Here is a 55,385-nt window from a genome sequence, read left to right as displayed (position 1 = left end):
CGAGCTGGGACATCTGGCTGCGGGCTTCCAGCTCGCTCTGCCGCGCCTGCGCCAGCGCCAGCCGGGTCTCGTTGAGCTGCTGCCAGGTGATCAGCCGCCGGTCGAACAGGGAACTGTCCTGCTCGGCCTGCTTCGCCAGCACGGCCACCCGCTCCTGCGCATCCTTGACGCGCAGGTCGAGCACGCGGGCGCGCGCCGCAAGCGTGTCCTTCGATGCGCGCGCGCCTTCGGCAATCTGCCCGCGCAGTGTCTCGAGCTGGCCGGCGCGTTCGCTCACCACGGCCCGGATGTTCTCCAGCTGCTGCCGCAGCGCCGGATGGATGACCCGCGCCACCTGTTCGCCCTGCGACACGCGACCGCCGACAGGCACCAGGATCTCCGACAGCGTCCCCTCGCCGATCGCCACCGCATCGACGACCCGGCCGCCGGAGGTGATCAGGATGCCCGATCCCTTGACCCGTTCCGGCACCCGGCCGAGGATCGACCAGGCCAGCGCAAGGCCGATCAGCGACAGCACGGCAAGCATCGCGATCCAGTCGCGCGGCCGCGTCAGCCGGATCAGCTGGTCAAGCTGCTCCGGCGATGACAGCCGGTCGAGAGCCGACTTGCGGAACAGCCGCGCGGCCTGGTTTTCCACCGCCGTCTGGGGCGCTGCTGCGGAGGTCTGCGAAGCGGAGGTTTCGGTCGCCATTCCCATACTTTCAGATCGTCAGTTCACGGCCTCGGTGACCGGCGCCACGGGGGCGGCTGCGGCCAGTGCGTCCCGTTCGGCGATCAGCCGCGCCACATCCTGCTCGGTCCAGCCGCCGCCCATCGCCCGGTAAAGGGCAATCGCCGACTGGAACCGGGCAAGCCGCACCTGCTGCAGGCTGTCGACGGCGGTGAAATAGTCGCGCTGCGTGTTGAGCACGGTGGTCATGTCGACCTGCCCGGCCTCGAGCTGCTCGAGCGTCAGGTCGTGCGCCTTGCGTGCGGCCGCCGTCGCGCGGGCTGCCACCCGCTCTTCCCGCGCTAGTCCGCCATAGGCAATCAGCGCCTTCTCCACGTCGGCCAGCGCGCTCATCACCGACTGCTGGTAGGTCGTCACCAGTTCCTGCCGCCGGGCCTGCGTGCCCTCCAGCTGCGCCACGAGACGGGGCATGTCGAAGATTGGCTGGGCAAGCTGTCCGGCGACCGAGAACACCCCGGCCGCACCGGAGAACAGCGCGCCGGTGGTCACGCTCTCGAAGCCCTTCTGCAGCGTCAGCGTCAGGCTGGGCAGCATCGCGGCGCGGGCGCTCGCCACATTGTTGGCCGATGCGGCCAGAAGTTCCTCGGCCTGCCGCACATCCGGGCGCCGGCGCAGCAGGTCGGCCGGCGCTCCGGCAACGAGCGCCGGGATCGAGAGACGGCCAAGGCTGCCCCGTGTGATGCGGATCTCGCCGGGCGTCGCGCCGACCAGCAGCGCGAGCGAGATCTCTTCCTGCGCCAGGGCCCGCTGCAGCCGCAGCACGGTGGCCTCCTGCTGCAGCACCACGGTTTCCTGCTGCGCCTGCATGATCTGCGTCGCCGAGCCGGCCTCGACACGGGCCCGCACGTTCTCCTCCACCTTGCGTGCCAGCACGAGGTTCTCGCGCGCCAGACCCAGCCGGTCCCTGAGCGACAGGATCTGGACATAGGACAGCGCGGTTTCCGAGGTGACGGTCAGGCGGGTTGCGGCGACTGCAAACGCGGCCGCATCGGCCCGGTTGGCGGCGGCGGCGAAATTGGAGCTGGCCTTGCCCCAGAAATCGAGCTCCCAGGACGCATTGAGGCCGACCTTGCGCTGCTGGCGCACCGGCATCTCGACGCCCGCAGGCAGACCGGCCGTGTTCGCCGACGCCTGGAAGGTCGTCTGGCTGCCGCCCAGCCCGCCGCTCGGGAGCTGGCCCGCAAAGGCCTCCTCCGCGCCGGCCTCCGCCTGCCGCAGGCGGGAGAGGGCAACGCCGATGTCCCGGCTGCCGAGTTCGGCCCGGCGGATCAGGTCGGCGAGGTCCTGCGACCGGAAGGCGGTCCAGAACTCCGTCGCCGTCTGGTGCGCGCGCGACGCCTCCGCCGCATGGGCAAAGCTGGCCGGCAGCGTCAGCGATGCCTCCGCAGGCGACGGGGTCAGATGCTCGCCCATGGCGGCGCAACCGGTCAGGGTCACGGCCAGCAGGCAGTGACCGAGACCGCGACGAACCGCACCGGACCGGGCAACAAGAACTCGAAACATGATCCCCACCGACGCCCGTACAGCCGACGTCCCCGCCGGGACGGACACAGACCGCCCCGCCGTGACGCCTACCATCTACCAGCCCCCGTCACGCCGTTACACCCCAAATTCTCCATCCGTCCCAAGACAATCCGCCACCACCCGCGCCCGACGCGCCCCACGACAGTGAAGACCAAAAGGAAAGACAGTCAACAAGAAGAAAAATTCCAGTCTTTGATCAGGAATCCCGAATAAATCAAAGCAAAGAAGACCTGCTTTTCGGACACGCAACCACGCGCTGATTGCGCAGACATCGAAGTGATTAACATCTGTTAACATTAAGATCAAAGTGACCTGCGCAAGATCAACGGCCGTTGATGGTCCACATCTTTATGGCGCGGTCCAGCGTGGTAAGAAGGGGAGACACGCCTCGACGGGACAACGCCCGCCCGGATGCCGTCTGCGCCAGCCCCCGGCGAGACGGGTGCCAGGGCCGGGAGCCCGACCGATCGACAGAATGCCACCGGCAACAGGACGCGCATGAACGCCTTGGTCCTCAGACCTGAAAGCCTCGCGGCAGACGCGGTCACGGCCGGCAACGGGTCGGCGGCCGCCGCCCGGCATGCGCTGGCCGGCGCGGCGCTGCGCGCGCATCCCGACTTTCCCGCCGTCCGCGATGCGGCGGTCGCCAACCTGGTCCAGCTCTTCCGCGGCGACTACCTGCTCGGCCGCCTCCTGCTGGAAGAGGGACGCTACATCACCATCCAGACCATCCTCAGCCTGGCGGCCTGCCAGCAGGCCGAGGAGCGGAGCAGCTGGCTGACGCTCGGCCGGCTGCAGACACGCCTGGCCGGGTCCGAACTGGCCAGCCGCAACCGCATCGAGGCGCTGGTCGCCATCCTGGAACGCTACGGCTACCTCGAACGTCGCAAGGCGGAAGAGGACATGCGCATCACGCTGCTGCTGCCCACCGCCCGGCTCTGGGGGGCGGACGCCGTGCTGATGGAAGCGCTGGCCGGCCCGGTGGCCCGGTTCGGCGATGCGGTTCCCCAGGGCAGCGCACATCGCGGGCTTCTGGCCCGGGCGCGTCAGGCTGGCCAGCCGCACATCGAGGACGCCGGCCTGGCCGCCGAGGCAGCGCCGGCCGCCTTCGACCCCCAGACCCCGGCCTGGTCGAGCCGCGACCTGGCGATCGCAGGCGCCGGACACCGGTCCTGGCACCGCGCCGTGGCACCGGAGCTTGATGCCTACTTCGCCCTGCGCGCCCGCCATGCCGAGTTGCAGGGCATTGCCTCCCGCGATGGCGGCTATCTGACCCTTCTCCTGTTGCTGTGGGAGGCAGGCCACAGCGCCTCGGCGCATGTCAGCCTGCCCTTCGAGCTCCTGTCCAGCCACACCGGCGTCTCGCGCACCCATGCCCGGCTGCTGATCGAGCAGGCGGAAGCCTGCGGCTTCATCCGGCTCCATGCGAGGGGCGGACGGGACATCGAGGTCTGCGACCGGCTGCATGAGGCGATGGACACGTGGTTTGCGGATCTGATGGCCTTTATCCTGGCGGTGGACTAGCCTCGTGGCCATGAGCGAGGCCACCCCTGCAACCATCGAACGGCTGTCACGGCGCACCGGCATTGCCCCGGATTACATCCGCGACCGGCTGGGGCCACCGGCACCCGGCCATGGCCCTGGTCCAGCCCCGGCCCTGCTTGCGGACGAGGCGATGATCGAGCGCGTGCTGGTGCAGGAGACCTCGTTCTTCCGGCATGCGGCACAGTGGACGCTGCTCGGCAGCCTGCTGCGCGACGGCAGCACCTTCCCCGCACGACCGCTGCAGGTCTGGAGCGCCGGCTGCGCCACGGGCGAGGAGGTCTGGTCCCTCGCCTATCTGCTGCAGTCGCTGGGGTCCGGCGCGTCGCGGATCCTCGGCAGCGACATCAGCCCGACCGCGATCCGCATTGCCGCCCGGGGCACCTACACCCGGCTGGAGGCCATGGGCAGCTTCCGCGACCTGCCCGAGTTTGCCCGCAACGCCTTCCCGCGCCGCAGCGGCGAGAGCTGGTCGGCGCCAGCGTCCTTGCGCAGCATGGTCCGCTTCGAGGTGCACAACCTGCTCGACCCTGTGCCGGCCGCACTGGAGGGCCATCCGGCGGACCTTGTGTTTTGCCGCAACTTGCTGATCTACTTTACCGAAGCGGCGACCTCGCAGGCTCTTGCCCGATTGGCCGGAGCCATGCGCAAGGGCGCGATCCTCGTTCTCGGAGCGGCCGAATCCATGCGCCCCACCGCCCTGTTTGAGCCTCTGGAGGCTGCCGGCGCCACCGTCTGGCGCCGGACGGCGGCTGCGGCCGGGACCGGCGCGTGAAGCGGCCGATCCTGATCGCGGCGCCCGGGGCCTTCGAGCGCTCGGGCCTGCGCCGCATCCTTGCGGAGGCGTTTCCGGCGGCCGAGCTGCGGGACTGCGCCACGCCGACCGACCTGCTGCAGGCCCTGGAGGCCCGCTTTGCCGGGCTGGTCGTCGTTGACGAGGCGCTGCTGCAGGTGCCCGGGGCGGCGGCCCTGCTCGGTAGAGCGATGGACCGGCTGGACCGGCGGCTCATTCGTCTGGCCCGCGACCCGGCAACCCCCGGCCCGCCGATCGGCACCTGGGCGCGCGACCTTCCCGAACGGCTGCGGTCCGCGCTCGCCGCACAGGCCGGACCAGGGGCGGCCCCTGCCCGACCACCCGTCTCACCGCCAGTCATCTCACCGCCAATCAATTCACAGCTAGTCACCTCACAGCCTGCCGTCTCCCGGACCGCTGCGCCGGATGCGCGCGCGGCCCCCGTGACGCCCGACGGCCTGCCCGGCCGGCAGGCTGCGCGCCCCCGGCCGGGCATCGCGGCGGTCGGACCGACCGCATCGCCACGCCCCCTGTCGCCCCGCTGCCTGCTGGTGGCAAGCAGCACCGGCGGCCCCGGTGCGCTCGGCGCGCTTCTGGCCGCGACCACCGGCGGCGGCCTGCCCTGGATCATCGCCCAGCACATGCCGAGCCATGGCACCGCAGCCTTTGCCGCGCATCTGGCGGATGTCACCGGCCGGACCGTGCACGAGGTGTCGGACCGCAGCAGCGTCGCGGCCGGAGACATTCTCGTGCTGCGCGGCGGCCAGGACTTCGAGCTTCTGGCCGAGGCCGACGGCGGCCTGCTGCTGCGTCCGGCCGCTCCGGCGGACAGTCCGTTTCACCCCAATGCGGACGGGCTGATGCTGTCGGCAGCCGCACGCGGCATCCCGGCTGCGGCGCTGGTCCTGAGCGGCATGGGCGAGGACGGAGCCGTGGGCGCCGCCGCGCTGGCCGCCGCCGGAGGTCCGGTGTTCGTCCAGGCCCCCGCGACCTGTGTCGTGGCCGGCATGCCGGGCGCAGCCCTCGCGCGGCTGCCGCTGGCACCGCAGCTCGACCCGGCCGCGCCGTCACTGGCGTTTCTCAGGCTGTGCTCGCACCGGCCATGACCAGGATGAAGGCGAAATGGGTGAGGTGGTGCAGGGTCTGATCCAGCCCGAGCAGCCACCAGAAGCCGGCCCGTTGCGGCGTCGCCCCGGTCACCCGGACAAGGGCCGCCTTGCTCCGGTCGATGGCAAAATGAACCACGAAGTCGACCGCTGCCAGCCACAGGCAGGAGGGGGCGATCGCCGAGGCCAGCAGCGCGGTCAGCGCTGCATGGATCCCCGCATGGGCCGCCAGCGGCAGGATCCAGTGGTCGCGGCCTTCCTTGCCCATGGCCATCCAGTGGGTCTGGAACAGGAAATCGGCAATGAAATGCTTGGCGAGAAAGGCAAGGACCACCAGGCCGAGCCAGCCGGTGTCAATCTGATCAGGGATCTGCAATCACTCCCCCCGGACGACTTGCAAGAAAAAACAGCAAACACGCTTTCCTAACCAACTGCCGATAGGTTTTCCACCCTGGGCCAGGCTTGTCCCGCGCTGTCGGCTGGAACATTTCGGGTGGAATGCAGCCGCTCACGCGCGCGTGGACTAAAGACCTGACATGCTTGCCATAATCCGCCCGCGCTCCGTCCTGGGGCAGGCCATCCCTCGGGGGTCAGCTTGAAGAACGTCACCCTGTCGACCCGCATCTACGGCCTCGCGGCCATCCTGCTCGTCCTGCTCGCGCTGCTCTCCGCCGTCGGCTATTCCTCGGTCAGGGATCTGGCGAAACTGTCCTCGGACATGGACCGCTTCTATCGCGCGGTCGGGCAGATGTTCCTGGCCGACCGGGACTTCACCGGTTTCCGCCTGCGCAGCAACGCCGTCTTCACCTACGCCCGGACGGGTGACTTCGAACGGACCGAAGCCCAGTCACGCCAGATCGACGAGGCCCTGACGCAGACCGCCAGCCTGCTGGCCGGCCGCGACGAGGAGCGCCTTGTGGCGGAAATCCGCGAGGGCCTGACGAGCTACCGTCAGCGCGCCCGCACCCTGATGCAGCAGCGTCTGGAGATCGCCGAGGCCGGTGCGACCCTGTCCGGCCAGATCAAGGCGCTGCGCGCCGATCCGGCGGCAAGCCCGGAGCTGCTGCGGGCTCTTGATGCGGTCGCCCTCGCCGCCGGCACCCTGTCGGCCGCCACGCAGCAGGCCGGCTCCGCGGCCCTCGCCGCAGCCCCGGCTGCCAGCTCTCCGGCCGAACGGCTCGCCCGCCAGGCTGCGGTCGAGCTTGAGGCCACGCAGGCTGCCTTCGTGCAGGCAGCCGGCCTGAGTGGCTCGGAGTCCGTCAACACGGAAGAACGTGCGATCCTCGACAAGATCGCCGCCTTCCGCCAGACCATGCAGGGCGAGATCACCAGCCTCAGCACCACCGTGGCCAGCCGGACGGCCGAGGTGCAGCAGCTTCTGGCCCTGCTGGCCGGCGGCGGAATTCTGGCCGGCCTCGTGATCGCCGTGCTGATCGCCCGCTCGATCATCCGCCCGCTGACCCAGATGACCCATGCCATGACACGCCTGTCCGAGGGCGATGGCAATGTCGTCATCCCGGGCCTCGGCAGCACCAACGAGATCGGCCGCATGGCCGGCGCCGTCAATGTCTTCAAGGAGAATGCCGACAAGATCGCCGCCATGCTCAAGGCCGAGGAGACCACGCGGGAGATCGGGGGCGTGATTTCGCGCGCGGCGGCCGGCGACCTGACCGTGCGCGTGTCGATGGACGGCAAGGCCGGCTTCCTGCGCGACATCGGCGAGCAGGTGAACCGCCTGCTGGACGTCTCTCACGCCTCGTTCCGCGACTTCGGCGACAAGGCGCGCAGCACCGCCCTCTCCGTGGGCGAGGCGAGCATGGCCGTGTCGCAGGTGGCCGACGGTGCCCGCGTGCAGAACGCGTCGCTGTCCCAGGTCGCCACCGCCGTCAAGGAGGCCATGCTGGCCATCCGCGAGGTCTCCGACAACACCCGGCTCGCCAGCGAGAAGGCCGACAACGCCACCGCCCTCGTCGAGCGCGGTCTCGCCTCGGTCGAGGCCATGGGGGCCCTTGTCGACCGGATCGCGCAGAACAGCCGCAAGGTGAACCAGATCACCCAGGTCATCGCCCAGATCGCCAACCGCACCCACATCCTGTCGCTCAACGCCGCGATCGAGGCGGCCCGCGCCGGCGAGCATGGCAAGGGCTTCGTCGTCGTCGCCCAGGAAGTCGGCAAGCTGGCCGAAAGCGCCGGACAGAATGCCAACCAGATCGCCGAGATCGTGGAGCAGGCGAGCGAGGACAGCCTCGCCGGCAAGCAGGCCGCCGACACCGTCCGCGCCGCCATCGAGGGCATTTCCGGCGAGGCCCGCCAGACCACCCAGATGATCCACGCGTCGGTCGCCGCCATCGAGCAGCAGCGCGCGTCCATCACCCAGATCGACGGCACGGTCAGCGACCTGAAATCGATCGCCAACTCCAATTCGGCCGCCGCCGAGGAGATCACGGCGACGATGGTCCAGCTGGCGCGTCTGGCCGACGAGACCCGCCAGCGCATCGACGCCTTCAAGATGGCCTGAGGACACGGCACGGGAGCGGATGCGACGCCGATGGGGCAGACGACGTCAGATGGCAGCGGCACCGCACGCGGCACGGGCAACGGCGGCACGGGCAGCAGCGGCACGGGCAGCGGCACGGGCAGCGGCGGGGGCACGTGGCACGTGACCCTGGTCAGCGATGACCCGGGACTGGCCGTGAGCCTGAGCGCGCTGCTGGCGCGGGCGCCGGAGGCCCGCCTGTCCGTGGTGGCCACCGCCGACGCGCTGGCCGGGCTGCGCCGCCTGCCGGCGGATGTGGTGCTCCTCGATGCCGACAGCCTGCCCGACGTGGCCCGGCTGGCCGGTGTCGCCGTACTGATCCAGCCGGCCCCGGTCGCGGTCACCGGCCTGTCGGTCATCCCCGGCAGCCAGGGGCACGACCTCTGCCGCAGCCGTGGCGCGAGCCTGATCCACGCCAAGACCGGCGGCACGGCCGATCCGCTTCTGGCTGGTCCGGCCGGCGACGCGCTGCTGTCCGGCCTTGGCGCCCTCGCGGCCGGCCAGGCCACGGGCCGTCCCGTCGCACCTGCAGGGGAGGACGCCGATGCCGGGCTCTGACTTCGCAGGCGACCTGCTCGCCGAATGTGCCGAGCATCTCGACGCGATCGAACCGGTTCTGGTCGGCGCCGAGACCGGCACGCTGTCGCGCGCCGAGATCGACGTCCTGTTCCGCGCGTTCCATTCGCTCAAGGGCCTCGCCCGCGTGGCGGGTCTTGCCGCCCTGGAAGGGCTGACGCACCAGGCCGAGACCTGTCTCTATCCGGTGCGCACCGGCACCGCCGAGCTTCAGGCAAGCGCCATCGAGGCGCTGCTGCGGCTGGTGGATGCGATCCGCCTCGCCCTTGCCGGCGGCGACCTTGCCGGCTTCGTCGCACCGGACGGCCTGTCGGACACGCTCGACCGGCTCGCCCGGGCAAGCGATGCGCACAGCCGCCCCGCCGCAGCTCCGGCTCCCGCACCGACACGCGACGCCCTTGGCCTCGAACCGGACATGAGCCGGGCCTTCGCCGAACTCCTGGCCGAGCTGCTCGACGACAGCGCGGCCGCAGTCGCCCGGGGCGACAGCGACGCCCTCAGGGAGGCGGCGACCGTCCTCGCCCACGGCTCGGCCCGCATCGGCCTCGGCGGTCTGGAGCGCTGTGCCCGGATGCTGGCGCAGGCGGAGCCGCAGGACGCCCCGGCGATCCTCTCCGGCATCCTCGCCCAGGCCAAGACGATCGAGGCGCTGAGCGGGGTGGAGACCGGCTGGGCCGAGGCCAGCATGGCCCTTGGACTGCCTGTCGAGCCGCCGGCCGCCGGGGAGCTGGCCACCGCTCCGCGTCTGCCGGACCTGCTGGCCGCCCGCCTCGCGCACTGGAAGGTGGCGCCGCATCATCTGCCGCGCCAGAGCACTCCCGCGCTTGAGCGCCTCGCCGACGACCCGGCGACCCGGCTGGTGGAAGCCGTGATCCCCCTGCCCGAGGCGGAGGGGCTCGCGGAACTGGTCGCCGCGCTGCCGGGCCTGATCGCCGGGCGCAGCATCACGACGCCGGCCGGCCCGGGCCTTGCGCTGCTGGTCGCCGTCAGCACCGCCGACATGCCGGAGGGACTGGAGGCCGCCGGCAGCCAGACCGCGCTGCCGGGACTGTCGGCAACCGGACTTGCGCCCCTGTCGCTGACCTGGCTCGATGGCCTGACACCGCCGGCCCATTTCGCCGAACAGGCCGCCGCCCCGCGGCTTGCCGCCGTGGAGGAAACCCAGGTCCGCGTGCCGGTCGAGGTGCTCGACCGGCTGTTCGGCCGCATCGGGTCGTTCTTTACCCTCGGCAGCCGCCTCAATGTTCTGGCGAGCGAGGGCCGCAGCGGCGAGGCGCTGCGCCGTCTCTACGACCACGCCTCGGCCCGCGCGCCCGAACTGCTGCCGGAGGTCGAGGCCCTGCTGGCGGACCGGCGCGACTTCCTGACCCTGGAAGCCGAGGTCAGCCATTTCATCAGCCTGATCCACGAAAGCACCCTTGGCCTCAGGGTCATCCCCTTCGAGAACATCATCGCCCGCTTTCCGCGCATGGTGCGCGAGGCCGCGCGCGAGCTTGGCAAGTCCGTCCGCTTCGAGCAGACCGCCGGCGCGATCAAGATCGACAAGGGCATGGCCGACATGCTGGTCGACCCGCTGATGCACATGATCCGCAACGCCATCGACCACGGCATCGAGACACCCGAGGCCCGGGTGCGCGCCGGCAAGGCCGCCACCGCCCGCCTCACCCTGACGGCCGAACAGCATGGCAACCGCCTCGTCCTGACGGTCAGCGACGACGGGCGCGGCATCGACATTGCCCGCGTCGGCGAGAAGGCCGTGGCCCAGCGCCTCGCCAGCGTCGATGACCTGGCCCGCATGAGCGAGGCCGAGATCGCCCGCTTCATCTTCACGCCGGGCTTCTCGACGCGCAGCGAAGCCAGCACCGTCTCCGGCCGCGGGGTCGGCATGGATGTCGTCCTGGTCAATGTCACGCGCCTCGGTGGCCGCATCGAGATCGACACCGAGGCCGGACGCGGCACCACCTTCCGGATGGACATGCCGCTGTCGGCGGCGATCCGCCCGATGCTGCTGGCCGACACGGGCCGCCAGACCATCGGGTTCCCCGAAACGATGGTCGCGGAAACGGCGGTGTTCCCGGCCGGGGCCGTGCAGTCGGTCAACGGCCAGCCCTCGCTGCTGCTGCGCGGGCGCTTCCTGCCGCTGTTCGACATCTGCGAGCTGATGCGCCTGCCTGCCCCGGACGATCCCGGCGAGGGCGAGCTGTCGGTCGTCATCTGCTCGTGGAAGGGCCGCCGCGTCGGGTTCCGGACCCGGCGGATCCTGCGCCGGGCCGAACTGCTCATCCGCGAGACGCATCTGCGGGTGGCCGAGCTGCCCGGGGTTGGCGGCATCTCCATCCTCGGCGCCGACCGGATCGTGCTCGTGCTCGATCCCGACAAGCTGTTCGACCTGGCGGCCCGGGCCGCCAACAAGGGCCTGCGCAGCGCCTCCGAGGCCCGCCGATGAGCCAGGGAACGCTTGCGGGCAACACCGACTATCTGCGCGTCCACGCCGGCGGCACGACCCTGCTCGTGCCGCGCACGCGGGTCGCCTCCGTGCAGGGGCTGACCGGCGAGGTCCGGTCCCTGGCCCCGTCCCAGGCCCCGTCCCAGGCCCTGTCCCGGCGGCTCGACCGGTCCGCGCTTGTCGTGGATCTGGCGCGCCTGCTGCACCTGCCCTCGCGGCTGCCGCCGCATCCGGTCGGCCTGCGCCTGGTCTGCGGGACTGCTGCCTGGCTCTGCCTCGTGGAGCGGGTGGACCGGATCGAGAGCCACCCCCGGTCCAGCCTTCGCCCGCTGCCCCGCGCGCTGGCGCCGCTGACCCGCTGGCTGGACGGCGTCATCGCCGAGGAGAGCACCGGCACCCTTGTCTGCGTGCTGCGCGACATGCCCGACCTGCCCGGGACCGCGACCCTGCGCCGGCTGCGTCGCGCCGCCGTCGATGCCACCCACCTGCGGGAGGATGCCCAATGACAGGCCGGCCCAGCTCCGGTGAGGCGCCGATGCGCCGCCGGATCCTCATCGTCGACGACAGTTTCATCATCCGCCGGCTGGTCACCGAGATCATCGAGAGCGACCCGATGCTGGAGGTGGCTGGCGAGGCCGAGAACGGCAAGATCGCGCTGCAGCAGGTGCGCAAGCTGAACCCGGATCTGGTGCTGCTCGACATCGAGATGCCGGAGATGTCGGGGCTGGAAACGCTTCGCCGTCTCAGCCTGCGCTCCCCCTGCCCGGTCATCATCCTCTCCTCGCTGGTGGGAAGTGACGAATCCGCCGAACGGCTCGAGGCCCTGCGGCTCGGGGCAGCGGCCATCATCGCCAAGCCCTCCGGCGCCGTCAGCCTCGACCTGAAGCAGAAGCGCGCCTCCGAGATCGTGACCGCCGCGCGGCGCGTTCTCGGCCTGCCACCGGTTCTCGCCGCCGACGCTCCGGCCACGGCGCCGGACCTCCGCGCCGATGACGAGGCCACGCCGCCCGCTCTGGCAGCGGACCTGCAGGGGCTTCTCGATGCGCTCTCCGGCGGCGTGCTGCTGTTCGGGCCCGAAGGGCGTCTTGCGGCCGCCAATCCGGCCGCCCGGGCGATCCTGCGCATGGACACGCTTCCCGTCGGACTGCCGCTTGCCGCCTTCTTTTCCGACTACAACGAGGATCTTGCCGAGGATCTCCGCGCCGTGCTCGACGGCGGCAGTCCGCTTGACGGCTTCGACTGCGAGTTCGCCACGCCGGGCGGCGACTGGGTCCCGTTGCGCCTCAGCGCGCGGTGCGTGGCCGCAGCCGCCGGCCCGACCCTCGTCGTCTCCTTCCAGGACATCGGCCGGGAAAAGGAACTGGAAAGCGTGCTCGCCCGCACCCAGTCCAACCCGGTTGCCCGCATCCTGGTCGAGCATGGGCCGGAGGCGCTTGACGGCGCGCTCATGCCGGCAACGGTGCTCTTCTCCGACATCCGCAACTTCACCTCCCTGTCCGAGGCACTCGGCGCCCGCGGCACGGTGCGGCTGCTCAACGACTATTTCTCCTTCATGGCCGACGTCCTGCGCGACCAGGGCGGCATCATCGACAAGTACATCGGTGACGCGATCATGGCCCTGTTCGGCGTGCCTGCCCCCCTCGGCAACGACACCGACCGCGCCGTCGAGGCGGCGCGGGTGATGATGCGCGCGCTGGCCCTCGTCAACGACCGGCGGCGCGACGGCCTGCCCGAACCCCTGCGCATCGGCATCGGGCTGGCGACGGGCGAGGTGCTTGCCGGCAACATCGGCTCCCCCGAGCGGATGAACTACACCGTCATCGGCGATGCCGCGAACCTCGCTTCCCGGCTCGAGGCGATCACCAAGAGCTACGGCGTCTCGATCCTGGCCTGCGGCGAGACGGTTGCCCGGCTCTCCCGCCCGGTGCCGATGCGCCTCGTCGATGTGGTCCGGGTCAAGGGACAGGACCGGCCGACCGAGATCCACGAGATCTTCGTCGAGGCCCCGGACGCCGCCGGCTGCGACTGGCTCGACGCCCATGCCAGCGGCTTCAGCGCCTATCGCATCGGGGCCTTTGCCATGGCCGAGGCCGCCTTCGCCCGCGCCCTCGACCTCACGCCCGGCGACCAGGCCAGCCGTCTCCTCATGGAACGCTGCCGCCTGCTGGCCCGCGACAGCGCGACCCTCACCGCCCCCTGGGACGGCATCTGGACCCTGACGGAGAAGTAACCGGTGGAGCACATCGACTATCTCCTCGCGACCCTTGGCAGCACCCGGCTGGCGCTGCCGCTGGACCTGGTCCTGTCGGTCAACGAGCCGGCGCCCGTGACGCCCCTGCCCTTCTGCCCCCGCCATGTCCGCGGGCTGGTCTTCGTGCAGGACCGGGTGCTGCCGCTGATGGATCTGGCCGGCGTTCTCGGCCTGCCGCCGTCGCCGGCCGGGACCGCCGCCGGGTCGCTGGTCATCCTCGCCAATGGCGACGATGTCCGCGCCCTCGAGGTCGACCACGTCGTCGCCATGGTGGCGGTCGAGACGGACGCGATCCATCCGCTTGCCGAGGCGGAAGCCGACGCGGGCGGGATCGTGCCCTCGCCCTTCCTGCCCCGGCGCCTGTCGGCGCGCGGTGCGGACTGGCTGGTGCTCGACTGGGTCCGTCTCGCGGCCGAGACGCGCATGGATGCGGAGGGCCTCGTCGAGGACGGAGCCCTGATCCCGGCCGATCCGGTGGGCCTGCCGGAAACCATCGGCGAGGACGAGATCGCCGCCGCAAGCGAACGCTTCGCCCACCTGCTCATCGACCTCGGACCGGACCGCTACGCCCTGCCCACTGCAATCATCGCGGACGTGCTGGAGCCGTCCGGGTTGCGGGCCATGCCGGGCGCACCGGCCTATGTCGCCGGCCTGATGGAGCATGCCGACACGCCGCTCCTGGTGATCGACACCGGCGGCCTCCTCGGAGCGCGTCCGTCCGCCTTCACCGGTCCGGAGCCCGACAGCGTGATCCTGCGCATTTCTGACCCGTCTGCCCGACGCAGCTTCGCGCTGCTGGCCGACCGTGCCCCGGGGCTCTTGTCCCTGACCGCCGAGGAGATCTTCACCGCCGACGATGCCGTCGCCGGGATCAGCCGCTACGCCGTCGTCGACGAGCGCATCATTGCCATCCTGGATCCCCTCGCCCTTGTTGCGGGCCATCTAGCCGAGATCGAGCGGCTGACACCGCACCGCACACCGGGCGAGACAGGCGCTGCGGCGGCCGCAGCCTCCGGGCAGCCTCCCCGGGACGCCAGCGCGGCCGCCCTGCGGCCAGGCTTCCGTTTCCTCACCCTGCGCGTGGCGGACGACTTCTTCGCCATCGACCTCGACCGGGTGGACAGCATCCTCTCCACGGTCCGCCTGACCCCCCTGCCTGGCGATGGCAACGGCTTCGACGGCATGGCGGACGCGGGTGACCGGGTGGTGCCGGTCCTCGACCTGCGCCGCCGCCTTGGTGTCCTGACCGGAGCCCTGCCCGGAGCCCTGACCGGTGCCCTGACCGGTGCCCGGCCGGAGCGGCAGCCGGACGATGCGCCGCCCTGCGTGCTGCTGCAGCTCGAGGGCTCGACCGCCGGCCTCGCGGTGGATCAGGTCCTGCGGATCGAGGATGTTGCGGCCGAGGACATCGACGAGGTCGCCGACCGGCATGGTCTGCCCGTGCATGCGGTGGCCCGGGTCAGGGACAGGCTGATGGCGGTCCTGACACTCGACCGGCTGCTGCCGCGACTGGTCCACTGACCCGACAAAAAACCCCGGATCGCTCCGGGGCTCGGGCCGTTTCAAGGCGTGATGCGGCAGCATGCCTGCGCCGTGGCAGTCAGCGTGGAACCCGGCCTCGTCTGCTGGCGGATGCCGGGCCGCGATCTTGCCGCTGCGCCCCTCTCCCCCAAGGCGGAGCGAGGAGCGCGGCCAGTGTCAGATCCGACCCCCACGCCGGCTTGAAGGTCCTGCCGGCACCCGGTGCCCCGGACCCCGCCGGGCCTGCCCGCCCATCACCGGCAGAGGATCAGCTCACGCCCGGCAGGTCCACCTTCTGCACCGTCCAGCCGTCCCCCTTGCAGCCCTTGAAGGCACCGCCGGCGGCATAGTCGAGCAGGTCGTCCGGCAGCTCGTCCGGCAGCTCCTCGCCGGTGATCGGGCGCGGCAGCACCAGGATCACCTCGCCGGCAGCTTCCTCGACGACGCTGATCTTCACCGACGGGATCGGATCCGAGCCGAAGAGCTCGCGCAAGGCCGCGTGCGGGTTGGCTTGCAGCAGGGCGCGCAAGCCGGCATCGGTGCCGGCCCGTTCCAGAAGCGTTGCCTCGATATGGGCACGGGCTGTCGCCAGCGTCTGGAGGAAATCCGTCATGGCAGGGTCCTTGAACAGGGGATCATCAATTGGCTCGGAAGGGGGGCACCCGGGCCGAGGGCACGGCCCTGCGGCAGCGCCCTGCGGCGTCGAGGCCTCAGCCGAACGGCTTGTTCTTGTAGAGCCAGTAGTTCAACCGGTCCCAGCACTCCCGGGCATTGCCGCCGGCCGCGAAGTCCAGCAGTTCGTCCGGGAGTTCATCCTGCGCAATCTGGCGCGGCAGGACGAGCACCACCTCGCCGGCAACCTCTTCCACGACGCGGATCTTCAGGGACGGCACCGGGTCAGTGCCGAGGAGCTGGCCAAGCGCGGCGTGCGGGTCCGCCAGAAGCAGGGCTCGGAACTCGGCATCCTCTGCGGCCCGCCGCAGGACGGACGCCTCGAGCTGGGCCCGTGCTTCGGTCAGGCTCGGTGTGGTATCGGACATGGCATCTTTCCTCTCGGGGATGGTCGGACGGACGCGGTCCGAACCGGTGGGCAGGGTCAGGCGAGCCGGGACCGGAGCAACCATCTGCCCCGGTCCCGCGCCCTCTCAGGTCTTCGGGCAGCCCTTGGCCTTGGTGGTCATCGGCCACTCGAGGAAGGCCATGAACAGCGTGCCGCCCGACGCCAGGTCCAGCAGTTCGTCCGGCAGCTCGTCCTCGGCCATGTTGCGCGGCAGCACCAGCGTCACTTCGCCCGGCTGCTCCTCGATCACCCGGATGGTGACGGACGGGATCGGATCGGTGCCGATCAGCTCGCGCAGCGCCGCATGCGGATTGTCGATCAGCTTCTGGCGGAAGGCCGCATCTTCCGAGGCCTTCTCGATCAGGGCGCGCTGGATGTTCTGGCGCGCGGTCGCCATGTTCTTGCCAAACTCGTTCATCGTCTTGCCTTTCTAAAAGGTTCTGGTTCAGGTCGCCGGTCAGCGGGGGCAGATCGGGCCGGGACGTCCACCCCGCCCCCGGTTCAGCTCGGACGTGATCTCGACGAAGTTGCCGAAGGACACACCGCCCGAGGCCATGTCGAGCAGCTCGTCCGGCAGCTCGTCCTCGGCGATGGAGCGCGGCAGCACCAGAACCACCTCGCCCGGCGCCTCCTCGACGACGGAGATCTTCAGGGACGGGATCGGGTCGGTGCCGATCAGCTGCCGCAGGGCGGCGTGCGGATCGCGCGTCAGCAGCGCGCGGAACGATGCGTCATCCATGGCCTTGTCGACGAGCGCCTTTTCGATCTGCGCGCGAACGAGGGTCAGGGTCTGGTCAAAGTCGGTCATTGTCTGTGCTCCCGGGGGCATCAACATGCGGGTCTTGGTTTCACGCAAAGGCGTGGCCTGACGGCGGCCTTCAACGCGGGCAGGCCCTCGTGTTCGGGCTGGCGCGCAGCAAGGTGCTGTAGTCGACGAAACTGGAGAACGAGACGCCGCCGGAGGCGAGGTCGAGCAGCTCGTCCGGCAGCTCGTCTTCCGCGATCTGGCGCGGCAGCACCAGCGTCACTTCACCCGGCTGTTCCTCGACCACGCGGATCGTCAGCGAGGGGATCGGATCGGTGCCCATCAGCTCTTTCAGGGCCGCGTGCGGATCGGCCTTGAGCAGGGCGCGGAAGCGTTCGTCCTCGGTGGCCCGGGCAATCAGGGCAGCCTCGATATGGGCGCGGGCCTTGGTCAGGCCATCGGCGAAGTCGTTTGTCGCAGTCATTTGAAAAACCTCGTCAAATCATGGGGTTGAAAATGGAGTGCGGGTCTGGACTGCAGGTCTGGGGCGCTTACGGCATCCAGTCCTGCTTGTAGGCCCACTGGTTGAACTTCCACCAGCAGTCCTTGGCATTTCCGCCGGCGGCGTAGTCGAGGAGCTCGTCCGGCAGTTCGTCGGCCTCAATCGGGCGCGGCAGCACCAGGACGACCTCGCCGGCCGGCTCCTCGATCACCCGGATGCGCAGCCCCGGGATCGGGTCATTGCCAAGCAGCTCCCGGAGTGCGGCATGAGGCTCGGTCATCAGGAGGGCGCGGAAGTCACCGTCCTGCCTGGCCCGCGTCAGCACGGCAGCCTCGACATGCGCACGCACCTGATGCATCGCCGTCTGGTCCGACATCATCGATCATTCCTGGTCTGGCCCGGGCCATGCAGCCCGGCGCTCGTGTGAGGCTCTGGTTCCGGGAAACCCCGGCGGCAGCGGGCTGCCGTCCCAGGGACCGGGCCCGGCGGAACCGGGCTCCTGTCCTTCGGGGCGGGTCAGGCCTGCGGCAGGATGCCGTTCGGGCCGGGGCCGATCGGGCCCTTGTAGCAAAGCTCCAGCAGCTTGCGGCCACCGGGGAAGGACATGCCGCTGCCGCCCGACGCAAGATCCAGCAGCTCGTCGGGGAGCTCGTCCTCCGCAATCGAACGCGGCAGCACGAGGGTCACCTCGCCCGGCTGCTCCTCGATGACCCGGATCACCATGTTCGGGATCGGATCGACGCCAAGCAGCTCGCGGATCGCCTGATGCGGCGCGGTCACAAGCATCTTGCGGAAGGCCGCATCGGACATGGCCTTCTCGACAACGGCGGCCTCCACATGCTGGCGGGCCCGTTCAAAAATCTGGGCGGTATCGGACATGAAACATCTCCCTGGAGTTGCCCGGACGGGGCAGGTCAGCCCTGACGGATTTCCTTGACGATGGGCTTCGCCCAGCCGGCGCGCGGATCCTTGCAGCCAAGGTCCTGGAACGTGGTGCCGCCGGAGGCGAGATCGAGCAGCTCGTCGGGCAGCTCGTCGGAGGCGATGTCACGCGGCAGAACCAGCGTCACCTCGCCCGGCGCTTCCTCGATCACGCGGATACGGTAGGCCGGGATCGGATCGACACCGAGCAGCTGCTTGAGCGCGGCACGCGGATCGCGGACCAGCAGCGCACGAAACTCCGCATCCTCGGACGCGCGGGCCACAAGGGCGCGCTCGACATGCTGGCGGGCCAGCGTCATCGGATCATTGGAACCAGCCATGGAAACCTCCTGTCGGCCTGCACTCCGCCTGGCATCGTATAGAGGCCGGATCCGGAGCGGTTCATCTTGAGGTCATGACAAGGATACTGCCACACCTCTGAAACTGTCTCTGCATCATCATCGGCAGACTGACGCCCGGATTTCTCTACTGGACATGTGCGTCGCCGATATTTGATGACATCTCTATAGACCGGGAATGCCCCCTGGCAGGGAATGGACCTGAAAAGTTCCAAAACAGCCGGGCCGGTCTGGGCTAGGTATAGATGTGCCGGGGCCGGACATGCCCGCGCCGGCACCTGACCACGCAGTTCCTGCAAGCAACCCGCGCAAGATGAACGACATGCCCGCCTCTTCCAGTCCCGCGTTTCCGTCCCTTTCGGCCGCCCCCGGCGCCGGGCAGCCGGCCGCTCCCCTCGCCCATCCCCTGATCCGCGAGGCGCTGCCGGCCGATGCGGCGGTCCTGGCGCCGCTCACGGCGGCCTCCTTGCGCTGGATGCTTGCGGATGATCAGGCCGGGCGCGGCGTGATCCGCATCGCCGCCTTCGACGGTGACACGCCCGTCGGGCTGCTCCTGTCCTGCGCGGCCGGAGCCGGGCTGCAGGAACTGACCTCGATCATGGTCACGCCCGGCTGGCGCGGGCGCGGCGTCGCCACCATGATGCTGTCGAGGCTGACGGCCCGCCTGCGCCGGGACGGAGCCCGGGGTCTCTTTGCCCGCTGGTCCAGCCGGCTGCCGCGGGCGGCGGAGTTTGCCCGCCTGCTCGCCGCCAGCGGCTGGTCGCAGCCCGAGGTGACGCGGCGGCGCATGACCTGGCGCATCGGCGACTGGCCGGACGTGTTCCCCAACCGGGACCGGGTTCTGGCGCGGCTGGAGCGCAACGGCCTCGTGGCCCGGTCCCTGCGCGAGCTGGGCGAGGATGGCATTTCCGAGTTCAAGCGGCAGAACCTCGCCCTGATCGCGGCCGGCCGCGCGCCGGACTGGGCCGACATGACCGGCTGGGTGGAGGTCGCCGATCCCGATGTCACCGTCGTGCTGTCGGACCACGAGGGCACGGTTGCCGGCTGGATGGCCTGCGTGCTGCAGGCCCCGCTCGGTCGCTGGTACATTCCCCAGGGCTGGGTCGTGGCCGAGAAGGTGCCGCAGGGCTGGCTCGTGGGCGGCATCGCCTCCCTGTGCCAGCGCCTCGTTGCCAAGGCCGGGCCCGACGCGATGCTGATTGCCCAGCCGCCGGCCGGGGTTCCGGGCGGCATGGAACGCATGCTCTACCGGCATTTCGGCACCCGCACCGCCAGCACCGACTTCCTGTTCGAGAGCGAGTACGCCCTCGCCGAACCGGACCGGACGGAGGGCTGACCCATGCCGCGCCGCGCCGGTCTTCCGTCTCGGGTCCCGTCATCGGCCTGCCGTGCCGGCGCGCCGGATCCGATGCCCTGTTCCTGTCCGCAGGTGTCCTGATGTCGCCACAGCCCTCGCCCTCCGGGTCGTCGCCGCTCCTGTCGTCCCTCAGCATCCGGCCGGTGTCTCCCGGCGATCTGGAGATCCTCTCCCGCCTGACGACGCAGAACCTGCGCGGCCGGCTCGCGTCGCCGCAGCCCGGCGACGGCGCCTGCCATCTCGCGGCCTGGCTGGGGGAGGTGCCGGCGGGCCTGCTGGTGTCCCGCCGCGACCCGGACCGCCCCCGGACGCAGGAGCTCCTGTCCCTGATGGTCACGCCCCTGTTGCGGCGGCAAGGCCTTGCGCGCCTGCTGCTGCGGGACCTTGGCGAGCGGATGCTTGCCGAAGGCCGCAGCGAGCTCACGACGAGCTGGTCGGACCGCCTGCCGCAGCTCGACAGCTTTGTCGGCCTGCTGGCGGGTGAAGGCTGGAGCGTTCCCCAGCCGGCGCGCCTGCGCATGAGTTTCAATGTCGGCGAGCGGCACGACGCGCTGGCCCTTGCCGCAGGCCATGTCGCGCGGGCGCGCGCGGCCGGGCTTGAGAGCATCCGCCTTGATGCAGCGGAGGGGGATCTCGGCGCGGCTGTCCAGTCTGCGGCCCGGATTTTTGCCCGCGCCGGCGTGCTGCCGGCCTGGGCCGACCCGACCCCCTGGCTTGACCGCTGCGACCGGCGGGTGACACAGGTGCTGCGCGACCAGACGGGTGCGATCTGCGGCTGGCTGCTGGCCGAGCATCAACCGGCCTTCAACCGCTGGCTCGCGCCGATCGGCTGGTGCAGCACGGGGCCGGCGCACATGTTCCTCGGAATGTCGGCCTGGCTGGCGGCCCTCGAGGCCGAGGCCGGACCCGGCGCAACCCTGATCCTGCAGCCGACCCAGGGCAATGGCCGCCGCGTCTGCCGCCTGCTCGACCGGCACTTCCGCCCCTTCGCGCTCTGGGCCGACACGCTGGTCGTGAGCCGCCGGCAGCTCGTCCCGGCGGGCCACTGACGGCGACATGGACCCGGCAGGCGGCCGCGCCTGCCCCGAAGGTGACGCTAGGCCCCGACGCCGTCGCCGCGCGACTGCACCGGCATCAGCGCATACCCGACCCCGCGCACCGTGACGATCGGGGCGTCGCGCCCCTCGTGCACCATCTTCTTGCGCAGCCGTGCAATCAGGTTGTCCACGGTGTGGCCGGAAATCTCGCGCGGGTCGCGGTTGGAAATCACGTCGAGCAGGAAGTCGCGCGACACGGGCTGCATCTGCCGCGAGGCCAGCGCAACGAGGATATTGAACTCGCCGGCGGTCAGTTCCACGAGCTGTCCCGTCGGGCGGAACAGCTCCCGCCGCACCACGTCGAGGATCCAGCCGTCGAAGGTGATGACCGGCTCACGCGAGCGCCGCAGCACGCTGCGGATGCGCGCCAGCAGGGTCTTCAGGTTGATCGGCTTGGTGACATAGTCATCGCCCCCGGCATCCAGCCCGGCCATCACGTCCTCGTCGGAGTCCCGCCCCGTGACGAAGATGAGACCGAACCTTTCCCCGAGACGCAGCTGACGCGCCAGCGCGATGCCGTCATCATCCGGCAGGTTCACGTCGAGCAGGATGATGTCGGGCTGGGCACCGTGCAGGCGCAGCCTCAGCTCCGCCCCGGTGGCCGCCGTCAGGGTCCTGAACCCGTTCTCGACAAGGAAGGCGGAAATCATCTCCCGGCTTTCCGGGGCATCTTCCACGATGAGGACCGTTGCACTCATTCCCGTCGTACTCATTCCCCTCGATCAGTCCCGTCCTCAGGACGCGGCCCCGACAGGGCCCTGTCCATGCTGTGGATCGTGTCGTCCAGCCGGCTGCGCAGCCGGTTCAGTGCACCCGGCCGGTCCGCACCGCTCGCCGTCAGCAGGGCTCCGGCGGCGTCGGCAAGATCCGCAAAGCCCATGTTGGCCGCACTCCCCTTAACGCGATGTGCAATCGCGGCAATCTGGTCGCCCTCTGCCCCGTGCTGTTCCAGCGCCTCCCGCTGCTCCACCATGTTGCGCAGGAAGAGCGACTGCAGCGCCCGGATCTTCACGTCGTCGAACAGGGCGCCCAGATCGGTGCCCCCCTCCGGGGCCACCGGACCGTCAAGGAGCATAGCGCGAAGATCGTCATCCTCCGACGCGGCATCGAGAAGCAGCTCCCCGGTCTGAGGCTCCGGTCCGCCGGATGCCGCCGGCCGCCAGTGGGCGAGACGGCAGCCGCCGCCCAGACTGGCAAGCCGCTCCCGCAGCGCCGGCGCCCCGGCATCGGCCTGCAGGACGACAAGCGGAAAGCGGCGCGCGGTCAGGATCGTCAGCGCCGCCGCGCTGTCGGCCATCGGAAAGACCCGCAGGCCCAGGCCCTCGAGCCGGCGGCGCGCCATCGGATCCGCCGTTCCCACCAGCAGCACGTCACTGCCCTCGGGCAAGCTGATGCGCCCGCCGGCGAGCCGGTCCAGCACCCGGGCGAGGTCGTCCGGCCGGATCGGCTTGGCCAGATGCCCGTTCATGCCGGCCGCCTGCGACCGGGCCACGTCCTCGGGCATGGCATTCGCGGTCAGCGCGATGATCGGGAGGCTGCCCCCGGCAGGCAGCGCCCGGATGCGGCGGGTGGTCTCGAACCCGTCCAGTCCCGGCATCTGCAGGTCCATCAGCACCGCGTCGAAGGTTTCCTCGGCGAGCCGCGCCAGCGCCTCCATCCCGCCCGGTGCCACGGTGCAACGGTGTCCGGCCCGGGCGAGCAGGCCGGCGGCAACCTGCTGGTTGATCTCGTTGTCCTCCACCAGCAGCAGCGACAGCCGCCGCTGCCCCCCGGAGGCAGGGCGGTCCTGACCGGCGACAGCCGGAACGGCGCTGCCGGGGGGCGCCTCCAGCAACGGCAGGTCGACGGTGAACCGGCTGCCGCGGTCCGGCTCGCTGCTCACGCCGATGGCCCCGCCCATGGCCTCCACCAGACGCTTGCTGATGGCAAGGCCGAGGCCCGATCCGCCGAAACGGCGGTGGATGGAGGCGTCGGCCTGAACGAAGGGCTGGAACAGCTGGCCGAGCTGCTGCGGGGCAATGCCGATCCCGGTGTCCTCGACCACGATCTCCAGCCAGGGCCGCGCCATGGCGGCGGCGGCCGGCCGTCTCCGCACCCGGATCGAGACCGCGCCGGCCCCGGTGAACTTCACCGCGTTGCCAACGAGGTTCATCAGCACCTGCCGCAGCCGGGCAGGATCGCCCAGCACCAGCGCCGGCACGTCCGCATCAAGCACCGCCGTCAGCACCAGCCCCTTGTCCTCGGCGCGCGGACGCATCAGGTCGCAGACGTCATGCACCACCCGCGCCACGTCCATCGGAACCTGCTCGCAGGGCGCTGCGCCCTGATCAAGCTTCGACAGGTCGAGGACATCGTCCAGCGTCACCCGCAGCGCCTCGGCCGAGCGCAGCACCACCTGCAGCCGCTGGCGCTGGCTGTCGCTGATCGGCTCGTCCAGGATCAGCCGCACCATGCCGAGAATGCCGTTCATGGGTGTGCGGATCTCGTGGCTCATGACCGCAAGGAAGTCGGACTTCGCCCGGGCCCCGGCTTCCGCAGCCTCCTTGGCGGCCAGCAGCTCGAGATTGGTCCGCCGTTCCCGTTCGATATGCAGGAACTCGTCGCGGCGCATGCGGTTGAGCTGCGCGCGGGCGGCGACCCCGACGAAGAAGCCGACGCTGGTGACCAGCAGGATCACGCCGAGATCGCGCGGTGTTTCCGGCGGGGTGCGCAGGACACCCCAGAACAGGAGGCTGACCAGGGCCGCATAGGCGCCCATCAGGCTCGCCTGCCACAACCGCCCGGGCAGCAGCACCGGCAGGGCCACCGCCATCAGCGGCAGCAGCAGCCCGCCGTGCCGCGTGAGCGCGGGATGGTCGAAGATGACGGCATTGAGGAAGTAGAACAGGCCCTGCTGCAGGTAGGTCACGGCAAGGACCGCCTGCAGGCTCGGATAACGGATCAGCGCGACCAGCGCGGCGATGCAGGCGAGAAGCAGGGCGAACCGGATGCCGACGAAGAGATACAGATCCGGTGCCGCGATCAGCTCGACGTCGAGCGGCAGGAACGAGAGGCTCGCCAGCGTCGAGGCGATGATGCCGATCCGGGCCGAGCCGAGCGTCTCGCGGTAGGTGGCCCGGGCATAGGCCGCCTCGTCTGCCGGGCGCTCGAACTCGCCCGTCCAGCGGTTGAGCCGGGCCTGTAGCCAGCGCCCCCTGTCCGTCTCCGCCATTCCACCTTGCCCGTCATGGTCGCCTTGCGCACTGATACGCCGCTTCGGCGGCGCTGGCCAGCCGCAACGCGCTCAGTCGGCCGCCGTGCCGTGCGGGTCGGCCGCGTGCGCCAGACGCGACACGAGCGCCAGCGCGGCCACGTCCGCCTCGCTGATCTCCAGCAGCGGCTTGTGCAGACGGTGCACCTCGCCCGGCTGGCCGGCCCGCAGCAGGCCGATCACCGTCTCGATGTCGGGACAGCCCTCGTCCCGGCAGGCCAGTTCGGACACCGAGATGGCCGTGTCCTCGTCGAGCGCGAAATGGCTGCGCACCCAGCCCTTGACCTCGCGCAGCCGGGTCGGGACAGCCAGAGCGCGCGGGGCGAGCGGATTGCTGAAGGTCATGTCTTGGCCTTTCCGGACTTGAACCACTTGCCGAGACTGTCGGCGATGAGCGAATCGAGGAAGGAGCCGCGCTCTTCCGCGGCCGCCTTGAACAGCTCGGCCAGCGGCGCCGGATCAATGCCCTCGACGATGAACACCAGCCGCGAGCGGCGATCCTCGGACGGCCACGCCTCGAGCGGCTTCGGCATCGACAGCATGTGCTGCACCTGATGGACCGAATAGGGCCGGTCCGGTTCATCGGTAAAGACGACCAGGCCCTTCATGCGCAGGAGCTTCGGCCCGGCAGACAGCTGCAGCGTGCGCAGGAACCGGTAGAACCCGTCGCGCGACAGGGTCGCCTCGCTGGTCAGGACGAAGCTCGTGACGCCGCCGCCGTGGCGGGCGTGCCGGGCACCGGTCGCCGCGTCCGCCGGTCCATGGCGGTCGGCGGTCCCGAGCACCTGCTCGAGCGCCAGCCAGTCGCGCACGTCCTCGCCCCGGGCGGCAACGTCATAGCCGCGCGGCGTGAACACCGCGCCGATGTCGAAGCCGGCCGCCTGCCGGTCGTGGATGTGCACGGTGGGATTGAGGTCCCGGATCGCCGCGGTCAGCCCGTCAAGCGCGCTCCGGCCGGCCGCGTCCAGCAAGTCGGTCTTGGTCAGCACGACCTGATCGGCGAAGGCGATCTGCTTGGCGGCCTCCAGATGACCGTCGAGACTGACCAGCGCCGTGGCTGCATCCACCGTGGTGATCACGCCGGCGAGCTGGAAGCCCCGACCGGTCGCCGGCGGCGGAAAGGCACGCAGCTGGTTGACCACCGGCGCCGGGTCTGCAAGGCCCGTGGTCTCCACCACCATCAGCCTCAGCCGCCGCTCGCCGTCCGGCCCCATGGCCTCGACGATGCGGCCGAGGCTCTCCTCGACATCCGATCCGGCGTGGCAGCACAGGCAGCCCGTGGTGGTCTGCATCAGCTCGCCCCGCCCGACCTGGACGAGATCATGATCGACGGCCACGGTGCCGAACTCGTTGATGACCACGCCCGTATCGGGCCCGAGCACCGTGCGCAGCGCATCGGACAGCAGCGTCGTCTTGCCGGACCCGAGAAAGCCGGTCAGCAGCAGGACGGGGATCGGCTCGGGCTGTTCGGACGGCGACGGAGACACACGGACCTCGATTCATGTAACTATATAACATATCTAAACGCACTGCCCGACCGGCGCAAGCCGGGACTTCGCGCCTACATGCTGCCAGATCACGGCAAAAACAGGAACGCCCGGCACGAAGGCCGGGCGTTTCAGATGTCAGATTGCCAGCCGGATTACCAGGCCGGGACGACCGCGCCCTTGAAGGTGTCCTGCACGAAGGCCTTCACCTTGTCCGAGTGGTAGGCCTTCTTCAGCTTGGCGACCCAGGCGGCGTCCTTGTCGGCGCTGCGCACGGCGATCAGGTTGATGTAGGGCGCCTTGGCGCCTTCCTTCAGGATCGCGTCGGTCGTCGGGTTGAGACCGGCCTCGAGCGCGTAGTTGGTGTTGATCGCCGAGGCGTCGGTGTCATCCAGCGACCGCGGCAGCTGGGCGGCATCCAGCTCGACGAACGAGAAGTTCTTCTTGTTCTCGATCACGTCGGCCGGACCGACCTTGAGGCCCTTCTCCGGGTTGAGCTTGATATAGCCGGCATCCTGCAGGATCAGCAGCGCGCGGCCGCCGTTGGTCGGGTCGTTCGGGATGCCGATGACCGCGCCGTCCTTCAGCTCGGCAAAGCTCTTCACCTTCTTGGAATAGATGCCCATCGGGAAGTTCACGGTGTAGGCCACATCGACGATGTCGAACTTGCGGTCCTTCACCTGGTTGTCGAGATAGGGCTTGTGCTGGAACGAGTTGGCCTGCAGCTCGCCGTCATGCAGCGCCTGGTTCGGCACCACGTAGTCGGAGAACTCGAGGATCTCGATATCGAGGCCGTCGGCCTTGGCGACCTCGCGCACGACTTCCATGATCTGCGCGTGCGGGCCGGGCGTGACACCGATCTTGACGGTCTCGGCCAGGGCCGGAACGGCAGCCAGCACGAGGCCGGCGGTCAGCAGGGTGCGAAGGGACTTCAGCATGTGAACAACTCCTGTTCGTCTGGAAAATGCGGTCAGCTGCGCCGACCGCGTTTGTCGAAGTGGCGGGCGAGACGGTCGCCGGCCGACTGGACAAGCTGGACAAGCACGATGAGCACGACGACGACCGCCGCCATCACATCGGGCATGAATCTCTGGTATCCGTAGCGGATGCCGAGGTCGCCGAGACCGCCACCGCCCACCGCGCCCACCATGGCCGAGTAGCCGATCAGGCTGACGAGGGTGAGCGTCAGCGCCAGGGTCAAGCCCGGCAGGGCCTCGGCCAACAGCACCTTGCGCACGATCTGCAGCGGCGTCGCGCCCATGGCGCGCGCGGCCTCCACGAGACCGGGGTCCACCTCGCGCACGGCCGCCTCGACGAGCCGCGCCACGAAGGGCACCGTCGCCACCGTCAACGGCACGATCGCCGCCGAGGTGCCGATCGACGTGCCTGCGATCAGCCGCGTGAAGGGGATGATCGCCACCACCAGGATGATGAAGGGCGTCGACCGGGTGGCATTCACCACCAGGCCGATCAGCCGGTTCGCCACCGGCGCGGCGAACAGCTCGCCCCGGCCCGAGGTGGCGAGGAAGACACCGAGCGGCACGCCGATCAGCGATCCGACCAGGGCGGCAACGCCGACCATGTGCACGGTCTGGCCCGTGGCCTTGGCGATCAGCCAGAGGATCTCAGGCGACATAACCCAGCACCTCCGCGCTCAACAGGCCTGCCGGCAACGGCGACGCCGCCGTGATCTGCTCGGCCTGATAGGGGGGCAGCGTCACCACGAAGGCGGCGAAGCTGCGGGGACCGACGGTCTCGACCGTCCCGGCGATGATTTCGGCCGCGCCGCCGAGCGGCGCCACCAGATCGGCGAGCAGTCCGCTCCCCGTTCCTGCGGCGCTGACGACCCGCAGAACCGCCCGCCCGCCGTCGACCGGCGCAGCCGACAGCCGCTGCGAGAAGGCATCCGGCAGCCGGTGCCCCGGCAGGCCCGCGAGCAGCGATCGCGTGGTCGCATGGCGCGGCGTGGCCAGCACGTCGAAGGCGCTGCCCTGCTCGACAATGCGCCCGCGGTCGATCACCGCCACGTCGTCGGCAATCTGCTTCACCACGTCCATCTCGTGCGTGATGAGCAGGATGGTCAGGCCGAGATCCCGGTTGATCTGCTTCAGGAGCGTCAGCACGGAGCGGGTCGTCTCCGGATCAAGCGCCGAGGTGGCCTCGTCCGACAGCAGCAGCTTCGGACCGGTCGCCAGCGCCCTTGCAATGCCGACGCGCTGCTTCTGCCCGCCCGACAGTTCGGACGGATAGCGGTTGCGCTTGTCGGCAAGGCCGACCAGATCGAGCAGCTCGCTCACCCGTGTCCCGATGGCGACCCGGTCGGCACCGGCGATTTCCAGCGGCAGGGCGACATTGTCGAACACGGTGCGGGAGGCCAGCAGGTTGAAGTGCTGGAACACCATGCCGACCTCGCGGCGGATGCCGCGCAGCTCGCCTTCACTCAATCCAGCCACATCGATGCCATCGACGACGACGCGGCCGCTGGTGGGCTTTTCCAGGCCATTGGCCAGACGGATCAGCGTCGACTTGCCGGCGCCGGACCGGCCGATGATGGCCGTGACCTGACCCTTCGGCACGTTGAGGGAAATGCCGTCGAGGGCGGCAACCTCTCCCGCGCCACCGGCGGCGGGGAAGCGCTTGGTCACGCCCTCAAAGAGAACGAGAGGAGGAACGGCAAGGGCGGCAGATGGACCGCCGGTCTGCGAAAGATACATGGAAGGAACTTGCCCTGCGGGTCAGGATTTCAGGAAACGCGCGTCCGTTCGGACTGGATCAGCAGCAACACATGAGCATGCGCATGGCGTTTCACCTCTGCCCGGCGCCTCCCAACGCCATGGATTGTCTCAATGGAGCGGGCGATCTACGCCGCATTCCGTCCTGTTTCCCGAACCACCCTTCCCCGGAGCGGCTCGTTTTGTTGGTGAATTTTTCGCACGCCGCCCCGTCGGCAACGAGGCATCACGTTCCCTTCTTGCAGCGGGACCGGAAAGAAATTTCCATCGCCCGCCCGCATCACGCGGAAATGACGTTCCTGCCCGGCTGCGGATCGTCAGTTCCGGAATTCGACCGGAACCCGGAATGCCAGGCTCGCCTGACGGATCTCGTCGGGAAACGCCGGCATCGGCGCCGCGCGGCGCACCATGGCAACGGCCGCCTCGTCCAGCTGCGGACTGCCGGAGGAGCGGACCACGCGGATGCCGGTGACGCTGCCGTCGCGCTGGACGGTGAATTCCACCGTGGCCGTTCCCGCCCCTCCCTCGCGCGGCGCCTGCTTGGCCCGGCGCAGCTTGGCGATGATCTTGCCCTTGTAGTTGGTGCGCGCGCCCTCGCCCTGCTCGTCGCCGGACCCGTCCGCCGTGCCATTGGCATTGGACTGTGCCGTCGGGCTGGTGACCACCTCGCCGCCGCGCTGGCTGTTGAACTCCGCGCCGGCCTGCTTGGCCACCTTTGCCACCTTCTTCGGCGGCTCCGTCTTCGGTGCGGGCTTTTTCGGCTCGGGCGTCTGCGGCTTCTGCTCCGGCAGGGCGGTCACGACGGGCGCAGGCTCCGGCGTCTGCGGCGGCTCCGCGTCCACCGGTTTCGTCTCGGCGACCGGCTGCACCGGCGCCATCACCGCCGGCTGCTCTGCCGGCAGCGGCTCGGATGCCTGCGCGGCCGCCATCAGCGGCACGACCGGCTGCAATGGTTCAACCGGAGCAACAGACGCGAGATCGGCCACCGGCGGCACCACGGCTGCCGTCACGGTCTCCACCGGCTGCTGCGGCTGCACCGGCTGCACCGTCTCCAGCGGCGTCTCGACCGGCTCGATCACGGTCTCGTCGGCCCCCTCGATCAGATCCTGCAGCGATCCGACCACGGCCACAGCCCCGCCGGCGGAGGCTGCAATCTCGGGCGCCTCCTCGTCCGGCACCATATAGGCCGAGGCGGCCGCATGGACCGCCAGAGACAAGATCAGCCCGGCCCCCATGTAATGCCAGGCCTTCATTGCGCCTGCCCCTTGCGCGTGATCAGCACGATGTCCTTGATCCCGGCCGCCGTCAGCGCGGACAGGACCGCTTCCAGCTGATCGGAGGGCAATGTCGCCTCGGCGGCGACGCGCATCAGCCCGCCGCCCTTGGCCAGATGCGCCGCAATCGCCGCCTCCAGCGTCACCGGCTTGTCTTCCAGATAAAGCTCCTGCTCGCTGGCGATGATCAGCGCGCCCGTCGAGCGGATGTTCTCGTCGTTCTGGATCATCTCCGGCGGCGTGATCCGCCGCGCGTCGTCACGCGCGACCGATCCTGCAAACAGGAAGAAGATCAGCATCAGGAACACGATGTTGATCAGGGGAATGGTGTTGTCCGTCATCTGACGGCGCGGCGGTGTCCGGAACTTCATCGCCTGCTCCTCAGTTCAGGCCGCTGACCAGCACGGCCTTGACGCCCGCCTTGCGCGCAGCGGCCAGCACCGCGACCGAGTCCTGCACCGCAGCGCCCGGCCCGGTCCACACGGCAACGATCTTCAGCGGATCATTGGCGAACGGCGCCAGCGCCGCCTCCAGGGCAGCGCTTTCGAGCGGCTGGCCATTCAGGTCCATCTTGCCCTCGCCATGCAGGCGCAGCAGCGCCGGCCGCGCCCCAGCTCCCGCGCCTGCCACCGCGCTCGACACCGGCAGCTGGTGATAGCGGGAGAAGGACGAGGCCAGCATGAAATAGAGCAGCAGCAGGAAGATCACGTCGATCAGCGACGTCAGGCTGATCGGACTGCGCTTGACCCTCGGCTCAAACCGCATGGCGCGTGCCACCCTGGATGACATCCAGATGAGCCGGCAACACCGCCGGGCGTTCCGCCGCAGCACCGGTGAAGAACGCCGTCACGACCGCTTCCATCTCCTGCTGCGTCCGCTCGATCCGGCCATCGAACCAGCTCACCACCGCCGAGACGGGGATGGAAATGGCGAGACCCACCGCCGTCGTCAGCAGCGCCACCCAGATGCCGCCGGCCAGCACCGACGGATCCACGGCCGCCCCTGCCCCCTGCATGGCCTGGAAGGCGTCGATCATGCCCAGCACCGTGCCGTAAAGGCCAAGCAGCGGCGCCGTCTGGGCAATCAGGTCCAGCGGGCGCAGCCAGGCCCGCAGCTCGGCGATACGGCCGAGACAGATGCGCTCGATGTCCTCCCGCAGCAGGTCCGCCCGCGCCCCGCCCGGCCGCGTCTGCGCCTTCAGCAAGAGCGCCATCACCTCGTTGAGGATCCCCCTGTGTCCGGCGACGGTGGCCAGCGCGACGGCCGTGTCGCCGTCGAGATGCAGGCCAAGCGCCCGCCGGGCCCGTCCGAACCGGCCGGCGCCGGCAAGGGCGAACTGGATCAGCTTGGCAAAGATCAGCGCGAGCGCGATCACCGACATGACCAGCTGGATCCCCACCACGCTGCCACCCTGATCGACCAGATCGACGACAGGATGCAGGAATTCGGGGAGCTGGTTGGACAACTCGGACAACATGGCACGTTCCTGGGATGGGGCGCGGCTTGCGCTGGTTGTGGCAAGCGCACCAGATAAACTTGAGTGCAAATGCCAGCTTTTTTGTCACGCCGCAACCCGGTTTTACCTGCTGGCAGTGCGGAGCGCTGCAACCCGTCGCCCTCACCAATGGGCACCGCCGGTTTTCCGACAAACCAGGCTGACAGCGTGTGATGTGCCCCGCCCGAATCGTTGAACGCGCAAGGCGCCAGACTGCAGCGACCGTCTGCCAGTCCCGATCGGCTGAACAAGCCTGGATCGTCCGCCCAGGTCGCACGTCACGCGAGCCAGAACCAGACCCGGTCGCAGACCTGCAAAGTCCTGGCGCACCCCGAAGGGTGCCGGGGACCCAATTACAGATGACAACGTGATTTCTCATTTTCACGAAATTCCTGTTGCGTACCGCATCTGCTGCATATAAACAGGTGATGTCGTTACCTCACAGGAGCACAAATTTTGAACACCACCATCAATGAGCTGCAGTCTGCAAAGACGCTTCAGGAAGAATTCTCCGCAAACTATGGCCATGGCCGCGATTTCGAGGGAGAGGCAATTGCCCGCTTCGCGGTCGCAGCCGGACGGTTTCTGGGCGAGATCGTGGGCGCCGACGTTGCGCAAGTCGGCATGGCGGAAATGGCACGCAAGCTTGGCTTGGAGTGCCATGCGGACAGCGACTGGGAACACGCTTTCGAGGGCGCCTGGGGCGAAGCCTACGGCTGGCCAATGGGGGAGGTCTTTCTTGAACTGAACGCCTACGCCCACTACGGGCTCGTTTTGGGTGACCATGCCGATGCGGGCACCAGAGCGGCACAGATCCGCGAACACCTCGAAACGGCAACCGCGTTCATGAAGCGGCTGCCGGCTGAGGCCTGGGACGTGGACACGGGCGATGCCGGGCACACCCTGCGACTGGCACTTGGCCGCTGGGCCCTGGATCACGACGAAGCGATCGAGCCCTATGCTCTGGCCGCTTTCGGTGGCGTCTCGGAACGACGGATCCGCAACATGATGTCAGGCACCGCGAACAGCCTGACCAACGACAACGGCAAGGTCCCGGCACGGGAAGCGCTGCAGTGGCTCGCAGACCGGGAAACCTTCCGTCCTTCGGTCTGGCGGGATCAGGATGCAGGCGCGGATGAGGCCGGCTACCCGGAGGAGGAAGAGCTGGGCGACATGCTGTTCGTCCCGGTGGCGCGCGACGGCTCCCATTTCCACCCCGGCCTCGCGCGCGATGGCAAGTTCACGATCGGCCGCCCCGGAGCTGAATTGACCCTGCCGACGTTCGAGGAAGCGCTGGCCGTGCTCCAGCAGTCGGCATCCCCTGCGTGGCGTCGCCCGAGCCCCATGGGCGTGTGGACCAATGTCAGCGCTGTCCGCTGGGATCGGCTCGGCAGGGCCGAGCTGCAGGCTCTTGCCGACGGCGAGCAGCCCTGAGGCCCGAGCCACCCTCACCATCTTTACCTAACGAAAGGACACGACATGACCGACATGACGGCAGGAACTCGGAATCTCGAGCGGTTTGCCTCCAGGATCTGTGAAGCCAGCGAAGCGGATCTGCGCGCAGCCATCTACGCCGACGGACCGGCACCGCTCAGGGACACGACGCTCGGGCTGGCAGCCGACGGCCCGTACCGGGCCTTCTACGCCCCGTTCGACTGGATCAACACGCAGGCGGACGTCGTGATCGTCGGCCTCACGCCGGGGCGTCAGCAGGCACTGGATGCGGTGCTGGTCCTGCGCCAGGCACTGCTGCAGGGACAGACGCTGGAGCAGGCCGCGGCGCTGGCGAAGTACAGCGCCTCTTTCAAGGGGGGAATGCGCAAGCTCGGCGCGCAATTGATGGATCACTTCCACATCCATCAGCTTCTGGGTCTGGTGACAACAGCAGAGCTCTTCGGGTCCGCACAGGGACGCGTGCACGCCACATCCGCGCTTCGCTACCCCGTCCTGCGGCACCACGGGAACTACTCCGGGCATGCTGGAATGCTGGATGTGCCCTTCATGCGAGAGATGGTTGAAACCTGCCTCGCGCCAGAGTTGGCAGTCCTGAAGAACGCGTGGGTCATCCCCTTCGGCACCTACGCCCACCGCGCCGTCCAGCACCTTGCGAACCGGGGCCTGGTTGACGAGGGCAGGATCCTGGGCGGGATCCTCCATCCGGGGGGCCAGCAGTGGAACCGCTACAAGGTGCAGCTGGGCATGACGACGGGGGCAGCCATCGCCAACGTCAAGGGCGGGCTTGAGGTGGAGCGACGCAGCCGGGAGCTGCACCTGAAGGTTCAGGCCCTGCTGCAACAGACCCCCGTCGCGGTCCGGCGCCCCGGCGCCGCCGCCTGAGATCCCCCGGATATGCGTTTGCAAGGAAAGAACCCGGACATGAAACAGCGAAAACTGGGCGGCCGCAGCCGATTGATGCGTCCCGCACTCGAATATGCCAGGCAGAACGGGTTTGACTGCACGTTCACCCAGGCAAACCACCTCGCGTTCCATGGCCATGGAGGACGCGTCATTGCCGCAGGTACCCCCCGTTCCGGGCAGGCGGCGCTGACCGCTATCGCCCGGATGAGGGCACTGGTCAGACAGGCGTCTCACGCAATGCCGTCTCATCAGGCCCTCTCCGGCCCCTCGCACGGGGCCATCGCGCGGGACAGGCGTGCGGGGAATGCCTGAGGTCAGCTCGCGGGCTGCCGCCCCCCGCGCCGACACGACGCTACGTCAGAATTCATGAGAATGAAGCTCAGCTTTTTTGCTGGACCTCGCCCCCCTCCGGCGCTAGACCTCGGGCATCGCGCCAGCCAGCCCTGCCAGCCACGCGCCCTTTCCCGTTTCATCCTCACGAGGTCTGCCCATGCTTCGCCTTGCCCGCCTTGCCGCGGTGGCGTCCGCCATCGCCTTTGCCGTTCCGGCCGTTGCCGCCGCCGTCGAGATCGAGACCGCTAAGGGCCCGGTCACGCTGGCCGGCACCCCGGAGAAGGTCGCCGTCTTCGACATCGCCGCGATTGATACCCTGCTCGCACTTGGCATCGTTCCCGCCGGCGTGCCGGACAAGCTCTACGTCCCCTATCTCGGCGAGGACGCCGCCAAGGCCCCCAAGGTCGGCACCCTGTTCGAGCCCAACCTGGAAGCCGTTGCCGGCCTTGCTCCGGACCTCATCGTCATCGGCGGCCGCTCCTCCACCCAGGGCGACGCGCTGGCGCCCATCGCCCCGGTCATCGACATGACCATCGGCAGCGATGTGGTCGCGGAAGCCAAGGCCCGCCTCACCGCCTATGGCAAGGCCTTCGGCCGGGAAGCCAGGGCCGCCGAGCTGACCGCCGCGCTCGACGCGGAACTGACGGCCGTCGCCAGGGCCGCCGAGGGCCAGGGCACCGCGCTGGTGCTGCTCACCAACGGCACCAAGCTCTCCGCCTATGGCGCCGGCTCGCGCTTTGGCTGGATCCACTCCGCCCTCGGCCTGCCGCAGGCCCGCGAAGGCCTCAAGACCGACACCCATGGCGATGCGATCTCCTTCGAGTTCATCGCCGAGACCAACCCGGACTGGATCTTCGTCATCGACCGGGGCGCGGCCATCGGCGAAGCCGGCTCGGCGGCCGCCACCCTCGACAACCCGCTGGTCAAGGGCACCAGGGCCGCCAAGGCCGAACAGATCGTCTACCTGTCGCCCGCGCCGATCTACATCGCCGGCGGTGGCTACACCTCGCTGATGGGCACCCTCGCCGAGCTGAAGGCCGCGCTGGCAAAGTAAGCCCGCCGCGACCCGGCAATCGCCCAGCCAACGCCCAGCCAACGCCAGGTTCCAGGTTCCAGACGCTCATGCGCCTCGCCGCTCTCCTGACCCTCGCCCTCATCCCCTTGTCCGCGCTGAGCCTCATGCTCGGCGCGGCAAGCGTCGATGTGGCCGCGATCGGGCATGATCCGCAGGCGGCGCTGATCTTCTGGGTCTCGCGCCTGCCACGCACCCTGGCCGTGCTTCTCACCGGCGCGGCCCTTGCCGTCGCCGGTGTCATCCTGCAGCAGATCGTGCGCAACCGCTTCGTCGAGCCCGGCACCACCGGCACCGGCGAGGGCGCGGCCCTTGGCCTTCTGGCCATCACGCTGCTCGCCCCCGGCGCGCCAATTATCGTCAAGATGCTGGTCGCCAGTGCCGCCGCGCTTGCCACCACCTTCCTGTTCCTGCGCCTCATCCGCCGCCTCCCCCCGCGCGAGGTGCTGCTCGTGCCGCTGGTCGGGCTCATCCTCGCCGGCGTGCTGCAGGCCGCCGTCACCTTCATCGGCTGGCAGACCGACCTGTTGCAGTACATCGGCACCTGGCTGATGTCGGGCGAGTTCTCCGGCGTCATCGCCGGCCGCTACGAACTGCTCTGGATTGCCGGGGCTGCTGCCGCCCTCGCCTATGTCTACGCCGACCGCTTTGTCCTCCTGGGCCTTGGCCGGGACGCGGCGACCAACCTCGGGCTCGACACCGAGCGCGTCCTGCATCTGGGCCTTGCCGTCGTCTCCATCGTCACCGCGCTCGTCGTCGTCACGGTGGGCATGATCCCCTTCGTCGGCCTTGTCGTGCCCAACCTTGTCTCGCGGCTGATGGGCGACAACCTGCGCCAGAGCCTGCCCGTGGTTGCCGCCGGCGGCGCGGCGCTGGTGCTGGCCTGCGACATCCTCGGCCGCGCGGTGCGCTACCCCTACGAGGTCCCGGTCGGCACGGTGCTGGGCGTCCTTGGCTCGGCGCTGTTCCTCTGGCTTCTCTACCGGCAGCCGGCGCGATGATGGCTGTCGTCCGCGCCCATCCGCTTGCCCTGCTCGCCCTTTGCCTTCTCGGCCTTGGCGCGGCCTATCTTTTTGCGGGCCTCGGCCCCAACGCCGGTTTCATCCTGCCGCTGCGCGCGACAAGGCTTGGCGGCATGCTGGTCGTCGGCGCGTCCATCGCGGTCGCCACCGTGCTGTTCCAGACCGTGGCGCAGAACCGCATCCTCACCCCGTCGATCATGGGCTTCGATGCGCTCTATGTGCTGATGCAGACGGCGCTGGTCGCCGTCATCGGCGCGGTCGGCTTCACCAGCCTGCCCAAGGCGCTGAAGTTCGGGCTGGAGGTCGGCGTCATGATCACCGCCGCCGTGCTGCTCTTCGGCACGCTGCTCGGCCGCGGCCCGCGCGACGTCGCCCGCATGATCCTGACCGGCGTCATTCTCGGCGTCCTGTTCCGCTCGCTCTCCGGCTTCGTCGCCCGGGTGATGGATCCCAACGCCTATTCGGTCGTCCAGTCGGTCACCTTCGCCAGCTTCACCCGCATCGACGCGACGCTGCTGCTCATCGGCGGCAGCGCCGCCCTGGCTGCTATTGCCCTGGCCTTTGCCCTGTCGCGCCGCCTTGATGTCATGGCGCTCGGCCGTCCCGTCGCCGTCTCGCTCGGGCTCGGCTACGAGCGGCTGATGCTGCTGGTCCTGGCGCTGGTGGCCCTGCTCGTCTCGGTCTCCACCGCCCTCGTCGGCCCGGTCGCCTTCTTCGGCCTCATCGTCGTCGGCCTTGCCCATGCGCTGGTCGGCGCGGATCGCCATGCCAGGCTCCTGCCTGCCGCCGCGCTCATCGCCGGCATCGTCCTCGTCGGCGGCCAGCTCATCTTCGAGCGCCTGATCGGCCAGCAATCCACCCTGAGCGTGGTCGTCGAATGCGTCGGCGGCCTGGTCTTCCTCTGGCTGCTCCTGAAAGGACGCGTGCGATGATCCGCATCGACAGCCTCAGCCACCGCATCGGCCCGGCCGCCATCCTGTCGGACATCAGCACGACCCTGCCCGCGGGCGCCATCACCGCGCTGATCGGTCCCAACGGCGCCGGCAAGTCGACCCTCATCAACCTGGTCGGCCGGCTTCTGCCCCTGCAGCAGGGCAGCGTTCAGATCAACGGCATGGACATCCGCGCCACTCCTTCCGCCACGCTCGCGCAGCATGTGGCCATCCTCGGCCAGTCGAACACGGTCGCCAGCCGCCTCACGGTGCGCGATCTCGTCGCCTTCGGCCGCTGGCCGCACACCCAGGGCCGGGAGACGGAGGCGGACCGGCGCATCGTCGCCGATGCCCTTGCCACCGTCGATCTCGCCGATCTCGCCAGCCGCTTTCTGGATCAGCTCTCCGGCGGCCAGCAGCAGCGCGCCTTCCTTGCCATGACCCTCGCCCAGGACACCGGCTGGCTGTTGCTGGACGAGCCGCTCAACAACCTCGACATGCCGCACGCCCGCGCCCTGATGCGACGCCTCGACGCCCTGCGCGACAGCGGCAAGAGCATCGTCATCGTCGTGCATGACGTGAACTATGCCGCACAGTGGGCCGATCATGTGGTTGCGCTGAAGGACGGGCGGCTGTTTGCGGCCGGCACGCCGGCAGAGGTGCTCCGCGCCGATGTCCTCGGCGCGCTCTACGACATGCCGCTCGAGGTGATCCTCCAGGACGGCCGTCCCTTCGTGCTGCATCACCGCTGACGCCGCCCGTCCGGCAGGCAGTGCAACGCTGCAACACCTGTTAATTTATGATTCTTTTTGTCATATTTCTCATTGCAGCAAGCCTTTCATGATCCTAATGCAAACGGTCAAGGGCGCGACCTGAAACGGAAAAAATTTCCGTAAAGTCATCTTTGAAGAAAAAATGGGGCTCGCATGCACATGACCAGACACACCTCCCGGTTCCGGCCATTCCTCCTTGGCACCGCTCTTTCGGCCGTGGCCGTGTTGCCGGCTGTGGCCCAGGACAACACCCCCGTCCAGGACCTGCCGACGGTCGTGCTGCGCACCTACGCCAAGAACGACAAGTCCGATGCCCATGCCGGGGCCGCAGACCGGGCCAACTCGATCTACATCGACGAGCAGGACATCAAGGCCGCCGGCCTTGGCGACATGAAGGACCTGTTCGCCGGCCAGGCATCCGTCACCGTCGGTGGCGGCATTCCGATCGCCCAGAAGGTCTTCGTCAACGGCGTTGACCTGCTCAATCTGGCCGTGTCGGTCGATGGCGTGACGCAGAACAACCGCGCCTTCCACCACACCACGGCCACCACCCTTGACCCGGAGCTGCTGAAGTCCGTTCGTGTCGACCCGACCGTCGCCCCCGCAGACGCCGGCGCCCACGCGCTGGCCGGTGCCGTCGAGTTCGACACCGTCGATGCCGGCGACCTGCTGGCAGCGGACCGCAGTTTCGGCGCCTATGGCCGGCTGTCCTATGACACCAACGGCAACACCTTCACCCAGTCTGGCGCCGCTTACGGCCGCCACGCCGGCTTCGAGCTGCTGGGTTACGTCAAGAACGCCAAGGGCCAGGACTATGATGCCGGCAACGGCCGGCGCATGCGCGGCACCGCCGCCGACCTGCAGAGCTTCCTGCTGAAGGGGGCCTACGAGAAGGACGGCCACCGGCTCGAACTCTCCGGCATGCGCATGATCGACGACGCCATGCGCCCCTGGCGCGCCAACTTCGGCGCGCTCATCGGGGGCCGCCCGACGCCGCTGCTGCGCCGCTACGACACCGACCGGCAGAGCTATTCGATTCGCTACGAGGGCACGGACAACACCGGCCTGTGGGATCCGACGGTCCTCATCGGCTTCTCCGAAAACCACATCGACGTGCCGCAGCCCTTCGGCAGCAAGGGCAAGTCGAACACGCTGAACGGCAAGATCGAGAACACCTTCCACTTCAGCGAGACCAACGCCCTCACAGCCGGCGTCGACTTCTACGCCAAGACCGGTCGCTACAGCGACCCGACCAGCCGCCTCACGGAAAAGTCCCGCAATATCGGCCTTTATGCCCAGGAGCGCCTGTCGGTCACCGACCGGATCGAGCTGTCCTTCGGGGCGCGTGCCGACTTCCAGACCTTCGAGGGCGTCAACCGCCAGACCCGTGACCAGGCTGGCGTGAGCGGCAACGCCTCCGTCCGCTACGAGGTCATCGACAACCTGTTCCTGAAGGCGGGCTACTCGAACGTCTTCGGCGGCATCGTCATCGAGGACAACTACACCTTCTCGCCGCGCTGGACCTATGCCGCCCTGCGCCCGGCCCGCGCCCAGAACGTGGTCGGCGGCATCGAATGGCGCCACGAGGGCTTCTTCGCCAACGCCGAGGTCTTCCGCACCGACTTCGACAACGCCCGCAATGGCATCAAGACCGATGACTTCATCACCCAGGGCTTCAATCTGGGCGGTGGCTGGAGCTGGGGCAACGGGGCGATCAAGGCCACCTACTCCAACACCGAGATCGAGGTGAACGGCAAGAAGACCGGCGGCTACGAGGCGCTCGACTACGGCGCGCCGCTCGGCCAGGTCATTGCCGTCGAGGCCCAGCACAGCTTCGTCGATTACGGCGTCACCATCGGCGGCCGGCTCGACATGGCGCTGGACTACAGCGGATCGATCGGCGCGGAAGATGCCACCCGCAAGCTCAAGGGCTATCAGGTGTTCAACATGTTCCTGCAATACGAGCCCGTGCAGTTCGCGGGTCTGGAGCTGCGTCTCGACGCCAAGAACATCTTCAATGCCGACTACGCCGACCGCGGCACCTATGGCGGCGAATACGCCAGCGTCCAGCAGCTGAAGGAGCCCGGCCGCAGCTTCCTGTTCACGGTCAAGAAGACCTTCTGATCAGGCACAGTGGCATGGCACAAACGGACCCGCGCCCGCGCGGGTCCAAGTCCTCACCATAACGGCAGGCCTTTCCCGGCCTCCTCCCCACCGCGGCAGAGTTTTCCCAGCATCATCCCCTCCGCCGTCACCCCGGGCGCAGCGCAGCGGAGACCCGGGGCCTACTCGTTCGCAGAGCGGGAGAAATGGTCGCGGCACTGCAAATGCTCGTTTTCCAGCAGAGGCAACGCAATGCCCGCATCGCCGTTCTGGAAGCGAGTAGGCCCCGGCTCTCGCGATGCTCGGCCGGGGTGACATCAAGTGGCGCGGCGATGAGTTCGACCCGCGCCAACTCGGGTCCGGATCATTCTGTCACAGCGGCCCCCGCGGCGCCTTCCCAACCGAGGTCACCCCGGGCGCAGCGCAACAGAAACCCGGGGCCTCCTCGCGGCCAGAGCGACAAACGTGATCCAAACGCTCCCGCAGACTTGCGCATCAGCAAGCCTCGCCCGAGGCACCGCCTCGGTCCCCGTCACGGCTCCGCAAGCAACCAGCCCCAGGCTCTCGCTCCGCTCGGCCGGGGTGACATCAAGCGGCGCGGCGCTGACGACAGGCACCAGTTCCGAGGCCCCGACCGGATGCCGGGACCCCGGGTGCTGTCAGGCCCGGATCACTCCGCACCCTTTTCCTTCAGCCAGGCCTTCATGAAGGCGATTTCCTCTTCCTGCGCCTTCACCACGGCTTCGGCCAGCGCCCGGATCCTGGGATCCGTGCCATGCGCCAGCACCACCTTGGCCATGTCGACCGCGCCCTGATGGTGCGGGATCATGCCTTTCACAAAGTCGATATCCGCATCACCCGTGAAGGCGATGGACATGTCCCTGTGCATCGCGTCGTTGATGGCCTGATAGGCCTTGGTGGACGCACTGGCGCTTTCTGATCCGGCCGCCGGCATCCCATGCCCGCTGTGGTCCTGCACGGCAGGTTGCGCGGGCGCCGGTCCGTCGGCAAGCGCGGGCAAGGCACCCAGACCAAGCGCAAAGGCAAGGGCGGACACGGCATAAATCTTCATCATCTCGATGATCCTTTTGGATTGAGCAGAAACTCCGTGGCTCTGGCCACGGCTCAAGCAAAGATCAGGCGAGAGATTTGGGGGGCGGCGGTTCGCAGGCTGCGCCCAGGCCGGCCACGTCGGAGTTGCCTGCCGGCCAGGTGACCAGTTGACAGGAGGCAGGCGCGTCGGCGGCCAAAAACGACGGCGCAAGAAAGCTGGAAGCCATCATGCAGAGGGTGACGCAGAGGTCATCCATCTGCGCCGGCGGACAGCACGGAGGGTTGGCGGAAGCCTGCAATGCCGCGTCAGCGCTCAGGCTTGTCGGCGCTTTCGCCCCGTCTGCCTGGTACATGCCGACATGGCGCATGCCGACATGGTGCATGCCGGGGCCGGGATGATCCATGCCGACATGGGCAAGGCCATCCCCGGCGGGCCTTCCCGGTCCCGCGGCCTGCCCGGCCTGAAACGACAGACAGACCAGCGCAAGCACCAGACCGGCGGCCAGCAGAAACGCAATCGAGCCCTGTTTGACGGCAGTGACCATGGCCAGACCCTAGCCTGTTTCGCCGGCCAAGCGCAACGCCCGGCCCGACGGCCACCGCCAACAGCGCTCGATCCTCTCGCTCGTCCTCCCGGGCGAGAGCGAAGCGAAGACCCGGGACCGGAGAGCCAAGGTTATCCGGGACCACCTCCAAGCGTCAGCTACCAGCGCGCCTCTCCCCCCTTGAGGGGGAGATGTCCGCGCAGCGGACAGAGGGGGGCATCAGCGCCTCGGTAGACGGGACGCCAGCGATCGTCGAGCGGCATCCGCCCGTCCGCAAGTCAAAGGTCCTTCGCCTGTCCGTCCGCTTCGCAAGCGACCCAGTAGCCGGCGGCGCGGCGCCAGATGGAGGCGTAGGCGCGGCGATCAGGAAATGGTCACGCACCGCGCAGCCGCTGCCGACCTGCATCCGCTTCATGGGCCGAGCATTACCCATTACATCGTCGCAATCGCCAAAATGAGAAACTAGCTTGGAAAGCCTACAATCTCGTCCGCGCTCATCTTGAGGCAGCAAACGCCAAAGAGCGCAACGAAGCAGCACGTCATAAAGTATGCGATTTGCATCAATGCTCTTGTTGCAGATGAGCATCGTAACGCCAAATCCTATTCATTCCCGTTGCTCAAATGAATGCCTCGTTTCGCGCTTTTTTCGAAAAAATTTTTCCAAAATATCAAAAAAATCCGGATAGAGAAAAACTAGCTACCCGGCAGGTTTTCGACTCTCTAGTTTGATTGAGGTTTACAGTGAAATCACAATGTACTTCACAATGGCTTTCACGGCCACCGTCTCATCCTCCCCATTGAGAAAAATCGGCGCCTGCCATTTCGGGTCTATGCTCTCAGGCCAGAGTTCGTATTGCCCATTTGCGCGCTTCACTCTCTTCGCAGTGACCTCGCGCAATCCGCCCTCACGCGACTGGGCTACAATGACCAAATCGCCCTCGCGGATCGCAAGTCCAGCTCCTACCGCATCCAAACAGACCAAGACCGAGCCATCCGGCGCGATCTTGTTGAGAGAAGTGCCTCGCACCTTGAGTGCGTATACATGATCGGCAGACAATTTAGTGTCAGGGATAAAATCAAGCCAATCAGTGGGTTCAGAGCGAAGGGGATCAAAGTCGAGCCATGAACCTGCGGCTACCTCGCCCTTCACAGGAAGCCGGCGAAACATTGTCTTGTGCGGTGCCAGGTCAAGAGGCACCCCGCCAGATGTCACCATCTCGCTCGGGGGCAGCATCAATTCGTGAGGCGAGACGCCAAGCGCCGTCCCCAACCTGGCGAGCCAATCAACAGTCAAACGTCGGTCGCCGCGCTCCAGCTTGGAAATCTCACTGACATTCGTGTTCGCAAGCTCTGCGAGTTCGGCTTGCGTCATCCTCCGAGCCCTTCGGTGCTCTTTTAGAAAAAATTTTTTATCAGTCATAATTAGAGGACAACCTCTAAGAAAATACGATTAAACACAGTTTAAGAAAAATTATGGGTTTTGTCTTGGGAAATTTTTCCAGACGTTAGTACTGCCCGCTCCATCAGTCATCGTCCGGCGCGTCGGCCAGGATCTCGGCAAGCTGGCGCTCCAGAAGCTCGAGATCTTCCTGCGGCGCCGTGTCGAGTCGGTGCGCGGTGCGCCCAGTCCCGGATCGGGTCGCGGCACTTGCCGCAAGAAGCCGTTCGTATTCTGCGACCGACAGCAGCACAAGCCGGTCCCGACCGCGCTTCTGCAGCGTCACAGGGGCTGCGAGCGCCGCATCCAGCACTTCGCCCGGCTGCCGGTTGACGTCTGAAAAGCTGAACTTGCGCATTGGTCGATCCATGCAAACTTCGTCATACGTATTTTGCATGATTTACGAAATTTACGCAACTCAAGTCAGCTTCTTCGGCCAGGTGTCCGACAGCCGGTAGCCGGCCGGCCAGGGGTCGTCCGGGTCGAGCATCAGCTGGCTCGTGCCGGTCACCCAGCCACGGCCGGAAATCTCCGGCAGGATCGCGGGCTGGCCCGCGACGGTCGTCGTCCCGGCGATGCGGCAGTCGAAGGTCGAGCCCAGCACCGAGATGCCGGTGAAATGATCGCCCGCCCGCATCTCGCCCCTTGCCGCCAGAACCGCCATGCGGGCGGAGCAGCCGGTGCCGGTCGGCGAGCGGTCGAGCTTGGCCGGCTGGATCGCCACCGTGTTGCGCCCGACCAGCCGGTCGCCCTGCCGCTCCACCGGCAAGGTGAGCTGACAGAACGAGATGTGGTTCCAGTCGGGGTTGAGCGGATGCGTGAAGCCGAGCTGTTCGTTGGCCGCCCGGGTGATGCGCACGCCGGTTTCCGCCAGGTCGCGCGCCTCATCCGGCACGATCTCGAACCCGAGCGCGCGGGCGTCGGTGATGACGAAACTGTCGCCGCCATAGGCCGTGTCGACGGTGAGCGTTCCGAGCCCTTCCACCTCCAGCGGCACGGATAATTTGCCGGCAAAGGATGGCACGTTGGTCACGTAGATCCGCTCCGCCTTGCCATTGCGGCAGACCGCCCGGACCTCCACCGGTCCGCCCGGCGCTTCCAGCACGAAGCGCGTTTCCGGCTCCTGCATCGGCACGATGCCGGTGTCGAGCAGGACGGTTGCCACGCAGATCGAGTTGGATCCGGACATGGGCGGCGTGTCCTCCGGCTCCATGATGATCCAGCCCATGGCCGCACGCGGATCCTTCGGCGGGACGAGCAGGTTCACATGCCGGAACACCCCGCCGCGCGGCTCGTTCAGCACGAAGTTGCGCAAGGCCCCGTCGCGGGCGATGAAGCCGCGCTGCTCCCAGATCGTCTCCCCCGGCGGCGGCGCGACGCCGCCGACGATCACGTCCCCGACCTCACCTTCGGCATGGCAGGTGACCACGTGGATGATCTTGCTCGTCCGCATCTCAAGGCTCCTCAGGCGAACCGCAGCACCGGGTCCCCCAGCGCCTCGAAGTCCGGCTCGATGCCCAGTCCCGGTCCGGCCGGTGCGGTCATGGCCCCGTTCACCCGCTGCGGCGCCCCATGGGCAATTCGCTTGGTGCCGTAGGAGTTGAAGTCCGTCGCCGAGAAACAGAACTCCTCCGGCGTCGACTGGGCGAGATGGGCGATTGCCGCCGTCACGATATCCCCGCCCCAGGTGTCCTCGATGGTCATGGCGATGCCATGGGCGATGCACAGGTCCCGCATCTGCCGCGCCTTGGTCAGCCCGCCGACTTTCGAGATCTTCAGGTTGATGACGTCCATCGCGTCATCGCCAATCGCCCGGACCAGCATGTTCACGTCGGTGACATTCTCGTCCAGCACGAACGGCCGTGCCGTCCGCCGGCGGATGGAGAGGCATTCCTCGTAGGTGAGGCAGGGCTGTTCGATGTAGACATCGAGATCGGCAACGCTTGCCGCCACCCGCGTTGCCTCATGCCGGGTCCAGCCGGTGTTGGCATCGGCAACGAGGATATCGGTCGGCTCCAGGATCGCCCGGGCAGCCCGGATGCGGGCAATGTCGTCGTTGGCGTCGCCGCCGACCTTGAGCTGGAACTTGGTGTAGCCCTCGGCGCGATAGCCGGCGATGTTTTGCGCCATCTTGTCGGCAGACTGCTGCGAAATGGCGCGATAAAGCTGCACTTTCTCCTGCGCCACACCGCCCAGAAGCTTCACCAGCGGCATGCCCGCGACCTTGCCCAGAATGTCCCAGCAGGCAATGTCGAGCGGCGCCTTCACGTAAGGATGACCGTTGAGACTGGCGTCCATCGCGCGGTTGAAGGTGGCCAGATCTGTCGGGTCGAGCCCGATCAGCTTCGGCGCCAGCTCCTCCAGTCCCGCCCGGACACCCTTCGCATAGGAGGGCAGATAGGCCGACCCGAGCGGGCAGCACTCGGCATAGCCGGTGATGCCGGCATCGGTGTCGATGGCCACGACGGTGGCGTCAAAGACCTCGACATAGTTGCCGTTGGACCAGGAATAGCGGCCTTCCTTCAGCGGCAGATCCACCTGATAGGCCCGGATGGCGGTGATGCGCATGGGTCAGTCCCTCCCGATCTTGAGACCTCAAACCACAACGAAACCATGGGCATAGGGGTCGCGGTCGTCGATCATGATGGTGTTGTAGCCCGTCACCCGGGCCCAGCCGGCGATGGTCGGGATGATGCCGTCATGGCTCCCCACCTTGACCGCTTGCCTAACCCCGCCCTCGAACATCGAGCCGATGATGCTCTCATGCACGAAGCTGTCGCCGACCTTCAGCTGCCCCTTGCCGAACAGATGCGCCATCCGGGCGGACGTGCCTGTTCCACAAGGGGAACGGTCGATCGCCTTGTCACCATAAAACACCGCATTGCGGGCATGGGCCTCCGGCTGCGTCGGCTTGCCGGTCCACTGGATATGCGACAGGCCCTTGATGTCCGGCTTTTCCGGATGCACGAACTGATACTTGGCATTGAGCGCCGCCCGGAGCTTCGGACTGAAGCCGATCAGCTCGCCGGCCGTGAAATCGCCCATGTCCCTGAAGACCGCCTGCGGCTCGACGATGGCGTAGAAATTGCCGCCATAGGCGACATCCACCGTCACCTCGCCCAGCCCCTCCACCTCGGCGGTAAGGCCGGTGGCGTGGAGGTAGGACGGCACGTTGGTCAGGCGCACCTTCTCGACGAAACGGCCCACCTGCTCGTACTCGGCAATCACCAGCCCTGCCGGCGTATCCAGCCGCACGACACCCGGCGTTCTTGGCCGGATCAGGCCATTTTCGATGGCAATCGTGATGGTGCCGATGGTGCCATGGCCGCACATCGGCAGGCAGCCGGATGTCTCGATGAAGAGAATGCCGACATCACAATCCTCCCGCGTCGGCGGGTAGAGGATCGAGCCGGACATCATGTCATGACCGCGCGGCTCGAACATCAGTCCGGTGCGGATCCAGTCGAATTCGGCGAGGAAATGCGCCCGCCGTTCCAGCATGGTCTTGCCGGAGAGGAGCGGTCCGCCGCCGGCCACCACACGCACCGGGTTGCCGCAGGTATGTCCGTCGATACAGGTAAAGGTGCTCACTGCCATGGCAGTCTCCAGAGGATCAGAACCGGTCAGGCCGGAACGGGCTGAGGTCGATGGGCGGCTGGCGCTCGAGCACCAGATCCGTGACAAGCCGCGCGGTCGCGGCCGATTGGGTGAGGCCGAGGTGGCCGTGCCCGAAGGCGAGGATGACGTTGCGCGCCCGCGGACTGCGGCCAATCACCGGCAGGCTGTCGGGCATCGACGGGCGCGACCCCATCCACTCGACGCCGCCTTCGGTCCGGAGGCCCGGCATGAACCGCGCCGCCTTGGCCAGCATGTGTTGCGAGCGCCTGAAATTGACGGGGGCGGAAAACCGCGCCAGTTCCGAGGCCCCGCCAACGCGGACGCCCTGTGCAAGCGGCGTCACCACAAAGCCGTGCCCGCCGAAAATCAGCTGTCGCTTCAGATCGAAAGCCCCGGCCAGCAGGGTCGTGTTGTACCCACGCTCGGCGATCAGCGGCACGTCCGCGCCAAGGCTGGCGGCAAGGCCCCGGGACCAGGGCCCCGCCGCCAGCACCACGTGGCGGGCGGAAAGGGTCGCACCGCCCGTGAGCCGGACCTGTTGCAAGTCACCGCCGCCGATGATCGCGGTGACCTCGCCGCGACGGACCTCGACGCCGAGCGTTTCCGCTGCCCGGGCCACCGCCAGCGCGTAGTCGCGCGGATCGGTCACCGTCTTCCAGCCAGGTACGAAGGTTGCCCGGATGAACTGCGGCGACAGGCCGGGCTGCAGCTCGGCGAGCCCGCGCTGATCGAGATGCTCGAAGGCGATGCCATAGCGCTCCCGCCAGGCCCAGCCTTCCAGGGAGGCGCGGAATTCGCCATCACTTTCATAGAGTTGCAGCGACCCGTCGGCGCGCACGAAGGCGCCCAGACCGGCCGACGCAACGAGGCTGTCGCACTCCCGCGCCGCCAGCGTGTTGAGCGCGCCCTGCGCCGCCGCGCTGGCCTCCACCCGGTCCGGCAGGCTGGCGCGGAAGAAGCGCAGCAGCCAGGGCAGCAGGTAGAGCGCCTCGCGCGGCGGGATCGCCAGCGGGCCCAGCGGATCGAGGAGCCATTTCGGCGCCTTGAACAGGATGCCGGGCGAGGCCAGCGGCAGGATGTCGGAAAAGGCGAAGGCCCCGGCATTGCCGCGGCTTGCCTCGTTGGCAAGCTCGCCCCGCTCCACCAGCACGACCTTCCGCCCGGCCTCCGCCAGACGGAAGGCGGCCGAGAGGCCGATGATGCCGCCGCCCACGATCACGACATCGGTTTCGACATGCTCCGCGGTCATGATCGCGGCTCCTCCCGTTTCCGCGTTCAGGGCTGGGTGTAGGCGGTCTTCACCGTGGTGTAGAACTCGGCCGCATAGCGGCCCTGTTCCCGCGGACCGAAGCTCGACCCCTTGGTGCCGCCGAACGGCACGTGATAGTCGACGCCCGCGGTCGGCAGGTTGACCATGACCATGCCGGCCTGCGCCTTCGCCTTGAAATCGCTCGCATATTTCAAGGACGTGGTGCAGATGCCCGACGACAGGCCGAACTCGCAGTCATTGGCGACCGCAAGCGCCTCGTCATAGTCCTTGACCCGGATCACGCTGGCGACCGGACCGAACACTTCCTCCCGGTTGATGCGCATGCCGGGCGTCGTCTCGGTGATCAGCGCCGGCGCCATGTAGAAGCCGGGCTTCTCGCGGTTGAGCCGCTCGCCGCCAAAGGCCACCTTGCCGCCCTCACCCCTCGCTATGTCGACATAGTCGAGATCCTGGGCGAGCTGGCGTTCGTCGACCACGGGGCCGATCTGCGTTGCCGGATCAAGCGCATCGCCGACGACCAGCTTCTTCAGCGCCTCGGTCATCCTGGCGACGAAGCGATCGTGGATGCCCTCGGTGACGATGAGGCGGCTGGAGGCGGTGCAGCGCTGACCCGTGGAGAAGAAGGCGCCGTTGAGCGAGGCGGCGACCGCAATGTCGAGATCGGCGTCATCCAGAACCACCATCGGGTTCTTGCCGCCCATTTCGAGCTGCACCTTCTTGAGGTTCTCGGCGCAGGCACGCGCAATGCCCCGACCGGTCGGAACGGAGCCGGTGAAGGACACTGCCTTGACCTTCGGATGCGAGGTCAGAACCGGCCCGATGTCCGAGCCCTTGCCGCCGACCAGGTTGAACGCACCGGCTGGCAGGCCAGACCGGGAGATGATCTCGGCCAACGCATGCGCCGAGCCCGGCACGAGTTCAGCCGGCTTCAGCACCACGGTGTTGCCATAGGCAAGCGCGGGCGCAATTTTCCAGGCGGGGATGGCGATGGGGAAGTTCCACGGCGTGATCAGGGCGACGACGCCGACCGGCTCGCGGCGCACATCAACCGTCACGCCGGGGCGGACGGACGCCAGGACATCACCGGTCTGGCGCAATGCTTCGCCTGCAAAGAACTTGAAGATCTGGCCGGCCCGCATCACCTCGCCACTGCCCTCGGCGAGGATCTTGCCCTCCTCGCGCGACAGCAGCCGGCCCAGCTCCTCGCGCCGCTCCAGGATCTCGGTGCCGATCCGGTCCAGGACATCAAACCGCTGCTGCGGTGTGGAGGCCGCCCACAGCGGTGCTGCGGCATGCGCCGCCTCGACCGCCGCCTCGGCCTCGGCGCGCGAGGCCCGGGCCGCCGTGCCGATCACATCGCGGGTATCCGACGGATTGATGTTGGGCGACTGGCTCGCACCTTCGCTCCAGCTGCCAGCGATGAAATTCCTGAACTCCGTCATGGGACTGACCTGTCTATCCTGTTGGAACTGCTGATCCTGCCAGCCTATCCGTTTCGTTTGCGCCGCGTCGAGACGGCAATCGGCGATGTCGCCGACGAGGCTCCCCCACCCCCGTCCCCTCCCCACGAGGGGGAAGGGGTGGGGCTGGAGCGGCCATTGCTCCACACGTCGCTTACACGGCCGGCAGCGCCGGGCGGCAGGCGATGGCGTCGCGGATGACCTTCTCGACCTTCGCACGGCGCTCGCCCGACAGCGGCATGCGCGGCATGCGGCAGCGGTCGTTGGAGCCCAGCGCGTGGACTTCGGCCAGCTTGATGTTCTGGACGAGATAGGTCGAGACATCGAGGTCGAGCAGCGGACGGAACCAGCGGTAGATCGCCAGCGCCTCGGCCGTGCGGCCGGCCTGCATCAGCCGGTAGATCGCCACCGTCTCCTTCGGGAAGGCGACGACAAGGCCTGCAACCCAGCCAGTGCAGCCGACAGCCAGCGCCTCGAAGGCGAGGTTGTCGACGCCGGTGAAGACATCGAACCGGTCGCCGAAATGGGTCAGGATCTCGGTCGCGCGACGGATGTCGTCGGAGGATTCCTTCACCGCCACGAAACGGGCATCCTTCGCCAAGTCTTCCATGATCGGCACGGTGACATCGACCCGGTAGGCAACGCGATTGGAATAGATCATCACCGGCAGGTCGCCAGCCTCCGCCACGGCCTTGAGGGTGGCAACCGTCTCGGCCGGGTCGGTGTGATAGATCGTGCTCGGCACCACCATGAAGCCATCGGCCCCAGCCTTGGCAGCCTTGCGTGCCAGATTGGCAGAATCGCGCGTTGCAGCTTCCGCGATGGTCATCAGCACCGGCTTGCCGCCAGCCACGCCCTGCGCGGTCTTGAGCACGGCCAGCCGCTCGTCCTGCGACAGCATCGAGCCTTCGCCCAGCGAGCCGCAGACGATGAGACCATCACAGCCTGCCTCCATCTGCAGCGCGAAGCAGCGCTCCATTTCGGCATGATCAAGCGTGTCGTCAGCGTTGAACTTGGTCGTGACGGCAGGGAAAACACCAGTCCACATGGATCTCTCGTCCTTGTCTTTCAATCAGCTAGTTGGGGTGGGCGCTGCGGCGATCAGGCTCACAGCACGGATTTGAGGAAGTCGATGGTCTCGGGCTTCTTCGGGGCGCCGATCACCTCTTCCGGGGCGCCGATCTCGTGGATCAGCCCCTTGTGGAAGAAGGCGACGCGGTTCGACACTTCGCGGGCGAAGCGGATTTCATGGGTGACGACGATCATGGTCATGCCCTCGGCCGAGAGCATGCGCATCGTGTCCAGCACCTCGCCGACCAGCTGCGGGTCAAGCGCCGAGGTGACCTCGTCGAACAGCATGTAGTCCGGCGACATGGCAAGCGCGCGGGCGATTGCCATGCGCTGCTGCTGGCCGCCGGACAGACGCGAGGGCATCACCTTGAGCTTGTCGCCGAGCCCGACGTGAACGAGATGCTTCTCCGCGATCTCGTTCGCCTCGCGGGCCGACAGGCCGAGCACCTTGCGCGGCGCGAGGGTCACATTCTCCAGTACGGTCAAATGCGGGAAGGCGTTCCACTGCTGGAACACGATGCCGATCTTGCGCCGCAGCTTGTTGAGGTCGGTGCCCTTGGCATGGACATCGATGCCGTCAACGCGGATATGGCCCTTCTGGATCGGCTCCAGACCGTTGATGCACTGAAGCAAGGTCGACTTGCCGGAGCCCGATCCGCCGATGATGGAGACGACCTCGCCCTTCTCCACCTGCATGGTGACGCCCTTGATGACCTCGAGCGAACCATAGGACTTGTGTACGTTTTCGATCTCGATCATTGGTCTGCCTTCAGGCTGTCGTCGGCCCAGCGGCGTTCAAGGAACGCGCCGAGACGGGAGACGGGGAAGCTGATCACGAAGTAGATGAGGCCGGCAATCGCGAGCACCAGCAGCGGCTCCTGGATGCGGGTGATGACGATCTGGGACGAGCGCAGCAGTTCCGCGATGCCGATCCACATCACCAGCGCGGTGTCCTTCATCACGCCGAGCGTCAGGCCGATCCAGCCCGGCAACGAGACGCGCAGGGCCATGGGGGCGACGATGCTGGTGAGGTCCTGCCAGTAGGTCATGCCCAGCGAGCGGGCGGCACGGCGGGTGGTTGCGGGCACGGCCAGGATGCCGCCGCGCACGATCTCGGTGCAATAGGCCGCCGTGTAGAGGCCAAGGACCACCGCGCCGACCACGAAGGGCGACCAGTCGAGCCCGAGGATGCTCTTGCCGGAGTTGACCAGCACCAGCTGGATCAGGAGGGGCACCGAGCGCAGGACATCCAGCACCGCGCCGATGGGGACATTCACCCAGCCGGGCAGCGACGCCCGGGCCCAGCCGAAGACGACACCCAGCACCGTGCCGATGGCAACCGCCACCACGGTCAGCTGGATGGTGAGCCAGGCTCCCTTCAGGAGGAACATCAGGTCGTTGGAGGAGAAAGCCGTGTCAAGCATGGTCCGCCTCCTCAGGTCCGGAACAGGCGCCAGCCGATGAGCCGGGCCGCAAGGATGGTGAGCTTGGCCATGGCGTAGTAGAGCACGGCGGCCAGGGCGAAGAATTCAAAGGTGCGGAACGTGCGGGCATTGAGTTCCTGCGTCACGCCGGTCAGGTCGGAGGTCATGCCGACGATCACGCCGAGCGAGGACATCAGGATCGACCAGACCATCTGGTTCGTCATCGGGTAGAAGACGATCCGGAACATCTGCGGCAGCACCACATGCACCGAGGCCTGCAGCGCGCTGAGGCCGAGCGAACGTGCCGCGCGGGTCTGGCTCGGCGGGATCGCCTGCAGCCCGCCACGGAAGGTCTCGGCCAGGTAGCCGGCGTTGTTGAAGGCAATGCCCGCCAGCAGCGCGCTGAAGGGATCCAGCCTGAGGCCGAACGAGCCGAGACCGAAATAGAAGAAGTAGATCTGGAACAGCGCCGGCGTGTTGCGGGCAATCTCGACCCAGGTCGTGGCGGCCGCACGCAGGGCGCGGTTGTCGGACAGCCGGCCGTAGGCGAGGACAACGGCAATGACGACGCCGATCAGCATCGCAAGGCTCGCCACCTGCAGCGTCACCAGCGCCCCGTCCAGCATCTCGGGCAGACGCCGCAAGGCCTGATTCCAGTGGAAGGTGTAATTCATGGCATCCCCCGCAGGATCCGGCACGCGGGCCGGACCGGTGACCCCGTCGCGGACGGGCCTGCAAGGCCGGTCGCAGCGGTGAGGACGATGCGGCCTGCCGGTGGGCGACAGGCCGCAAGGCTCAGGCCTGCCGCCTCAGCGGTAGACGCCCGGAACGGTGAGATCCGGCACCGGACCGCCGACCCACTTGCCCCACAGCTCGGCATAGCGGCCGGAGCGGACCTGACGGTTCACGAAGAGGTTGAGGTAGTTGATGAGGCCATATTCCTCGCGCAGCGTGATGAGCGAGGTGTAGTCGGTCTCGTAGGGTGCCTCGTCGACGATCTTGAAACCGGAATAGTTGGCCGACTTCACCGCGTCGGCAGCGACGGTCGAGGTGACGACGGTGGCCTCGATGTGGCCCTGGTCGAGGGCGAGGAACACGTCGGCCTGGTTCTGGTAGGCCTGGAAGCTGCCCTTCGGGTCGGCCCACTTCTTCATGTCGGCTTCCAGCGCCAGCGCCTCGAAGGTGGAGGACGTGGAGCCGACGCGGCGGTTCTTCAGGTCCTCGTAGCTGCTGATGCCCGTGCCTTCCTTGGTCAGGACGACCATGTTGTAGGCAACATAGGGGATCGAGAACCCGATGGTCTTGGCCCGCTCCAGCGTGTCGGAGGTCGAGGCGACCCCCACGTCCGCACGGCCGGAAATCAGCGCCGGGATGCGGTCCGGGAACGGGGTCTCGACGATCTCGGCCTCGACGCCCAGCGCCTTGGCGAGGTCACGGCAATAGTCCACGTCGAAGCCGACCGGCTCGTTGTTGGCGTCGCGCATGCCGATGGGCGGGAAATCCAGCGTCACCGCACAGCGCAGCGTCCCCGAGGCGATGATGTCGTCCAGCTTGTCTGCCTTGGCCGGAATGGCCACGAGAGCCAGCGCGGCCCCGGCCGCAAGCGCCTTCAAAATCTGCATCTCAACTCCTCCCAGAAAACGTCTTTCCCCGGCCTCCCCGCCGGAGTGAGGCGACTATGCATATATTGGATCCAATTTACAATATGAAATTATCAGATGGCACAAACGCCGCCGAATATGCTAGGAGATCTGCGAGGGAGACCTGACGCCGTGAAGCTGCAACCCGTTGATATCTCGAAGACCGCTTCGGTCGCCGACATCGTGTTCGAGGCCCTGCGCAAGGCCATCATCGAGGGCGACCTCAAGGATGGTGAACCCCTGCGCCAGGACGAGATCGCACGCCTGTTCAACACCAGCCGCATCCCCGTGCGCGAGGCGATCACCATGCTGGAACAGCAGGGGCTGGTGACGACGCAGCGCTACAAGGGGGCGGTCGTCGCCTCCATCGCACCGGATGAAGTGGCCGAGATCTTCGACTTCCGCGCCCTGGTGGAAGGCACGGTCATCCATGCAGCCGTCGGGCGCATGAGCGACGAATCGCGCCGCCTGGCGCGCCAGTGCCATGAGGCCTTCTCGTCCTCAACGGACCCAATGGCCTGGGGCGATCTCAATCGCCGGTTCCATTACACGCTGTATCAGGACAGCGGGCTGCCCTATCACCTCGGCATCGTCAACAACGCGCTCGACCGCATCGACCGCTACCTGCGCGCCCAGCTGATGCTGTCGAACGGCCGCGCCCGCGCCCATGACGAGCACCTCGCGATCCTCGAAGCCTGCGAGGCCGGTCGTGCAGACCTGGCCGCCGACCTCACCCGCCGCCATATCCTCGGCGCCAAGACGTCGCTGCTGGACCATCTGAAGCGGAAATGATGCGACCGGATTGCCGCAGCGCCGGCGCGATTTTGGCGCTTGCGCGGTGACGGCCGCCGCATTAATCGGATGTCATGATCCGTCGCATCCGATCCCCCTTGCAGAAGCTGATGATGGCGCTTGCCGCGCTGTCCTTCATCCTGCTCGGGTCGATGCATCACGGGCCGCAAGGCCTGGCCGGCGCTGCGGCTGCGGCGTCGGGCTATGACGCCGTCGATCTGGCGGCCTATGTGCTGCCGGACGGCACCCTGCCGGATCTCTGCAATCCCTCCGCGTCCGACGACGGCGGGGACCGCGCCGATGGCCCCGGCTGCCCGGCCTGCCTCCTCGCAAAGTCCGTCGCGCTCGCAAGCTCCCTGCCCCTGCCCGGCCCGGCCTTCGGCTGCGTCATCGACGCGCTGCCGGTTCGTTCCGATGCCATCGGCGAAGGGCATGGCTCCCGCGCTCCGCCGGCCCGGGGCCCTCCGCACAGCCGCACCGCCTGATTTCGCCGGACGCGCTCGCGTCCGTGCGATGTCGCCTGTCCGTCGGGACACGGCGCAGATCCGGTGACGGCAGGGACAGTCCGTCTTCCGCCCTTCCCGGTCCGCACCAGGTGCCTGCACCTGCGGCGTGACATCTGCGCCTGAACGGCCCGCGACAGGCAAGCCCCCTCCGCGGCAGACCCCTGCCGTCCGGAACGGGCGCCCGGATGCCGGGCTAACGCCGGAGCGCCCTTGTCTCAGCCTGTCCTGCGGCCCTGCCTCGCGCGGGCCCTCCCATGAGGAAACAGACCCATGAAGAAGTCGATCATCGCCGCCGCCCTGCTGGCCCTGTCCACCGCAGGCGCCTCCGCGCACGCAACTTTCGAGAACAAGGAAGTCGTCCAGAACACGACGGTGAAGATGGTGCTGCGCGTGCCGCATGGCTGCGAAGGCGAAGCGACCAATGTCGTCCGCATTCAGATCCCGGAAGGCATCATTGCCGTGAAGCCGATGCCGAAGGCCGGCTGGAAGCTCGAGACCGTCAAGGGCGCCTATGCCAACACCTACGAGAACCACGGCACGAAGGTGACCGAGGGCGTGAAGGAAATCATCTGGTCGGGCGGCGAGCTGCTGGACGAACACTATGACGAGTTCGTCTTCCGCGGTCGCTTCACCGACAAGCTCGAGGCCGACAAGGTGCTCTACATCCCGGC

General features: G+C 68.2%; 57 protein-coding genes (2 of these 57 running past the window's edge). 21 read left to right on the top strand and 36 right to left on the bottom strand.

The features are described 5' to 3' along the window. Together GWI72_RS16820 and GWI72_RS16815 are read right to left on the bottom strand one after the other, a co-directional pair. Positions 1–691, bottom strand: the 5' portion of a protein-coding gene (locus tag GWI72_RS16820; RefSeq protein WP_161709411.1) for an NHLP bacteriocin system secretion protein. Its footprint begins 632 nt before the window's first position; 691 of the gene's 1,323 nt are visible here — the first part of the coding sequence; its start codon is at positions 689–691; the stop codon falls past the left edge of the window. A gap of 18 nt (positions 692–709) precedes the next feature. After that, positions 710–2,233: an efflux transporter outer membrane subunit gene (locus GWI72_RS16815; protein ID WP_161709410.1), complete on the bottom strand. Its 1,524-nt coding sequence runs from the start codon at positions 2,231–2,233 to the stop codon at positions 710–712. A gap of 519 nt (positions 2,234–2,752) precedes the next feature. Here GWI72_RS16815 and GWI72_RS16810 point away from each other — a divergent pair. From GWI72_RS16810 to GWI72_RS16800, 3 genes are read left to right on the top strand one after another with little or no spacing between them, the layout of a single operon-like run. After that, positions 2,753–3,778, top strand: a complete 1,026-nt coding sequence (locus tag GWI72_RS16810) for a hypothetical protein (protein WP_161709409.1) — start codon at positions 2,753–2,755, stop codon at positions 3,776–3,778. A 10-nt stretch (positions 3,779–3,788) separates the two neighbouring features. Beyond that, positions 3,789–4,571, top strand: coding sequence for a CheR family methyltransferase (locus GWI72_RS16805; protein WP_161709408.1), 783 nt, complete (start codon positions 3,789–3,791; stop codon positions 4,569–4,571). Beyond that, positions 4,568–5,695 carry a chemotaxis protein CheB gene (locus tag GWI72_RS16800; protein WP_161709407.1) on the top strand — a complete coding sequence of 376 codons (1,128 nt, stop codon included), beginning with the start codon at positions 4,568–4,570 and terminating at the stop codon, positions 5,693–5,695. The genes GWI72_RS16805 and GWI72_RS16800 overlap by 4 nt, the downstream gene beginning before the upstream one ends. Here the strand turns inward: GWI72_RS16800 and GWI72_RS16795 are convergent. Further along, entirely contained in the window at positions 5,670–6,071 is a 402-nt protein-coding gene (locus GWI72_RS16795; RefSeq protein ID WP_161709406.1) for a DUF3307 domain-containing protein, read from the bottom strand. The genes GWI72_RS16800 and GWI72_RS16795 overlap by 26 nt on opposite strands. A 219-nt stretch (positions 6,072–6,290) precedes the next feature. Between GWI72_RS16795 and GWI72_RS16790 the strand changes: the two genes are divergently transcribed. The 6 genes from GWI72_RS16790 to GWI72_RS16765 are packed head-to-tail and all read left to right on the top strand — an operon-like array spanning position 6,291 to position 15,025. Beyond that, the gene (locus GWI72_RS16790; protein ID WP_161677086.1) at positions 6,291–8,213 is read left to right on the top strand and encodes a methyl-accepting chemotaxis protein; all 1,923 of its coding nucleotides are present in this window, start codon (positions 6,291–6,293) and stop codon (positions 8,211–8,213) included. Positions 8,214–8,243: 30 nt separating this feature from the next. Continuing rightward, positions 8,244–8,789: a helix-turn-helix domain-containing protein gene (locus GWI72_RS16785; protein WP_161709405.1), complete on the top strand. Its 546-nt coding sequence runs from the start codon at positions 8,244–8,246 to the stop codon at positions 8,787–8,789. After that, on the top strand, positions 8,776–11,253 hold the full coding sequence (locus GWI72_RS16780) for a chemotaxis protein CheA (protein ID WP_161709404.1): 2,478 nt from the start codon (positions 8,776–8,778) through the stop codon (positions 11,251–11,253). Before GWI72_RS16785 ends, GWI72_RS16780 begins: the two co-directional genes overlap by 14 nt. Beyond that, positions 11,250–11,759, top strand: a complete 510-nt coding sequence (locus tag GWI72_RS16775; RefSeq protein ID WP_161709403.1) for a hypothetical protein — start codon at positions 11,250–11,252, stop codon at positions 11,757–11,759. Before GWI72_RS16780 ends, GWI72_RS16775 begins: the two co-directional genes overlap by 4 nt. After that, positions 11,756–13,483 (top strand): response regulator, encoded by a 1,728-nt coding sequence (locus GWI72_RS16770; protein WP_161709402.1) that lies wholly within the window; start codon positions 11,756–11,758, stop codon positions 13,481–13,483. The genes GWI72_RS16775 and GWI72_RS16770 overlap by 4 nt, the downstream gene beginning before the upstream one ends. Positions 13,484–13,486: 3 nt before the next feature. Further along, entirely contained in the window at positions 13,487–15,025 is a 1,539-nt protein-coding gene (locus tag GWI72_RS16765; protein WP_161709401.1) for a chemotaxis protein CheW, read from the top strand. Between the two features lie 268 nt (positions 15,026–15,293). Here the strand turns inward: GWI72_RS16765 and GWI72_RS16760 are convergent, their stop codons facing one another. From GWI72_RS16760 to GWI72_RS16725, 8 genes are all read right to left on the bottom strand, one after another. Next, positions 15,294–15,638, bottom strand: a complete 345-nt coding sequence (locus GWI72_RS16760) for an NHLP leader peptide family natural product precursor (RefSeq protein WP_161709400.1) — start codon at positions 15,636–15,638, stop codon at positions 15,294–15,296. A gap of 97 nt (positions 15,639–15,735) precedes the next feature. Beyond that, positions 15,736–16,065 (bottom strand): NHLP leader peptide family RiPP precursor, encoded by a 330-nt coding sequence (locus GWI72_RS16755; protein ID WP_161709399.1) that lies wholly within the window; start codon positions 16,063–16,065, stop codon positions 15,736–15,738. A gap of 105 nt (positions 16,066–16,170) precedes the next feature. After that, a complete protein-coding gene (locus tag GWI72_RS16750) occupies positions 16,171–16,503 on the bottom strand; it encodes an NHLP leader peptide family RiPP precursor (RefSeq protein WP_208995900.1) in 333 nt (110 codons plus the stop codon). A 39-nt stretch (positions 16,504–16,542) separates the two neighbouring features. After that, on the bottom strand, positions 16,543–16,893 hold the full coding sequence (locus GWI72_RS16745) for an NHLP leader peptide family RiPP precursor (protein WP_208995901.1): 351 nt from the start codon (positions 16,891–16,893) through the stop codon (positions 16,543–16,545). A 70-nt stretch (positions 16,894–16,963) separates the two neighbouring features. Continuing rightward, entirely contained in the window at positions 16,964–17,314 is a 351-nt protein-coding gene (locus GWI72_RS16740; protein WP_161677094.1) for an NHLP leader peptide family natural product precursor, read from the bottom strand. Positions 17,315–17,381: 67 nt separating this feature from the next. Then, complete coding sequence (locus GWI72_RS16735; protein WP_209000163.1) at positions 17,382–17,708, bottom strand: hypothetical protein; 327 nt, start codon at positions 17,706–17,708, stop codon at positions 17,382–17,384. A gap of 140 nt (positions 17,709–17,848) precedes the next feature. Next, the gene (locus tag GWI72_RS16730) at positions 17,849–18,211 is read right to left on the bottom strand and encodes an NHLP leader peptide family RiPP precursor (RefSeq protein ID WP_161677095.1); all 363 of its coding nucleotides are present in this window, start codon (positions 18,209–18,211) and stop codon (positions 17,849–17,851) included. Positions 18,212–18,246: 35 nt separating this feature from the next. Further along, a complete protein-coding gene (locus GWI72_RS16725; protein WP_179956202.1) occupies positions 18,247–18,594 on the bottom strand; it encodes an NHLP leader peptide family RiPP precursor in 348 nt (115 codons plus the stop codon). Positions 18,595–18,934: 340 nt separating this feature from the next. Between GWI72_RS16725 and GWI72_RS16720 the strand changes: the two genes are divergently transcribed. Further along, positions 18,935–19,948 carry a GNAT family N-acetyltransferase gene (locus tag GWI72_RS16720; protein WP_209000162.1) on the top strand — a complete coding sequence of 338 codons (1,014 nt, stop codon included), beginning with the start codon at positions 18,935–18,937 and terminating at the stop codon, positions 19,946–19,948. Positions 19,949–20,049: 101 nt separating this feature from the next. Continuing rightward, positions 20,050–21,018 (top strand): GNAT family N-acetyltransferase, encoded by a 969-nt coding sequence (locus tag GWI72_RS16715; protein WP_161709397.1) that lies wholly within the window; start codon positions 20,050–20,052, stop codon positions 21,016–21,018. Between the two features lie 47 nt (positions 21,019–21,065). Here the strand turns inward: GWI72_RS16715 and GWI72_RS16710 are convergent, their stop codons facing one another. The 11 genes from GWI72_RS16710 to GWI72_RS16660 form a co-directional block, all read right to left on the bottom strand. Continuing rightward, the gene (locus GWI72_RS16710; protein WP_161677098.1) at positions 21,066–21,764 is read right to left on the bottom strand and encodes a response regulator transcription factor; all 699 of its coding nucleotides are present in this window, start codon (positions 21,762–21,764) and stop codon (positions 21,066–21,068) included. Between the two features lie 11 nt (positions 21,765–21,775). Continuing rightward, positions 21,776–24,277 carry a sensor histidine kinase gene (locus tag GWI72_RS16705; protein ID WP_161709396.1) on the bottom strand — a complete coding sequence of 834 codons (2,502 nt, stop codon included), beginning with the start codon at positions 24,275–24,277 and terminating at the stop codon, positions 21,776–21,778. 72 nt (positions 24,278–24,349) lie between these two features. Further along, positions 24,350–24,661: a nitrate reductase gene (locus tag GWI72_RS16700; protein ID WP_161677100.1), complete on the bottom strand. Its 312-nt coding sequence runs from the start codon at positions 24,659–24,661 to the stop codon at positions 24,350–24,352. Further along, positions 24,658–25,803: a GTP-binding protein gene (locus GWI72_RS16695; protein ID WP_161709395.1), complete on the bottom strand. Its 1,146-nt coding sequence runs from the start codon at positions 25,801–25,803 to the stop codon at positions 24,658–24,660. The genes GWI72_RS16700 and GWI72_RS16695 overlap by 4 nt, the downstream gene beginning before the upstream one ends. Positions 25,804–25,958: 155 nt before the next feature. Next, the gene (locus GWI72_RS16690) at positions 25,959–26,741 is read right to left on the bottom strand and encodes a MetQ/NlpA family ABC transporter substrate-binding protein (RefSeq protein WP_161677102.1); all 783 of its coding nucleotides are present in this window, start codon (positions 26,739–26,741) and stop codon (positions 25,959–25,961) included. Between the two features lie 32 nt (positions 26,742–26,773). After that, on the bottom strand, positions 26,774–27,439 hold the full coding sequence (locus tag GWI72_RS16685) for a methionine ABC transporter permease (RefSeq protein WP_161677103.1): 666 nt from the start codon (positions 27,437–27,439) through the stop codon (positions 26,774–26,776). Beyond that, a complete protein-coding gene (locus GWI72_RS16680; protein ID WP_161677104.1) occupies positions 27,429–28,517 on the bottom strand; it encodes a methionine ABC transporter ATP-binding protein in 1,089 nt (362 codons plus the stop codon). Before GWI72_RS16680 ends, GWI72_RS16685 begins: the two co-directional genes overlap by 11 nt. 335 nt (positions 28,518–28,852) lie before the next feature. Then, positions 28,853–29,788 carry a TonB family protein gene (locus tag GWI72_RS16675; RefSeq protein ID WP_161709394.1) on the bottom strand — a complete coding sequence of 312 codons (936 nt, stop codon included), beginning with the start codon at positions 29,786–29,788 and terminating at the stop codon, positions 28,853–28,855. Beyond that, the gene (locus GWI72_RS16670; protein ID WP_161709393.1) at positions 29,785–30,180 is read right to left on the bottom strand and encodes an ExbD/TolR family protein; all 396 of its coding nucleotides are present in this window, start codon (positions 30,178–30,180) and stop codon (positions 29,785–29,787) included. The genes GWI72_RS16675 and GWI72_RS16670 overlap by 4 nt, the downstream gene beginning before the upstream one ends. Positions 30,181–30,190: 10 nt before the next feature. Beyond that, positions 30,191–30,574 (bottom strand): ExbD/TolR family protein, encoded by a 384-nt coding sequence (locus GWI72_RS16665; RefSeq protein WP_208995903.1) that lies wholly within the window; start codon positions 30,572–30,574, stop codon positions 30,191–30,193. Continuing rightward, a complete protein-coding gene (locus tag GWI72_RS16660; protein ID WP_161677107.1) occupies positions 30,564–31,286 on the bottom strand; it encodes a MotA/TolQ/ExbB proton channel family protein in 723 nt (240 codons plus the stop codon). Before GWI72_RS16660 ends, GWI72_RS16665 begins: the two co-directional genes overlap by 11 nt. A 474-nt stretch (positions 31,287–31,760) precedes the next feature. On the opposite strand from GWI72_RS16660, the gene GWI72_RS16655 reads away from it, so the two are divergent. From GWI72_RS16655 to GWI72_RS16625, 7 genes are all read left to right on the top strand, one after another. Next, positions 31,761–32,738, top strand: coding sequence for a hypothetical protein (locus GWI72_RS16655; RefSeq protein ID WP_161709392.1), 978 nt, complete (start codon positions 31,761–31,763; stop codon positions 32,736–32,738). A 45-nt stretch (positions 32,739–32,783) separates the two neighbouring features. Next, on the top strand, positions 32,784–33,641 hold the full coding sequence (locus tag GWI72_RS16650; RefSeq protein ID WP_161709391.1) for a hypothetical protein: 858 nt from the start codon (positions 32,784–32,786) through the stop codon (positions 33,639–33,641). 511 nt (positions 33,642–34,152) lie between these two features. Then, positions 34,153–35,049 carry a siderophore ABC transporter substrate-binding protein gene (locus tag GWI72_RS16645; RefSeq protein WP_161709390.1) on the top strand — a complete coding sequence of 299 codons (897 nt, stop codon included), beginning with the start codon at positions 34,153–34,155 and terminating at the stop codon, positions 35,047–35,049. Between the two features lie 68 nt (positions 35,050–35,117). Continuing rightward, a complete protein-coding gene (locus tag GWI72_RS16640) occupies positions 35,118–36,068 on the top strand; it encodes an ABC transporter permease (RefSeq protein WP_161709389.1) in 951 nt (316 codons plus the stop codon). Next, complete coding sequence (locus tag GWI72_RS16635; protein ID WP_244314371.1) at positions 36,065–37,021, top strand: iron chelate uptake ABC transporter family permease subunit; 957 nt, start codon at positions 36,065–36,067, stop codon at positions 37,019–37,021. The genes GWI72_RS16640 and GWI72_RS16635 overlap by 4 nt, the downstream gene beginning before the upstream one ends. Beyond that, positions 37,018–37,773 carry an iron ABC transporter ATP-binding protein gene (locus GWI72_RS16630; protein WP_161709388.1) on the top strand — a complete coding sequence of 252 codons (756 nt, stop codon included), beginning with the start codon at positions 37,018–37,020 and terminating at the stop codon, positions 37,771–37,773. The genes GWI72_RS16635 and GWI72_RS16630 overlap by 4 nt, the downstream gene beginning before the upstream one ends. Positions 37,774–37,953: 180 nt before the next feature. Then, entirely contained in the window at positions 37,954–39,918 is a 1,965-nt protein-coding gene (locus tag GWI72_RS16625; RefSeq protein WP_161709387.1) for a TonB-dependent receptor domain-containing protein, read from the top strand. Positions 39,919–40,567: 649 nt separating this feature from the next. On the opposite strand, the gene copM is transcribed toward GWI72_RS16625, so the two are convergent. The 14 genes from copM to GWI72_RS16555 all read right to left on the bottom strand — a co-directional run bounded on the left by copM (position 40,568) and on the right by GWI72_RS16555 (position 53,398). Next, positions 40,568–40,972, bottom strand: coding sequence for a CopM family metallochaperone (gene copM, locus GWI72_RS16620; protein ID WP_209000161.1), 405 nt, complete (start codon positions 40,970–40,972; stop codon positions 40,568–40,570). A 61-nt stretch (positions 40,973–41,033) separates the two neighbouring features. Then, positions 41,034–41,495, bottom strand: coding sequence for a hypothetical protein (locus tag GWI72_RS16615; protein WP_161709386.1), 462 nt, complete (start codon positions 41,493–41,495; stop codon positions 41,034–41,036). A 736-nt stretch (positions 41,496–42,231) separates the two neighbouring features. Beyond that, a complete protein-coding gene (locus tag GWI72_RS16610; RefSeq protein WP_280116599.1) occupies positions 42,232–42,915 on the bottom strand; it encodes an XRE family transcriptional regulator in 684 nt (227 codons plus the stop codon). A 103-nt stretch (positions 42,916–43,018) separates the two neighbouring features. Then, on the bottom strand, positions 43,019–43,291 hold the full coding sequence (locus tag GWI72_RS16605; RefSeq protein ID WP_161709384.1) for a type II toxin-antitoxin system prevent-host-death family antitoxin: 273 nt from the start codon (positions 43,289–43,291) through the stop codon (positions 43,019–43,021). Between the two features lie 60 nt (positions 43,292–43,351). Further along, positions 43,352–44,386, bottom strand: a complete 1,035-nt coding sequence (locus GWI72_RS16600) for a trans-3-hydroxy-L-proline dehydratase (RefSeq protein WP_161709383.1) — start codon at positions 44,384–44,386, stop codon at positions 43,352–43,354. Between the two features lie 11 nt (positions 44,387–44,397). Next, entirely contained in the window at positions 44,398–45,501 is a 1,104-nt protein-coding gene (locus GWI72_RS16595) for a cis-3-hydroxy-L-proline dehydratase (RefSeq protein WP_161677116.1), read from the bottom strand. A gap of 27 nt (positions 45,502–45,528) precedes the next feature. Beyond that, on the bottom strand, positions 45,529–46,530 hold the full coding sequence (locus tag GWI72_RS16590) for a 4-hydroxyproline epimerase (RefSeq protein WP_161709382.1): 1,002 nt from the start codon (positions 46,528–46,530) through the stop codon (positions 45,529–45,531). A gap of 16 nt (positions 46,531–46,546) precedes the next feature. After that, positions 46,547–47,800 carry an NAD(P)/FAD-dependent oxidoreductase gene (locus GWI72_RS16585; RefSeq protein WP_161709381.1) on the bottom strand — a complete coding sequence of 418 codons (1,254 nt, stop codon included), beginning with the start codon at positions 47,798–47,800 and terminating at the stop codon, positions 46,547–46,549. A 26-nt stretch (positions 47,801–47,826) separates the two neighbouring features. Next, positions 47,827–49,263 (bottom strand): aldehyde dehydrogenase family protein, encoded by a 1,437-nt coding sequence (locus tag GWI72_RS16580; protein ID WP_161709380.1) that lies wholly within the window; start codon positions 49,261–49,263, stop codon positions 47,827–47,829. Positions 49,264–49,435: 172 nt separating this feature from the next. Next, positions 49,436–50,329, bottom strand: coding sequence for a dihydrodipicolinate synthase family protein (locus GWI72_RS16575; protein ID WP_161677120.1), 894 nt, complete (start codon positions 50,327–50,329; stop codon positions 49,436–49,438). Positions 50,330–50,388: 59 nt separating this feature from the next. Next, complete coding sequence (locus tag GWI72_RS16570; RefSeq protein WP_161677121.1) at positions 50,389–51,111, bottom strand: amino acid ABC transporter ATP-binding protein; 723 nt, start codon at positions 51,109–51,111, stop codon at positions 50,389–50,391. Beyond that, complete coding sequence (locus tag GWI72_RS16565) at positions 51,108–51,776, bottom strand: amino acid ABC transporter permease (protein ID WP_161677122.1); 669 nt, start codon at positions 51,774–51,776, stop codon at positions 51,108–51,110. The genes GWI72_RS16570 and GWI72_RS16565 overlap by 4 nt, the downstream gene beginning before the upstream one ends. An 11-nt stretch (positions 51,777–51,787) precedes the next feature. Further along, complete coding sequence (locus GWI72_RS16560; protein WP_161677123.1) at positions 51,788–52,450, bottom strand: amino acid ABC transporter permease; 663 nt, start codon at positions 52,448–52,450, stop codon at positions 51,788–51,790. Positions 52,451–52,585: 135 nt separating this feature from the next. After that, positions 52,586–53,398 (bottom strand): ABC transporter substrate-binding protein, encoded by an 813-nt coding sequence (locus GWI72_RS16555; protein WP_161709379.1) that lies wholly within the window; start codon positions 53,396–53,398, stop codon positions 52,586–52,588. A 150-nt stretch (positions 53,399–53,548) separates the two neighbouring features. On the opposite strand from GWI72_RS16555, the gene GWI72_RS16550 reads away from it, so the two are divergent. From GWI72_RS16550 to GWI72_RS16545, 3 genes are all read left to right on the top strand, one after another. Then, positions 53,549–54,208, top strand: coding sequence for an FCD domain-containing protein (locus GWI72_RS16550; RefSeq protein ID WP_161677125.1), 660 nt, complete (start codon positions 53,549–53,551; stop codon positions 54,206–54,208). A gap of 74 nt (positions 54,209–54,282) precedes the next feature. Further along, positions 54,283–54,693: a hypothetical protein gene (locus tag GWI72_RS19945; RefSeq protein WP_179956195.1), complete on the top strand. Its 411-nt coding sequence runs from the start codon at positions 54,283–54,285 to the stop codon at positions 54,691–54,693. A gap of 291 nt (positions 54,694–54,984) precedes the next feature. Continuing rightward, on the top strand, positions 54,985–55,385 hold the 5' portion of the coding sequence (locus tag GWI72_RS16545) for a YcnI family copper-binding membrane protein (RefSeq protein ID WP_161677126.1). Its footprint extends 127 nt past the window's final position; 401 of the gene's 528 nt are visible here — the first part of the coding sequence; the start codon lies at positions 54,985–54,987; its stop codon lies beyond the right edge, outside the window.

This window comes from Pannonibacter sp. XCT-53 (assembly GCF_009915765.1).
GTDB classification, from domain to species: domain Bacteria; phylum Pseudomonadota; class Alphaproteobacteria; order Rhizobiales; family Stappiaceae; genus Pannonibacter; species Pannonibacter tanglangensis.
This window is presented reverse-complemented; position numbering and strand designations above follow the sequence as displayed.

Excerpts from the sequence above, each read along its gene's own strand:
- GWI72_RS16685 (WP_161677103.1), bottom strand. The coding sequence starts at position 27,439 with ATGTCGCCTGAGATCCTCTGGCTGATCGCCAAGGCCACGGGCCAGACC.
- GWI72_RS16615 (WP_161709386.1), bottom strand. The coding sequence starts at position 41,495 with ATGGTCACTGCCGTCAAACAGGGCTCGATTGCGTTTCTGCTGGCCGCC.
- GWI72_RS16735 (WP_209000163.1), bottom strand. The coding sequence starts at position 17,708 with ATGTCGGACCAGACGGCGATGCATCAGGTGCGTGCGCATGTCGAGGCT.
- GWI72_RS19945 (WP_179956195.1), top strand. The coding sequence starts at position 54,283 with ATGATCCGTCGCATCCGATCCCCCTTGCAGAAGCTGATGATGGCGCTT.
- GWI72_RS16715 (WP_161709397.1), top strand. The coding sequence starts at position 20,050 with ATGTCGCCACAGCCCTCGCCCTCCGGGTCGTCGCCGCTCCTGTCGTCC.
- GWI72_RS16740 (WP_161677094.1), bottom strand. The coding sequence starts at position 17,314 with ATGACTGCGACAAACGACTTCGCCGATGGCCTGACCAAGGCCCGCGCC.
- GWI72_RS16760 (WP_161709400.1), bottom strand. The coding sequence starts at position 15,638 with ATGACGGATTTCCTCCAGACGCTGGCGACAGCCCGTGCCCATATCGAG.
- GWI72_RS16625 (WP_161709387.1), top strand. The coding sequence starts at position 37,954 with ATGACCAGACACACCTCCCGGTTCCGGCCATTCCTCCTTGGCACCGCT.
- GWI72_RS16775 (WP_161709403.1), top strand. The coding sequence starts at position 11,250 with ATGAGCCAGGGAACGCTTGCGGGCAACACCGACTATCTGCGCGTCCAC.
- GWI72_RS16745 (WP_208995901.1), bottom strand. The coding sequence starts at position 16,893 with ATGACCGACTTTGACCAGACCCTGACCCTCGTTCGCGCGCAGATCGAA.
- GWI72_RS16750 (WP_208995900.1), bottom strand. The coding sequence starts at position 16,503 with ATGAACGAGTTTGGCAAGAACATGGCGACCGCGCGCCAGAACATCCAG.
- GWI72_RS16805 (WP_161709408.1), top strand. The coding sequence starts at position 3,789 with ATGAGCGAGGCCACCCCTGCAACCATCGAACGGCTGTCACGGCGCACC.
- GWI72_RS16670 (WP_161709393.1), bottom strand. The coding sequence starts at position 30,180 with ATGAAGTTCCGGACACCGCCGCGCCGTCAGATGACGGACAACACCATT.
- GWI72_RS16770 (WP_161709402.1), top strand. The coding sequence starts at position 11,756 with ATGACAGGCCGGCCCAGCTCCGGTGAGGCGCCGATGCGCCGCCGGATC.
- GWI72_RS16610 (WP_280116599.1), bottom strand. The coding sequence starts at position 42,915 with ATGACTGATAAAAAATTTTTTCTAAAAGAGCACCGAAGGGCTCGGAGG.
- GWI72_RS16730 (WP_161677095.1), bottom strand. The coding sequence starts at position 18,211 with ATGTCCGATACCGCCCAGATTTTTGAACGGGCCCGCCAGCATGTGGAG.
- GWI72_RS16710 (WP_161677098.1), bottom strand. The coding sequence starts at position 21,764 with ATGAGTGCAACGGTCCTCATCGTGGAAGATGCCCCGGAAAGCCGGGAG.
- GWI72_RS16630 (WP_161709388.1), top strand. The coding sequence starts at position 37,018 with ATGATCCGCATCGACAGCCTCAGCCACCGCATCGGCCCGGCCGCCATC.
- GWI72_RS16780 (WP_161709404.1), top strand. The coding sequence starts at position 8,776 with ATGCCGGGCTCTGACTTCGCAGGCGACCTGCTCGCCGAATGTGCCGAG.
- GWI72_RS16785 (WP_161709405.1), top strand. The coding sequence starts at position 8,244 with ATGGGGCAGACGACGTCAGATGGCAGCGGCACCGCACGCGGCACGGGC.
- GWI72_RS16580 (WP_161709380.1), bottom strand. The coding sequence starts at position 49,263 with ATGACGGAGTTCAGGAATTTCATCGCTGGCAGCTGGAGCGAAGGTGCG.
- GWI72_RS16570 (WP_161677121.1), bottom strand. The coding sequence starts at position 51,111 with ATGATCGAGATCGAAAACGTACACAAGTCCTATGGTTCGCTCGAGGTC.
- GWI72_RS16560 (WP_161677123.1), bottom strand. The coding sequence starts at position 52,450 with ATGAATTACACCTTCCACTGGAATCAGGCCTTGCGGCGTCTGCCCGAG.
- GWI72_RS16690 (WP_161677102.1), bottom strand. The coding sequence starts at position 26,741 with ATGCTGAAGTCCCTTCGCACCCTGCTGACCGCCGGCCTCGTGCTGGCT.
- GWI72_RS16640 (WP_161709389.1), top strand. The coding sequence starts at position 35,118 with ATGCGCCTCGCCGCTCTCCTGACCCTCGCCCTCATCCCCTTGTCCGCG.
- GWI72_RS16675 (WP_161709394.1), bottom strand. The coding sequence starts at position 29,788 with ATGAAGGCCTGGCATTACATGGGGGCCGGGCTGATCTTGTCTCTGGCG.
- GWI72_RS16665 (WP_208995903.1), bottom strand. The coding sequence starts at position 30,574 with ATGCGGTTTGAGCCGAGGGTCAAGCGCAGTCCGATCAGCCTGACGTCG.
- GWI72_RS16635 (WP_244314371.1), top strand. The coding sequence starts at position 36,065 with ATGATGGCTGTCGTCCGCGCCCATCCGCTTGCCCTGCTCGCCCTTTGC.
- GWI72_RS16815 (WP_161709410.1), bottom strand. The coding sequence starts at position 2,233 with ATGTTTCGAGTTCTTGTTGCCCGGTCCGGTGCGGTTCGTCGCGGTCTC.
- GWI72_RS16660 (WP_161677107.1), bottom strand. The coding sequence starts at position 31,286 with ATGTTGTCCGAGTTGTCCAACCAGCTCCCCGAATTCCTGCATCCTGTC.
- GWI72_RS16575 (WP_161677120.1), bottom strand. The coding sequence starts at position 50,329 with ATGTGGACTGGTGTTTTCCCTGCCGTCACGACCAAGTTCAACGCTGAC.
- GWI72_RS16565 (WP_161677122.1), bottom strand. The coding sequence starts at position 51,776 with ATGCTTGACACGGCTTTCTCCTCCAACGACCTGATGTTCCTCCTGAAG.
- GWI72_RS16650 (WP_161709391.1), top strand. The coding sequence starts at position 32,784 with ATGACCGACATGACGGCAGGAACTCGGAATCTCGAGCGGTTTGCCTCC.
- GWI72_RS16705 (WP_161709396.1), bottom strand. The coding sequence starts at position 24,277 with ATGGCGGAGACGGACAGGGGGCGCTGGCTACAGGCCCGGCTCAACCGC.
- GWI72_RS16605 (WP_161709384.1), bottom strand. The coding sequence starts at position 43,291 with ATGCGCAAGTTCAGCTTTTCAGACGTCAACCGGCAGCCGGGCGAAGTG.
- GWI72_RS16700 (WP_161677100.1), bottom strand. The coding sequence starts at position 24,661 with ATGACCTTCAGCAATCCGCTCGCCCCGCGCGCTCTGGCTGTCCCGACC.
- GWI72_RS16755 (WP_161709399.1), bottom strand. The coding sequence starts at position 16,065 with ATGTCCGATACCACACCGAGCCTGACCGAAGCACGGGCCCAGCTCGAG.
- GWI72_RS16720 (WP_209000162.1), top strand. The coding sequence starts at position 18,935 with ATGCCCGCCTCTTCCAGTCCCGCGTTTCCGTCCCTTTCGGCCGCCCCC.
- GWI72_RS16555 (WP_161709379.1), bottom strand. The coding sequence starts at position 53,398 with ATGCAGATTTTGAAGGCGCTTGCGGCCGGGGCCGCGCTGGCTCTCGTG.
- GWI72_RS16725 (WP_179956202.1), bottom strand. The coding sequence starts at position 18,594 with ATGGCTGGTTCCAATGATCCGATGACGCTGGCCCGCCAGCATGTCGAG.
- GWI72_RS16810 (WP_161709409.1), top strand. The coding sequence starts at position 2,753 with ATGAACGCCTTGGTCCTCAGACCTGAAAGCCTCGCGGCAGACGCGGTC.
- GWI72_RS16680 (WP_161677104.1), bottom strand. The coding sequence starts at position 28,517 with ATGTATCTTTCGCAGACCGGCGGTCCATCTGCCGCCCTTGCCGTTCCT.
- GWI72_RS16595 (WP_161677116.1), bottom strand. The coding sequence starts at position 45,501 with ATGCGCATCACCGCCATCCGGGCCTATCAGGTGGATCTGCCGCTGAAG.
- GWI72_RS16590 (WP_161709382.1), bottom strand. The coding sequence starts at position 46,530 with ATGGCAGTGAGCACCTTTACCTGTATCGACGGACATACCTGCGGCAAC.
- GWI72_RS16600 (WP_161709383.1), bottom strand. The coding sequence starts at position 44,386 with ATGCGGACGAGCAAGATCATCCACGTGGTCACCTGCCATGCCGAAGGT.
- GWI72_RS16585 (WP_161709381.1), bottom strand. The coding sequence starts at position 47,800 with ATGACCGCGGAGCATGTCGAAACCGATGTCGTGATCGTGGGCGGCGGC.
- copM (WP_209000161.1), bottom strand. The coding sequence starts at position 40,972 with ATGATGAAGATTTATGCCGTGTCCGCCCTTGCCTTTGCGCTTGGTCTG.
- GWI72_RS16645 (WP_161709390.1), top strand. The coding sequence starts at position 34,153 with ATGCTTCGCCTTGCCCGCCTTGCCGCGGTGGCGTCCGCCATCGCCTTT.